Raw genomic sequence first — 57,671 nt, 5'->3', positions numbered from 1 at the left:
AAATCAAGGTTCGTTCCAGCAGCGATCGTTCCTAACTCCACGGTTTCGCCTGCTTGCAATCCATTACCCGGACCCTTTCCTTCCACATATCGATAGCCAGTATAGGTGGAACAAGCACTGGTCAAGCAAGTAATATCATCGAACAGCAATTGTTCCATTTCGGTTGTACCGGTGGTTGTTACGCCTAATGTGTTGCGAAACCCTGCACCTTCACTAATAAAGTGAACTTTGACATCGTGGTCGTAAACTAAGTCTAATTTGGTGGGGTCGAGTTGGTGGTTTTCAACAAATTCGGGGTCGAGTGCTTCGTACTCGGTCTGCACGAATTGTTGGAATCGACGGACATCAAATGCAGCAGCGGGGTTCGTTGCAGCCAGCGTTCCAGAAATTGCCAGGGCACCGGTTAAGAGAGCTTGAAAAAATTTGGTCGTCACGATTGTAAATTCCTTCTGTACTGATTCTTTCAGCTCAACCCATAAAGATGACAAAATTTAGGAATTTGTAGTTCGCTCGAATCACGGTTAAAGCTTTAAGAAATTAGTATTCTTTGATTTAACGCAGACTCGTTCAACTTACCCGTTTTTGAATCTTTTGCTTCTTGGGTCTGTGCTGAAAACTTTTGCTTGAGATAATCTCAATCTATTCTCCTGAATTAGAAACTGTCTTTCTTTTTGAATGTGATTTATTTTTTCTTTATCAAAAATGTTGTTGTTTAAAGTTTTTTAGAAAAAAAGTATTGCAAGCTATTTGTCTTTGCAAAAAAAATCGGTTATTACGTAAGGGATACTGTGAGTACGTCAGGGAAAACACGATCGTTTTTTTAGGAATACCTAAAAATTGAGTTTCTCTCTCGTGATTCATTCAATAATCGTTTCCGTCAAAAATCCTGAAAGCCTTTCTTGAATAGGCTTTTAAGATTAAACTTTATGGCTATTACTACATTAATCGATATAAGAGGGCTACCAAGATCGGATTATTTTTCCGGGATATATTGCCGCATTCTCTAAATTAATATGGATAAAAGTAGATTGTTAACTCATCTTTGTTTGCGCTAATGTATGTTTGAGATTGAAATTGTTTGTTTTTCTCGGAAAACCTAATTTAAGAGGATATTATGCTGCATTTCAGGAGGGGTCGAGTGTGGACATAGCTTGCTAGAAAGCCGACTCGATTGCCGAAGCGGAAATGAGCGGATTGAGACAATATATATAACTATCTTCAGTGAGGGTGCGGACCATCTAAGGGTCACCAGCATACTGCGCCCGTTGCCCTCCGAAGCCCACCTTCACGAGTATCCGCGCTTGCTATGGCGACCGCCATCTAGCCATATTTAAAATGGTTATCGCGGTATTCAGACTGATGAGGACATTTTTTAGCGCGATCGATTGGGAACGGGAACAAGATGTTTGCACTCACGCGCACGCGGCGCGCACTACCTACCCTTCATCGGTTGGATGCGGTTTCACGATTCGAGTATCGATGGAAGGCTTGAAACGCGGCAGTATCACCATCACCAAAAAAGTGGACGGATGGTATATGTCCGTTCTGGTGACGGTTCCCGATGAAGTGCCTCAACTCCCCTTAACCGATGTCAAAGGAGCTAAGGGTGTAGACCTGGGTATCAACAAACTCGCGTCATTGAGCGATGGCAGTTTTGCCGAGAACCCCCGGTTCGCAACCAATAAAGCAACCCGCAGGCGACAACGCATTCGTCAAAGACAAGTAAGCCGAAAGGTCAAAGGCTCTCGCAATCGTGTCAAGGCAATGGTGGAAGTCTCGAAGTTGCACCGCAAGGTCAGTCAAAAACGCGATGCCTACCTGTGGAAAGTTGCCAACCAAGCCCATCGGAAGGTTGATGCGGTCGTGGTGGAAGACTTGAACATCCGGGGGATGAAAGCCAAGTGCAAACCGAAAAAGTGCGAAGAGACGGGTCGCGTTTTGCCCAACGGTCAATCTGCCAAGCGTGGTTTAAACCGTGCGATCGCCGATGCTTCGTGGGGAGCGTTGGTCGAGAAAATCGAGTGGATTGGACTTAAAACCGGGCATCCGGTCATCAAAGTAGCTCCGCAATATAGCTCTCAGGAGTGCCGCCAGTGCGCTCGTGTGTCAAAGCTCAATCGAGGCGGTGAGAAGTTCGTATGTGAAGAGTGCGGCCACGTTGACCATGCCGATACGCAAGCGTCGAGAACGATTTTAGAACGTGCGGGTTTTGTCTTTGCGCGAAATAAATCAAAGACACTACCGGGGGACTCTCGGAAAGTTACGCCGGTCAGAAACGAACCCGCCCTTTATTATGGCAGACGGGTTCGGGGCAGGAACCTCGTTAACGAGGATATCCGGGCTTAAAGTCCGGAGAATCCCCGCCTATGCGCGAGCGGGGAGTGTCAAAGTAGAGTTAACCACTCCAACCCGGCGAGGTGAGAAAGGAAGTTTCGATCGCAGTTTTCTGGTTGAGTCGCTCCAGACTGTCAGGGTAAGCACGACTCGCAAAGGTAAAGGTATCGCAACCGCGCCGACTCAGCGCGCACGTCGCGAGGGTGAGCTGGTGTGACTGGAGGAGTTGGGGAGATCGTGTCGGTTCGGGCAATGGGTGGAAAACGATCGAACAACAGCGGGGAGAATTGACCCCGGTATGAGGTCGCAACTTGGAAACCCATTGCCCGCACTCGACACCCGGTCACCTCAAACTGGAGGAGAGATGCTCGGCTCGGATCTTAAACGCCAGATAAGGTCTCTAAGGTCACTTGATATCGGAGGCGATCGTTTTGTACGAGGAACAAGTCTGCCGCTTTTTCTAAATCTGCGATCGCTGCATCTCGCTCGCCCAGATGGCTGAAGGCTTGACCGCGTAACAAATAAGCCTCGGCTAGACTCGCATCGAGTTCGAGTGCTTTGTTGGCGTGGTATACGGCGTTGTGGTAATCGCCATCGTTCATCGCAGTGGTCGCGAGGGTGAGGAAATCTTCTGCGACGACGGAATCCGAAGTTTGGACGGGAGTGACTTGTTGCGCGAATGCCGGCAGAGGAGCGATCGCATTAAAGACTGCAACAAGTGCAAAAGCTCCTAACGTTTGATGTAATAATTTCATAAGCCTGACCTCAAATTCGATAAATTATTTCGACTCGGTCTACTTACTAGAATAAACAGAGCATTCCGCTTCTGCCCTCCCCCTGTGGGGGGATGTAACATTTTAGCGAATTTGATAGAATGATATGTTAGATACGTAATGGTTTTCGATTGTTAAGAATAATGTAAAAGTCTCACTTCATAAGACTTACCTCGGTTTAACGTCGTTATCGATTCCTAGGACGATTCATGAGGGGATAACTGAAAGATTCGCGTCAGATACAACATCATTCTTAATCTAAAAGTTGGGTGAGTGGCAATATTTTTTTATGTTTTTTTGATAAATATCAATATTTGTTAGGTTAAATTTTAGATCCGATCGCGCGTTCGATAAATACTGCTCGTTGGTTGATAGTACAAAGTACAGAGATTGTCGATCGATTCGGGAGAAGAAACAATCAAAGCGTTGAACTCGTCAACTGCGCTAACGGTGGATGGCAATGGATGGGGCAAGATTCGCGAGTCACTTCCGAGCACCGAATGCTGAAGTTGCTCGATGCTGACATTTAAGCCAAATGGCATTGTTTAGCAGCGAACCCAGGCAGTTGACGATTGTGGCGTTGGAAGACTCAGCAGCGATCGCCATTTATTCCGATGGGGTGGAGATGATGCTGAGTTCTCAACGGAGTTGGGTTCGCGAAATCGGTCGAACGATCGAGGCACGGCAAAAGGCGATCGAACAACGTCATTAAACCTCTAAATTCTCCAAAACTCCGCCGATAAAATAACAAAAAATTAATATTTTTGACTCAATTCTCTGTTATAAAGATGAGCTTTTTCAAGTTTAGTCAAAGTTTAAAGTTTTCCGGGAAATACCCTTGAAATTTAGAGGGCGTCTGCTTTTGGCTATAATTGAGTATAAAATCCGTCGTCAAATTAATTGAAATTAAACAAGTCAGGGGCATCGTAGCAGGTTTCAGGACTTAAAACAGACAACAGCCGCCAGCGATTTGAGATCGTTGCCGATTGGTGTGTCGATCGCTCGAATCTTTCAATTGGAGTATAAATTTTTATCCCATTATTATGATCGATCGAAATCTCTGTGCTAATACTTCCTCCAAACCTGACACTCGTTATCCAAAACATCTACGATCGCTCCCCCTGCGAACGGTTCTCATCGTTCCATTTATCATCCAAATTTTTGCCGCCGTCGGGTTAACTGGCTGGTTATCGGTGCGCAACAGCCAACGAGCGGTAAACGATGCCATCGACCAACTCGGCAGCAGTGTGACCGATCGCATTGACGGACACGTTGAAAATTACCTCAATACCCCCCATCTCTTCCATCAAATCAACAACACTTCCATTCGCAATGGCGGTTTGGATTTGAACGATTTCGAGGCGTTAAGGGAAAAATTTCGATCGCTCATCCAAATTGATGAAGCCGTCGATTACATCTACTTCGGCAACGAAGACGGAGACTTTCTCGGGGTGCAGGAACTCCCCGACGGCAACGTGGTGATGAAAGTGCGCGATGCCTTCACCGAACCCTATCGGGAGATCTACAACCTCGATGAATTTGGCAATCCCCTCGAACAAGTCAAATCCAAAAAATACGATCCGCGCGTTAGACCCTGGTACGAGGCGGCCAAAGAACGCGGTTCTCCCACCTGGAGTCCAATTTTCTCCTCCGCACATTTGGGGGTGTTGCAAATTACCCCCGTCATCCCCATCTACACCCCCGAAGGAGAGTTTCGCGGTGCCTTGGGAACCAACCTGATTTTGTCGCAAATCGGGCAGTTTTTGAACGAACTCGACATCGGCAAATCCGGCGTGGCGTTTATTATCGAACGGTCTGGGAACTTGGTTGCCAGTTCCACCAACGAGCAATATTTGGTTGGGGAAGAAGAACGGGTGGCGGCTGTTGATGCGAAGTCTCCCGTAGTTGCCGCCACCACAGCGCAATTATTCGATCGCATCTCCGATCTCAAGACTGTGCAAACCCCCCATCAGTTTGCCTACCGCCGGGATGGAGAGCGATATCTGGTGCAGGTGACTCCCTTTCAAGACGGACGGGGGTTGGATTGGCTGATTGCAGTGACGATTCCCGAGTCGGATTTCATGGCGCAAATTAATGCCAATACCCGGACGACGATTGCGCTGTGTGCGGCGGCGTTGGGGGTGGCGACGGGGGTGGGAATCCTCAGCGCGCGGTGGGTGACGCGACCGATTTTGCAGTTGAACGCGGCGGCAAAGGCGATTGCGCGGGGGGAATGGCAGACGGAAGTCAAAAGCGGTCGTACCCGCGAAGTGGGGGAGTTAGCCGAATCGTTCAACCAAATGGCGACTCAGTTGCAATCCTCCTTTGCCACCCTGGAAGAAAAAAACGCGCAGTTGCAACATCTCGACAAACTCAAAGACGAGTTCCTCGCCAACACCTCCCACGAACTGCGCACCCCCCTCAACGGTACCATCGGCATTGTCGAATCGATGCTCGACGGCGCGACGGGACCCCTCTCGGAGTTGCAATGCCAAAACTTGCAGATGGTGGCCCAAAGCGGTCGCCGCCTGGCGAATTTGGTCAACGATATTCTCGATTTCTCCAAACTCAAGCACAAGAATATCGAACTGCAACTCAAACCCATTTACCTGCGCGATATCATCCAAATCGTCCTCAATTTGAGTCAGTCCCTCATTGGTACCAAAGACCTGCAACTGGTGAATGCCATTTCCCCGGAACTGCCCCCCGTCAACGCCGATGAGAACCGCTTGCAGCAGATTTTATATAACTTGGTGGGGAATGGGATTAAATTTACCCAGAGCGGATTTGTGGGGGTATCGGCGGAACGCAAATCCATCGACGATCGCGACTTCTTGGCGATTACCATCTCCGATACCGGCATCGGTATTGCCGAAGACAAACTCGATCGAGTCTTTGCCTCCTTCGAACAGGCGGACGGTTCCACGGCGCGGGAATACGGGGGAACGGGGTTGGGATTGGCCGTCACCAAACAGTTGGTGGAATTGCACGGGGGAGAGATTTCCGTGCGATCGATTCTCGATGTCGGTTCGCAATTTACCTTTACCCTGCCGGTGGCGACTGGGGTGCGACGGGTGGTGCCGCAGGAACTGCCGGGGGTTTCCCGCATCGAGAGCAATTCGATCGATTCTCGGATCGTTCCGTTGCATCGTTCTTCGGTGTCTGCGGCAGTACTCCAAGAGGAAGAATCGCGCATCCCCAGCCAAAAGGGGAAATTGAATGGCAAACATCGGCCGCGATTCAAGATTCTGATCGTCGATGACGAACCGATTAACTTGCAAGTTCTGCGCAACTACCTATCCCCGGAAAATTACGACGTCACCCAAGCCTCAGACGGTCTAGAAGCCGTGACGTTGGTGAATGATGGGTATCGTCCCGATTTGGTGGTGCTAGATGTGATGATGCCCAAAATGACGGGGTACGAGGTCTGCGATCGCTTGCGCCAACGTTACTCCACCAACGAATTGCCGATTTTGATGCTGACGGCGAAAAATCAAGTCAACGACCTGGTGGAAGCCTTGAAAATGGGGGCCAACGATTATTTAACTAAACCCGTTAACAAACAAGAACTCCTCGCTCGCATTCAAACGCACATTAAACTGTATTCGATTTACACCGCCTACGACCGATTCGTCCCCCATCAGTTTCTCGAGATTCTCAAAAAAGAGAGCATTCTCGAAGTCAATTTAGGGGATGAAGTGCAAAAAACGATGTCGGTTTTATTTTCGGATATTCGCGACTTTACTCGCCTTTCCGAACAAATGACCCCGATCGAAAATTTTAGATTTATTAATTCGTATTTATCGCAAATGGAACCGGCGATTTCGGATAATAACGGTTTTATCGATAAATATATCGGCGATGCGATTATGGCGCTGTTTGGGGAAAGTGCCGACGATGCCGTGCGCGCGGGAATTGCCATGTTGCAAAAACTGGTCGTCTACAACCAACATCGCCGGAAATCCGGCTACGAACCGATTCGTATCGGCGTTGGCATCAATACCGGGGATTTGATGCTCGGCACGGTGGGGGGTCAGCGACGGATGGATGGGACGGTGATTAGCGATGCGGTGAATTTGGCGTCTCGTTTGGAGGGGTTAACGAAAAAATATGGGGTACCGATGTTGATTTCTCAACATACGTTTATCGATTTACAAGATGTTTCCGATTATCACATCCGATGGATCGATCGGGTCCATGTAAAAGGGAAATCGAAACGGGTGTCGGTGTTTGAAGTGTTCGATGCCGACCCCCCCGAACTTCGCCACGGCAAAGCGGCAACTAAAACCCGATTCGAGCAAGCCTTGGTGCTGCACCACATGCAAGCGTTTGAGGAAGCGGCGCGGCAATTGGAAGTTTGCGTGCAACAAGCACCGGAAGATACCGTTGCTAGAGCGTATTTAACCTTGTGTCGGGACGAGTTGGCATTGAGAGCGCGATCGGTTAGTTAGAGATGGGGAATGGGGAATGGGGAGTTGGGGAGGACGCGGTGACGCGGTGACACGGTGACGCGGTGATGAAGAGTGTGAATTTTGAATTTTTAGTGCGCGCATTTTCTCCCCCCTCTCCCTTGTCTCCTTGTCTCCCCCTCCACCCACACGTACAATTCAAATGCGTCACAGCTTAACTGCGATACACCTTCGCCGATGCTCTCATCCAAATAAACGCAGCGGTGAGGAAGGGGATAAAGAAAAACGCGCCCCCCGAGAGTAGCGGGTGTTCTCGAACGCCGGTTACCGTTGCCATGGCTGTAATCCCCAAGCCGCAGTAGATTAAGCCGGCGATCGGAATTCCCAGAGCGAGGAAGAAAAATTTGGTATCTGAGTTCATCACTTTATCCATGACCTTTGCCTCTTTTTGCGATACGGCGATCGGCACTTAGCGACGAGCAGTTGGCGCGAACTCTCAATGCGTGGGTTGGATGTGTGGCGATCGGTTTTAGCGTTTCGATTTCGATCGCTGTGCTGCAACTGCACTACCGCTATACCTTTAGCTTACTACACCGGCATCGAAACGTGAGTTTGAAGCTGCATTCTCGGTCTCGTAGAGGAGAAAGTCACCACTAAAATTACGAAGCGAGCACCTTGATGAAGGACAAAATTGGAGGCGATCGGTGGTCAAATTTGTGAAAACTCTTCAAAATATAGGGATAGTGGCTTTAAATTCGAATTTTTCTGAATTCTCGATCGTTTAGTATTGACGGCTATAACCGTTTCTCATGGGTTATCAACCCAGCACGAGCAAGATGCTCGCACTGTGAGAAATTGGGCATCGTTGAATTCAAATCGAGTTTTGTTGGCAAAGGATATCCGATATGAATCAAGAATTCTTCTCCCCCAATCTACAAGAGGCAGATGCTTTACTTTCTGACTTGTTTGAAGAAGTACAGAAGTGGGAAGGAACTTTAGCCGGTGGAACCAAGCTGGGAATTGGGGCAGAAGCAGTTGATAGTCTCTTTCAAACCAAAGTCAGTTTTGGCAATCCCACAAATCGATTGATTCGCCTCACTGAAGAGACCTTCAAAAATAGCGGTATCGAACTCGACAATACCTACAAGCAACAAATGCAAGAGCAGTTCGACTTCTATTCGATGACGCTGACAGTCGATTTACGCCCCAAACGAGCAGCTAAGTTTTGGCGATTGACCTGCGAACTCGACTTTAGCCCCAAAGGGAGCAACGAACCGATCGTCCAGAAGCTGTTTCCGAACCAACAATGGCGATCGGTGATGAGTTTTGGAGTGGGGATGGAAGTGGGGTTGAATGGCAACCTCGATTGGAACGTCGGCGTAGATAGCGCTCGAATTGCCGAACTCGTAGAATTGCTTCCGGGAGAACTCAAAGCAAATGTTGGCAACAAAGATGATTTTCAAGCACTTTTAGCTCTTCCCAAGTATCAATACGAACTGGGACATCTGGAAATTATTGCCAATGGAGAAGGGAGTTCGACCTGTTACTGGCTGATTCAGGATAAAGAGTTACAGAAAATTGGGACGGCCAAGTTTGCGATCGTCTTTAAAGTCCCAAAGGAAACTGATGAAATTAAACTCCGGGGAAAGGTCTGGGCGGAACCCGATATCAACTGGCTAACAGCCGACGTGCGGGATATTTTCGGCGAGCTATCCGATCGATTCAAGCAGCTCTTGCGGCAAAAGAATGAAGTGGCCAGCCGATTTGCGAGGGGTGATGCGGAGGAGTGGACGATCGCTCTACCCAAAATTATTCGATAAGCAAGTTTAGGCAAAATATAATTGATGGCTAAAACGTACTATACCTACCGCATTCGTGTTGCTAATCGAAATTGGGTTCAAGTTGAAAAGTGGGATAATAAACGTGAACATTTAGGACAACCCCACGGCGTTTTTCGCTACCAAGAGAAAATCGACGAAATTACTCCTTTGTTGGAAATTGCTCGTAAAAATAATCTGAATGATTCTAGTAAGGTACGCGCACTCGGAGAAGTCTTATTTGACATTCTTTTTGATGAGGGTCTGCGTTATGATTTCATTACCTTTTATGAGCGGGTTGTACAGGACAAAGAACAACTTCTGCGAGTGGAGCTAGATATCGACGAACGGAGAATGCCTGATGTTGCAGCTCTCCCCTGGGAATTCTTGTGTTTGCCAAAGCATGCAAACTTAGGAACTCTTTGGATTGGAACAGTACCCCATCTGGTTTTTTCTCGTTGGAGATCGCATCCAAGGAAACCAAAACCCATTAAGTTAGAACAAAATGAAAAGCTAAAAATTGCGTTGGTAGTCTCTACCCCAAAAGATTTGCCAACCGTTGCATACGAGCCCGTTATCGAATCCTTAAAAAAGTTAGTAGAAGATAGAAAAAATAGAATTGAGTTACTACCAATAGTAAACGCGGCAAATCCAGAAGAAATTGAAAAAACTTTATCAAATAAACCGCATATTTTACATTTTATTGGTCACGGGCGGTTGAGAAATAACGGAGATCGATATGTAGGAGAAATTGCCTTGGTCGATCCCGAGTTTGATGAAGCAATGTGGGTAGATGCTGATTATTTCAGCGAACCCTTTAATCAACATCGTCCGGGTGTAGTGATGTTGCAAGCTTGTGAAGGTGGAATGTTATCAGCCTCTCAAGCTTTTGTCGGGATTGCATCAAGTATTGTCGAGCAAAATATTCCTGTTGTCGTGGCAATGCAGTATGAAGTGACGAACAGCACTGCAAGCCGATTCTCTCGCCGTTTTTATCAACAATTAGCAGCCGATGCACCCGTAGATATTGCGACTCAGCATGGACGACGCAGTATCGCACTCGGTCCAACACAATATCGGAAGCGGGATTTTGCAACTCCGGTCATATTCATGCGCGTGACGGATGGGTATCTCTTCAAGCGTGAAGATGCATCGAGCTGCAAGAATAATCTGGAGCATGCAACCCAGTTAACATTTACTCACCAGAAACCCAAACTATCGATACCTTCGACTCCTGTATCAAAAAGAAAAGATTCCAGACAGCGACAAGAAGATCACCAGTTAATTATCCCTTCAATTTCTCAAACTCAAACCTTTGAGTTTACAACAGTGAAAATAAATTATGAGGGGAAGGAAATTAGTAGAGAGCGAAAGCAAGCTAGTTTTCTGATTGAGGATTTAGGCAATGATGTCATCTTAGAAATGGTTGTTATTCCGGGGGGAACCTTTTTGATGGGTTCTCCAGAATCAGAAGGTAAGCGATATTCTGAAGAGAGACCTCAACATTCGGTAACTATTCAACCATTCCTGATGAGCAAATACCCTATTACACAAGCACAATGGAGAGAAGTTTCTTGCTGGTCAGAAGTTCATAAAAACCTCAAACGTCGTCCATCACGAACTGGAGGAAAAAATTATCCTGTTACTCAAATTTCCTGGTACGATGCTGTGGAGTTTTGCGATCGTTTATCTCAAAAAATAGGTTATGAGTATCGCCTGCCGAGCGAAGCCGAATGGGAATATGCCTGTCGTGCTGGAACCAGTACTCCCTTTCATTTCGGTGATACCATTACAACAAATTTAGCTAACTATGATGGAAATTATTCTTATGCTTCTGAATCTCAAGGTATTTATATAAACAAAACGACTCCAGTAGGTGATTTCAAAGTTGCTAATAACTTTGGACTGTTTGATATGCATGGTAACGTATGGGAATGGTGTTTAGATCGCTGGTATAAAAGCTATAGTAGTACGCCTACCCATGAAGAAAAATGGTTAGAATCTCGTACCAATGAGAGTGTAACTCGTGTAATTCGTGGCGGATCGTGGCATAATGATCCTCAACTATGTCGCTCTGCTAGTCGCTTGTACAAAAATTCTGAAAAATCCTCTAACCACATAGGCTTTAGAGTTACTTGCTCTTTGCCGCTGATATAGAATAATATTTTTTATGTTGTTCCCGCTCCTATTCGACAGCTATCCCACATTTTCATTCATATGTACGTTACTTAAAGTTGTGTCACTTGACTTTTTTCGTTCTGCAGCTTGAGTTCTACGATATTCATAAGCTTGAGGAGTTTTTTCATCTTTTTCAATTCTTAAAGTACCAGTTTCTCTATCCAGCTTTTGTATAACTTGTTCAATTTCATTGAATGACACTTTAAAAAACTCTCTCCGTTCGTTGATTATATTGACTCTTTTATCATTAAATTGCTCATGTAAACACTGTATTGTGGCTGAAGCATCTTCTGAGCGAATCTTATAGTGAATATCAAAGGGAAACGGAACGTAAGGATTCATTGTTCTAATATATGCATCAGGTTCACCACTCTTTGTCATAAATATTCTATATATATCTCGTCCAAGAGAGCCAATATTTGAAATAATATAAATATATCCAGATTTTAGCTTTTTATAATCTAAATTAGCTTTTTCTTGAACTATTATTTCTCTGGAAATCTGTTCTTCTAAATCTTGAATTTGACGTTCATATTCTCGAATTTGCAAATCTGAAGCTTGTTGGGCTTCTAAACGAACTCTTTCAAGCTGTTCTTCATATTGCTTTTTCCTATTTTCAGCTTCTTCAGCTTTTTGTTGGGCTTTTTCAATGGCAATGCGCTCTTTTTTCTCTTGCTTCATCTGTTCTTGAATTGCTTTATCTCTTTCTTTTTCTTCCTGCTCTTTTTCCTTAAATTCATGTTTTAAGTATAATTCTCTAAATTTAAGATTTAAATAATCATTAGAAATTCTACAGCCTATTTGCTGTAACTTGTTTATTCGATGAAAACTTTTATCTATCTTTTTTCGTAAATTCTCAACATTATTATATTTAACTTCTTTGATTGCATACTTACACTGTTCTTCAAATGCAAATTCTATAAGTTTAAGTAATTGTTTTTTAGTATTATCTCCTTTATTTTTAGCTCCTTTACCTTCGCCGACAGTCCATTGAGAATCACAAATAAATGCTTGCTTTTTTTGCCGCATCCTTTGTTGCTTCAATTTAATATCTTCTAGTTTTTTCAGATAATCACCAGAACTCAAAAAATTATATTCGGGTTCATAGCTATCTATGGATATTAGATAATCTTTAGTCTCAAGTTCGCGTAGCTTAGACTGTAAATTAGTGATTTCAGTTTTCAGATTTTCTTTTACTAGATTTAAGTTTTGTATTTCACTTTCTTTGAGCTGAATATTTGAGTCTAATTGCTTTTCTGTTTCTTCTCTTGAGGATAAACTTTCATATCTTCTAAGATTTTGCCCCAGTAGCTCTCGCTCTTCTTGTGCTTCGATTAAGAGTTTTCCTAGATAGGCTACTAATATAGCTCCCAAGATAATTGCAATTAACATAAGAGGTGATGACGACATTTCACTTATTTCTTTTTCGTTCTATTGACAGGTGTATGTTCTTGAGTATCTATGACTAGATTAGAGCTTCTAAACGCTCTACAATCTGCTGTTATATTAAGTCCTCATAACCTATCAATTCCTGATGTTCTGCTTCGCTCAGTTTCCCCCATTCACACCGATCTCGTAATACATCTAAACGGACTCGATCGCTTTTTGGCGAATCTCAGTTGCCCGAGCCATTACCCGTACCTCCGTCACGATTCACTCATATTCTAAAGGAAGTCAGGCATCAAGCTCGATCGCACCCACTCCCACGCTAAAATAAGTAACTGTTCGACCCCCACCCGTAGCGAACCGTGAGCGAAGCCAACACCTATAGCGATACCGTCAATCTGCCCCAAACCACCTTCAGTATGCGGGCGAACTCCGTCAAGCGAGAACCGCAACTCCAGCAGTTCTGGGCGGACAATCAAGTTTACGAAACCCTCGCCCAAACCAACCCCGGCGAACCCTTCACCCTCCACGACGGTCCCCCCTACGCCAACGGCGACCTCCACGTCGGTCACGCCCTCAACAAGATTCTCAAAGATATCATCAATCGCTACAACATCCTTCAGGGACGCAAGGTTCGCTACGTTCCCGGTTGGGACTGCCACGGGTTGCCTATCGAACTCAAGGTATTGCAAAAACTCAAATCCAAGGAACGCAGAGAACTCACCCCCCTCGGACTGCGCCAAAAAGCCCGCGACTTCGCCCTCAAAACCGTAGACGCACAGCGGGAAAGCTTCAAGCGGTTTGGCGTGTGGGGAGATTGGGACGACCCCTACCTCACCCTCACTCCCGAGTACGAAGCAGCGCAGATTGCAGTGTTCGGTAAAATGGCCCTCAAAGGCTATATCTATCGCGGCCTCAAACCCGTTCACTGGAGTCCCAGTTCCCAAACAGCCTTAGCTGAAGCGGAGTTGGAATATCCCGAAGGTCACGTTTCCCCCAGTCTCTACGCCGCTTTCCAAGTCACAGAACTCGCCCAGAACCAGGAAGCTTTAGAAGAATACCTGCCGAATCTGTGGGTGGCCATCTGGACGACGACGCCCTGGACGCTGCCGGGGAATTTGGCAGTGAGCGTCAACCCCGATTTAACCTACGCGGTGGTGAAAGCGGGAGAAGATTGCGCCCCGGCAGCCGGGAAACTCCTGATTGTCGCCGCAGAAACGGTAGAACGACTAGCTAAAACTTGGGAAACGGAACTCGAAGTTCTCACCACAATTAAAGGGGAAGCTCTCGAACATTGTAAATACAAACATCCCCTGTTCGATCGCACCAGCGAAGTGGTCATCGGCGGCGATTACGTCACTACCGAATCCGGGACGGGACTGGTACACACCGCACCGGGACATGGTTTGGAAGACTACCAGGTGGGGATGCGCTACAACCTGCCGATGCTGTCTCCGGTGGATAAAAACGGCAACATGACCGAAGACGCCGGACCCTTTGCGGGGTTGAACGTCCTCAAAGATGCCAATGCCAAAATTATCGAAGCCCTCGAAGAAGTAGAGGCGTTCCTGAAGCGGGAACCCTACCAACACAAATATCCCTACGATTGGCGCACCAAAAAACCGACGATTTTCCGGGCGACGGAACAGTGGTTTGCCTCCGTGGATGGATTCCGGGAAGAAGCCCTCAACGCGATTTCCGAGGTGAAGTGGATTCCCGCCCAGGGAGAAAACCGGATCGTTTCCATGGTACAAGAGCGATCGGACTGGTGTATCTCCCGCCAGCGCAATTGGGGCGTACCGATTCCCGTTTTCTACGACGAGGAGACCGGAGAACCCCTCCTGAATGAAGAAACCATCGAATACGTCCGGGCGATCGTTGCCGAGAAAGGTTCCGATGCCTGGTGGGAAATGTCGGTGGAAGAACTGCTGCCGGAATCCTACCGCGACAACGGACGCACCTATACCAAGGGAACGGACACCATGGATGTGTGGTTCGATTCCGGTTCTTCCTGGGCCGCAGTGGCGCAACAGCGAGGCTTAGGCTATCCGGTGGATATCTACCTCGAAGGTTCCGACCAACATCGGGGTTGGTTCCAGTCGAGTTTGCTCACCAGCGTCGCCAATAACGGCACAGCCCCCTACAAACAGGTTCTCACCCACGGGTTCACCCTGGATGAAAAGGGATACAAACAATCGAAATCCCTGGGAAATACCGTCGATCCGAAAGTGGTGATTAACGGCGGCAACAACCAGAAGAAAGAACCCCCCTACGGTGCCGACGTGTTGCGGTTGTGGGTGTCTTCGGTGGACTACACCAACGATATGCCCCTAGGTCCCACCATTCTCAAGCAGATGGCGGATGTCTACCGCAAAATTCGCAATACGGCGCGGTTCCTGCTGGGAAATTTGCACGATTTCGACCCGGCGAAGGATGCAGTGGCATACGAAGAGTTGCCGGAGTTGGATCGGTATATGCTGCACCGGATGACGGAGGTGTTTGCCGAGGTGAAAGAGGCCTTCGACACCTACCAATTCTCCCGGTTCTTCCAAACGGTGCAGAATTTCTGCGTGGTGGATTTGTCCAACTTCTACCTGGATGTGGCGAAAGACCGCCTCTATATCAGTACTGCCGATGCCTCTCGCCGCCGCAGTTGCCAGACGGTACTGGCGATTGCGGTGGAAAATCTGGCCAAATCCATCGCCCCGGTTCTGTGCCACATGGCGGAGGATATCTGGCAAAATCTCCCCTACTCCACTCCCTACAAATCGGTATTTGAAGCGGGTTGGGTGCGCTTGGATGAAGGTTGGCAGCAGCCGGAATTGGGAGAATCTTGGCAGAAATTGCGCTTCTACCGTACGGAAGTGAATAAGGTGATGGAAAAAGCGCGAGCTGAAAAGGCGATCGGATCTTCCCTGGAGGCGAAGGTGTTGCTTTACGTTCCCGATGCGGCTGGGCGATCGCAACTTGCCCAAATGAATCCCGGCGTGGGAACGGCAGAACCGGCGATCGAAGCGAGCTTACCGCAAACCACTGAGGTGTCATCTTCTGGGAACGCCCAACTTTCTCAAGTCTCTTCTAGTTTCTCGTGGAATTGGCAAAGTCTCAAACCCGCCCTGATTAACCTCCTCACCATCTTCGTCCTATTTGTCATCGCCCATATCACCGTCGATGTCCTGGCTGCTATTCACCGCATCGCCGTCCTGCCGAAATTCTTCGAGTTGGTGGGAATCGGTTGGGGGATTTGGTTTGCCTATCGTCAGATGCTGTTTGCAAGCGATCGCCAAGCCTTCTGGGAAGGGGTGGAAGCATTCTTTGAAAATGCACCGTTCCAGACTTCGAGTGAAGTGGCGATCGCAACGCCTCCCACCTCCAAAGTTGTCGAACCCGTTGCAGAACCGGCACCGGAAACCGCACCACCCAACCCCGCCCAACTCCTCCCCGGCGGCAACAACGTCGACGAACTGCGCTACCTATTTATCTGCTCTCAGGTGGAACTGCTCGATTCTCCCGCATCTCTGACGCAACTAGAATACGCAGAACAGTCCGATGCGATCGGGGTGGGAGTTACCAAAGCCGATGGTCACAAGTGCGAGCGTTGCTGGAACTACTCCACCCACGTGGGGGATTTCCCCGATCGAGCCACGGTTTGCGAGCGTTGCAATGCTGCGTTAGATGGGGAGTTTTAAACTCTCCGTTCTGAATGCGGACAAACCCTGACTGCGCAGGTCACATAAAATATGGACTCTTTTTCAGTCTCATCGCCGTACTTCTGGCAACGGTTGCCGTAATACACCGGAGTTGGCTGTTCCTACTCCTGTGGCCTGCATTGAGCTTCGCAATCGTTGCCATGGGCTATTTCCACTTGGGTCCGCGTGTCTACGGGAAATCCGCTTGCGGTCTTCTCTCGCCAACAAATCAGCTTCTGCTGCTTCCGTATTTGCTGTGTTTGCGATCGCTCTGGCATATCATCCGTTTTGTCCGACGCGAACCCCCATTCAACCAACTCACCGATTGCATTTTCATTGGTCGCCGACTCTTGTCTCGGGAACTACCTGACGATATCGATCGCGTTATCGATCTCACCTGTGAATTCAACGAACCCAGAACATTGCGGTGGCGATCGTATCATTCTTTTCAAATACTCGATGGCTTTGCACCATCGCCGAAACAGCTACGGCAATGGGTCGAACGAGTTGCGGGTCTATCTGGCAATATTTACATTCACTGTGCGGAAGGTCGCGGGCGTACGGGTTTGTTCGCTGCTGCATTGCTGCTTCACATCGGTCATTCGCCAACAGCCAATGACGCACTACAATTCATCAAATCCAAACGTCCGCACGTTCGGCTTGGCAAACATCAGCTAGCGGTCTTGCACTCAACTCATAATGTCTCTTAAAGTTGGCGTCGGTTCCAAATTGGTGTCACGTCCCCCAAATCGAGGAAAAATTGCCGGATTTTCGGACGAGTTTACAAGGGTTTCAGGGCGTGGTAAAGTATGTTCGTGGGGCGGAGCTATGTCTAGTTTTAGTACACAAAACAAATAAACTTCAACTCACCTCCTCAGATTCTACCGTTCGATTTCGTCTAAAAATTTTAAGTGTTTAATTATTGAGCTGCATACCCCGTCAAAGGACAAACTTCAGGCGGTGTGAGGTTTTTACCCTTTTCTTCAGCCCCTGAATCCAAAATTCGGTTTTGAACTCCCGATCGACCCCAAAATCGAGGAAAAATTGCCAGATTTTCGAACGAGTTTACAAGGGGTTCAGGGGGTGATAAAGTACATTCGTGGGGCGAAGCTACATTTATTTATAGTACAAAAAACAAATAAACTTCAACTTACCTCCTCAGATTCTACTCGTTCGATGTCCTCTAAAGACAGTTGCAGTGCTTCTGCGATTTGGGGACTATTTAAGCCGAACTGCCGTAGTTTTGCGATCGTTTCTATCTCAGTTTCGGTGAGATTGTGTTGTCGATCGGTTTGAGGTTGGGGGCGATCGTTGCTTGGGTCGGAATTGTGTGAATCCGAACACACATTAATATACCCAACAACATTGCGATCGCCAAAGGAAATATTCAGATTATCCTGTCGCTCTAAAACCGATCTCAGATTCTTTTTATCCACAGGTTCTTCAAAGACATCTGACAAGAGTTTAAAAAATTCGTAACCCACATCTTTTGCATGACCCTGCGTGCAATTATAGCCTTCTGCAATTTCCGAATACTTTTTTTGCTTCAGCGTTCCCTCAATAATTCCACGTTGCAAGTCATTTAAATGTTTTCCTGTCTTTGCATATACAGCCTCATCGATAAGTTTCACGATTTCGTCAACCTGCATCATTTAAGGGGTAAGAGTAAAAGAGTTTAGCCAATATTATAGCCAACTTAATCCGTCCTTTTCCGCCTTGTTCCGTCTTGATGTATTTTTCAACAAAGTTCCGCCTTTTTCCGCTTGGCAGTTTTAAAAATCTTAGACTAGCCTTATATGTAAATCCGCATTCAAACCCTTTTAAAATTGTTTGAATCTAAAAAAATACGATTTGCAAATTTCATCTATGACTACTACCAATTATTTTAATAATAATAAAAATATTAGATTGAAGAAAAATACTGTTATTACAATTACAAAAAAAACACTTCGTTTTGCAAGAAATGTTTATCAAACTCAGAATATTACAGGCTTCGGAGAAGGACAAGTTGAGATAGGACAAATACCTTGGGGGATTATCATTACTATTTTTCTTATTGGACTCATTATCGTTACTTTTAGAAATGGGATTGGTCTGTTATTAATTTTAATTGCTATTGCTGGTGCTGTATGGAATTTTGCTAAACCCAAACATTATGGTTTACTTTTAACGCTTAATTCAGGAGATAAAGCTTTATTTGTGACAACGGACAAACAAAACTTAAAAATTGTGATTGACGAACTGTATGAAATGATGGAAGCAGGAGAAAGTAAAGCTTACCAAATCATAATCAAAGATAGTCAAGTTGAAGGCAATTTTGTTCAAGGATATGCTGGAGGAAATGTTTTATATCGGTAAAACTTAAGGTTATTAACTGGAGACAGAAATGGATAACAAATCAATTCAACTCAGTAATGGTAATTTCTTGGGTAATATCGTTCAAGGCGATGTCCAGGGAAATGTAGAAGCAAATATTGAATCGGGCGATCGGAGCGAATCAAAATCGGAGATATTCAATACAGATTTGAGAGGCGCGAATATAGGCAACTACGCCAACAAAGTTTCAGACAATGCTAGACAGCAAGCCCATCAATATAACTATTCTTCTCAAGATGAGAAAACCCTGGCTGAATCCGCAAAAACTATTCAGAAGCTGATTCAAAAATTTAGAGAGGATAAGCCTAATGCTACTTATGGTGAAACAGTAGCCTATGTTCATAATGAAACCACTCCGGGTTTCAAGGAGCGTGTAGTTGGAGCTTTGAAAGCCGCTGGAGAAACGGCTATTGAAGAGGTTTTGGATAATCCTTATGTGAATATTACCAAGGATTGTATTAAAGGTTGGATGAATCCAGGATAAGCTTTCTCCAGATAGAATCTAGTTGAGGTTGGTGGGTAGTTTGATGACTTGTGGGAAAGGAAAGTCTCCGCAAGCAAAACTGCCCACCCTACAAATTTATATGGCTATAACCACGATTGGGATTACACTTAAAATTTTTAATTTTGCGAAAAGTGAGCGGTATCGGTTTCCGTCCAGTTCAACTTTTCAAGACACATTTTTAATTATTTAACTGCATACCCAGTCAGAGGACGAACTTCAGGCGGCTTAAATCCCAAAACAATTCGCTCTTTCGGAATTCCCGCATTCTCCAAATCTAAAGCAATTCCCTCCTCCGTTCCATCTCGCTGAATCCAGATTTTATCGTCAATAATTTCGAGATGAATCGTACAGCCATGTTCGTAGCGACGTCCTTCCCAACCCAATACTAGAATCAGATAGCGATCTTGGTTACGATCGAAAACAGTCTCTTTCTTCACCTGACTGTAAGAATAGGGGATTGACGCATAATCTCGCAATACCTGCTCGATGATATCTCTCCACTGCTCTAAATAGACGGTATCCATCGATCGATTAACTCCTGCGTCGGTTCAAAAACAATCAAACGTAAACGCTTCTTTCTCAGCAATAACTGACCGAGAGGTTCTTCAAACAAGCTTTCATAAGCCCAGATAGGTAACGCCAGATAGAGTAACCGTTTCGGTTGCAACTCACTCAGAACGTCAAAGTAAAGAACGTACTGCCCTAGCGCTTTTTCTAAGTCATCCATCTCCGAACGACCACCAAACGTTTTGACCTCTACAGCTATTTTACGTGCTTCCTTTTGCGCTGCGAGTAACTGTGATGCCCCCAAATCGATATACATATCCTTGCGCCCCCACTTTAAATGCAATGGGTCGTCGGTAATCGTCCAGCCGTCCTTAATCAAGGCGTGTTTGACGGCATGGTGGTAAATGTCTCGTGCAGGCATGAATGGATTAAACAGCGGTAGAATTGGTCTTGAGATCGTAATCAGTATTATCCATTATGGCGATCGCACCCAAAGCTTGATACCGTCAGGGCGAACGCTTCTATAGCCCGTCGGTATAGCTGCGCTCAAACCCCGATCGAAGTGCGGTTTTTACCCTTTTCTTCAGCCCCTGAATCCAAAATTCGGTTTTGAACTCCCGATCGACTCCAAAATCGAGGAAAAATTGCCAGATTTTCGGACGAGTTTACAAGGGGTTCAGGGGGTGATAAAGTACCTTAGTGGGGCGCAGCTATGTCTAGTTTTAGTACACAAAACAAATAAACTTCAACCTGCCTCTTCAGATTCTACTCGTTCGTTTGCGGTAACCGCTTAACGTTATCCATTGACGGAATTGCCAAAATATAGCAGTTGGCACCCTTTACACATTTTCAGTCATGGGGAATGGGGAACGGGAAATGGGGAATAGGGAATAGAAAAAACGATTTCTTCAATCGTGTCAATCAACTAGCGAGAAACGCGATAAATCAAAAAGAAATGAACCCAAAAGTTTCTGTTTTTATTGCCACCAGTTTAGATGGATTTATTGCTCGCAAAAATGGCGAACTCGATTGGTTGAACGATGCTAACGCCACCGTTACCGAGGGTGAAGATTGTGGCTATCGTGTCTTCATGGATTCGATCGATACTTTGATTATGGGGCGCAAAACCTACGAACAAGTCCTATCTTTTGGCGAATGGCCTTACGGCGAGACTCCTGTTATTGTCATGAGTCGGAGTTCGATCGCATTTCCCGCCAACCTACCCAATACCGTCACCCATTCCTCAGAAACGCCGCGCGTATTGTCCGATCGACTCTCAGCCACCGGAGCAAAACACCTTTACGTTGACGGTGGCATGACGATTCAAAGTTTCCTCAGAGAGGGACTCATTGACGAACTCACCATTACAGTCATTCCGATTATCCTGGGAGATGGAATACCACTGTTTGCCTCGATCGGGAAAGATATCTTGCTGACTCATCTGAGTACGAAAGCGTACGATTTTGGATTTGTACAAACGAGGTATTCTGTCATCAAAGAGATTTGAAGATCTAGAATGAAATTATGAACGAGCATGAAAATATATACGTTGAGTTTCCCGCACGGGATATCAAAGCGACTAAAATATTCTTTACTGAAGTCTTTGGTTGGTCTTTTGTCGATTTTGGTTCGGACTACACTGCTTTTTCCGATGAAGGTATCGATGGTGGCTTTTTTAAGTCCGATCTAATAGCTTCTACCCAAAATGGTAGTGCTCTTATCGTTTTTTATAGTAAAGCATTAGAGCAAACCCGAGCGAAGATCGAACATGCGGGTGGTTCGATAATCAAACCGATATTCCCCTTTCCAGGAGGTCGTCGTTTCCACTTTAGCGACCCCAACGGGAACGAATACGCTGTTTGGTCAGATATATAGCAGTCGCGCCTTGCAATTAGGACACTCGTGAAGGTGGGCTTCGGGGGCTTCGGAAGCATCGGGGGCAGCGGTCGGACCCCGCGTCGGCGACAGACGCAAGGGAACGCCGACCGTTGGGGGGAAGACTTCCGGCAGATTACACAATTTACTGGAGTTTAGACAAAAGTGCGATCGGGCGAGTACTCGACTTGAAGGTCGAGCACTCGATGGGGGAAGCTCAGATTACTCACTAATCTCAGTCAACCCATGAAAAGTTTGACGGGTCGGATGTTTTTCGCAACCGAGCCTATAGCCTACTGGGTAACGGCAGAGACGGCTTATTTGACTTAATGGATGCGACCCTGACCACTCGAAGCGTACCGAGCTTTGCCGAACTGTCACTCTCTCGAGTATTTCGTCGTCAATGGTCGAGTCTCTACAAAGTACTCGGGCGAAGTCAGCTACCGGCTGAAGCATTGATGAAATTGTATGCACAGCACCTACCCCAACCCCCTCACAAGACTCAAATCGTGTTAGCTCGAGATCATACAGCATGGTCGAGGCTGTGGTCGCCAACCCTCAAGGAACGAACCTACGAACATCAACCCCAGAAGCATCCGGGAGCCAAACCGGTGACAGTCGGTCAAGGCTACAGTAGTGTGGTGTGTATACCCGAAGCCCAGGGAACATGGGCGCTACCATTACTCCACGAGCGCATCACCAGCTTTGAAACCCCCCTCGAAAAAGCCGCATCGCAGCTCAAACAAGTGTGTGAAGTCCTATCGGAGCGACCGATATCGTTGTGGGACTCAGAATACGGTTGTGCTCCCTTTATTCAAATGACCGCAGACATCCCTTGTGACAAGCTCATGCGCCTACGCTCGAATCGGGTACTCTACGGTCCACCCCCAAATTACTGCGGTCGCGGTCGCCCCCGCAAGCATGGCGAGCTAGTTAAGCGCACGATGAGAGCACCTGGTGGCTTCCGCACGAGAAAACGGATGTGGTTGATGAAAAACTCGGACATCTGAGAATCCGACGCTGGGGAGAGTTACACTTCTACAAGAGTGCAGACCATCCTATGGAACTGATACTCGTGGAACGACTTGACCAGATGGGTCAGCGTACCCATCGTCCTCTATGGCTCATTTGGACTGGACAGAAAATGCCAGCCCTCGACACCCTCTGGTCCCTTTACCTCAGACGGTTTTGTGTAGACCATTGGTATCGATTCATCAAACAGCGACTTCATTGGTGCTTACCCCATCTGGGCACCGCCGAACAAACCGCTGTGTGGAGTCACTTAATGCCCTTGATGACCTGGCAACTGTGGTTGGGGAGTCACCACGTCCGAGACAATCCCCTTCCGTGGCAAAAACCATTGACTCATCAAACCCCCGGACGGGTGGCTAACGCTTTCGCATCGATTTTAGTCAACATTGGCACACCAGCCATGTTGCCCAAACTCCGAGGAAAATCTACGGGGTGGCCCACCGGTCGAGTCCGAACTCCTCGTCCCCGATTTCCCACGGTGAAAAAGAGCTACTCGCGACCCCGGTCTAAGACACGAGTGAGCGGTTAATTCCAAATCTTCCCACCAAATGTCTATGCTCAACCCTACCCAAAGGATTGAGCTAGATTCGCAGTGCCTAACTCCGAAGTTTGTCTAAACTCCAGACAATTTACTGGTGTTGTCTTAATATCAAGTCGGAATGAATACCCACAATATAGAAAAGTGCGTGTCAGTGCATGTCAATGATATAAGTCTCTGCCATAGCCGCTTAATTGTGGGTGTTTAACCCGACTTGATATAACTCGAATAGCGACTGCTATAAATCCATAACTATCATCATTTGCAATATACAGAAAAACAGAGAAAACATGCAGATTCGAGAAGCATTAGATTCCGATTTAAACGATGTCTTATCCATCGAACGCGCGGCATTTGGTGAAGAAGATGAAGCCGAATTAGTACAGAACCTTTTGAACGATGCCAGCGCTAAACCCCTACTTTCCCTAGTCGCTTTTCAAGGCGATCGCCCAGTCGGACATATTCTCTTTAGCAAGGCACATTTAAGCAACAACCCAACGGTTTCGATCGCCATTTTAGCCCCCCTCGCCGTGATTCCCGAGGCTCAAAAACAAGGCATTGGGGGCAAACTTATCGAACGCGGGATGCAGCTTTTATCGCAATCCGGAGTTGATTTAGTCTTCCTCGCAGGGTATCCGTCATATTACACCCGTCACGGCTTCCAACCCGCGAGTCCTCTCGGATTGGAACCCACTTATCCTATGCCGGAAGAATACCCCGATGCCTGGATGGTTCGGGCGCTGCGTCCGGATATTTTGGGTTCGGTTTCGGGAAAGGTCATGTGTGCGGATGCGTTAAATAAACCCGAATATTGGCGAGAGTGAACGACCAGACGCTCATCGTCAAGTTCTCAACCCGATCGAAACATCGCCCCAATCAAACCGTCCCAAGCCCAATCCGGCAGCAACCAACGCAGAAAGATCGACGTTTGGGCATCCAGAGGCGTGGCGTATCGCCGTTCGGGATTGGGGCTATTGAGGGCTTCCGAAACCGTCTTTGCAACCACATCGGGACTCGCAGCATTTGGGTAAAGATCGAGGAATTTTGCCATCGATTCAACCAGTGAGCTGTATGCCGAGCCTTGAGAGGTTTCCCGTAACCTCCGAGCGGCAACACCAGACCATTCACTCTCAATTAAACCCGGTTGAACGACAACCACGCGAATGCCAAAGGGTTCGGTTTCCAGCCGCAGTGCATCGGAGAGGACTTCCACGGCGTGTTTTGTGGCGTGATACCAACCCCCAATGGGAGACCAAATTCGCCCCCCCATGGAGCTGATATTGACGATCGTGCCGGATTTTGCACTGCGCATGGTCGGTAGAACCAGTTGCGTTAACCGCATCAATCCAAATACGTTCACCTCAAACTGCCGCTTTGCCTCGGAAATGGGGACATCTTCGAGGGCTCCGTAAGATCCGTAGCCGGCATTATTCACCAGAGCATCAATCCGTCCTTCCGCAGCCAGTAGGGTTTCGATCGCCGCTGTCATACTGGTTTCTTCGGTGACATCGAGAGACAGAACTTTCGCCCCAGTAGCGGCGATATCCTCCATTTTCTCCACGCGCCGCGCCCCACCGTAAACGATCCAGTCATCTTTGAGGAGTTGGTAGACAATCGACTTCCCAATCCCAGATGAAGCCCCTGTTACCAAAGCCACTTTTTTGTTTGAATTACCAGAGTTCGAACCACCAGACATCAGAATTTTTTATTCTAGATTACCCACTTCAGCGTGAACTACCAGACGTTCATCGTCAAAGGTCGCGGCTACGCTACTCCCGACGATAGAACGCTCGCTTCCGGTTTCATCCGCCGTCGCCTTTTCACCTAAAGATGATTAGGTCTTATACAGCGTCCACTGGTTTTGCTCAGTTTCCTGACACTTACAGCTATAGAGCGCGAGGCTCTAACCCGGCAGCCGCCCTGGTTCCCAAGGCAGAAAATTATTTGTATGTGTGTATTTGTATGTGTGTGGGTTTTTACGATTTTACGTGAGGCTAAGTATGGCTTTGACTAAGCGCGACTCTGCCTATTCCCCGATCTCTGCCGAGTACATTTATACCGCTACGGTTGCCTCTTAGTCATTCGGGTGGGTCGAGCAAATAGCTCCAACCATTAATATTCTACGGCACAAAGTCTGGACATTCTGGAAACAAAAAAACGTGTTGGTTGAAAATTTTCGAGGCATCGTTCGCGTAGCGTCTGGGCAGGAGAAACCTCTCAATTTTCATCGGCGTTGTTGCACAATCGGCGACGCTCACTCTCCGCGACGGCGTGAGCGAAGCTCCCTTACTTCCGTCCCCCAGTAGAGCGCGGTGCAGCCCCTGCGGTCTTGGCGGTTTCCGTCTCGGAGCAACTGGCTCACCCGGAGGGGACTTGCTCTTCCCCTCAAACTCCCCATAGTTAAAACGTTCCTTCCCTGGAGACAATCGCAAAACATGCCAGATTGCCGATCGACCTTCAAACAACAACTAAGTAAATTCACTTATTAAATTGCGTGAAGATTTCATGAACGGTGCTTGTAAGCGTTGACTTCAAACCTCAAGTATCAGTATTATTACGCACAATCTATCGATTTTTAAGTGCGATTTTCGGTATGTTCGGGGTCTTCATGGTTCAACGCACTTTTTCAACCTTCAAGCAGCTCAGTATATTTACATATGTTTGGCATCTCAGAGTTCTTTTCTTCCACTCGATCGCAAATCCTCCAGCGCTTCCGGGCATCCGGATTCCCTAACCCATTCCGTCGCCACCACTTCAGCGCGATCGCCTTATCCGCACTACCGCTTTTTTGCCTAGCAGCCCCCGCCACAGCCATTCGCCTCAAACCCATCGGCACCTTTGAAACCGGTATCTTCGATGACAGCGCTGCAGAAATTGCCGCTTTTGACCCGCTCGGGCAAAATATATTCGTCACCAACAATGCCGCCAATCGGATCGATGTTCTGAGCGCCAGCGATCCAACCAACCCCACCCTGAATTTTTCCATCGATCTCAATCCTTTCGGGGCCGGTGTCAACAGCGTTGCTTTTCAGGATGGTCTCCTCGCGGTTGCCGTAGAAAATGCGATCGCCCAAGAACCCGGTCGCGTCGTCTTCTTCGACCCCTTGGGTGGCTTCCTCAACTCCGTCGTCGTCGGAGCGATACCGGATATGGTAACCTTCACCCCCGACGGCACGAAGATTTTAGTCGCCAACGAGGGGGAACCCAACGACGATTTCAGCGTCGACCCCGAAGGTTCGGTGAGCATTATCGATTTATCGAGTGGCGCGAATCCCACCGTCACCACCGCCGGATTGACTCAGTTTAATAACGCAGTTCTCGACGATAGCGTCCGTATCTTCGGACCGGGGGCAACAGTTGCCCAGGATTTGGAACCCGAGTTTATCGCTGTTTCCGAAGACTCTTCCACTGCCTGGGTAACCCTACAAGAGAACAACGCCTTCGGTATCCTGGATTTAACCACCGGTGAATTCATCGATATTGTCGGACTCGGCTTCAAAGACCACAGCTTGCCTGGAAATGGCTTAGATGCCAGCGACGAAGATGGGGGAATTAATATCGCCAATGTGCCGGTATTGGGGATGTTTCAACCGGATTCGATCGATACCTACAGCTTCGGCGGGGAAACCTTTATCGTTTCGGCGAACGAAGGGGATGCGCGCGATTTTGAAGAGGAACGGGTAGAAAACCTCACCCTCGATCCCACGGCGTTCCCCAATGCCGACGAACTGCAACAACCGGAGGTTTTAGGTCGCCTGGAAGTCACCAATACCTTAGGAGATACCGACGGGGATGGAGATTTCGACAGCCTGTTCGCTTTCGGCGCGCGGTCTTTCTCGATTTGGGATGCCGAAGGCAACCTCGTTTTCGATAGTGGTGACGATTTCGAGCAAATTACAGCCGATTTGTTTCCCGACTTCTTCAACTCCGATAACGACGAAAATACCTTCGATACCCGCAGCGATGCCAAAGGTCCCGAACCCGAAGCCATCACCATCGGTCAAATCGCCGATCGCACCTTTGCCTTTATCGGGTTAGAGCGCGTCGGCGGCATCATGACCTACGATATCACCGACCCCTTTGCTCCTTTCTTTGTCGATTACGTTAACAATCGCAACTTTTTCGGCGACCCGGAACTGGGGACGGCAGGAGACCTCGGTCCGGAAGGCTTGCTCTTTATCGGCGCAACGGACAGTCCGACCCAAGCACCGTTAATTATCGCCACCAACGAAGTGAGCGGCACGACGACACTGTTTGCGATTGAGGAAGAAAGCGTTCCCGAACCTTCGACTCTCTTGGGTTTATTGGGGTTTGGTGTATTGGGTGCGATCGCTCGCAAGGGTCGAAACACGATGAGTGCGTAACTAAACGCTTGCCATCGATCTCGTCGGTCCTTCCCCAATCTCGGTTTCATCGCCTTGAGGTTGGGGATTTTGCTGTGGTGTTCGTGTTTGGACATTGGTGAAAGGTTAGAATCACTGATGATTTGTCTTGCCCCAGATTTAGTGTCGTCAAGCGAGAAGTGTTGCCACAGCGAAAAGCGATCGCATCTTACCTATACGATCGCCCCTGTTGAGTGCGTTCTGGCACTCTTTTTTGGCTTGGGCTTTTTACGTATTTACCCTGAAACCAATATCCGAGTGATTTAGATTATATACGTGTTTTTACAGAGAATAGTCTTGCACTTTAGTTAATTTTACGTAGCTTAGGAAAAATACCGCCCACGATGAAGATATTGTATTTTCGATCGCATTTTGGGAACTTAAAATCGATCGAGGTCTCGCGTGCGTTCCTCTGGAACGGAAAAGACTCTAAAATCTTCGGTGAACATATTGGAACTGAGCACACCACGGGTGGTAATTATCCGAGGTCGTGAGGAGGGCATACATTCCCTATTCCCTATTCCCTATTCCCCATTCCCCACCTTCACCGGAAACTGTCCGATCCCGAACTGACGTTAAAATCTAAAATTGGTACTGTTGCGATGTCTGACTCCCTACCGCCTATTCGAGATCGCCAACTGCTCGAGCGAGCGCTAACTCATCGATCGTACGTTAACGAGCATCCCACCGAAACCAATAACGAACGGCTGGAGTTTCTCGGCGATGCGGTGTTGGGATTTTTGGTGGGGGAACTCCTCTACACTCGCTACCCCCAAATGAGCGAAGCACAACTGACGCGAATGCGATCGGCCCTAGTGGATGAAACCCAACTGGGTCAACTGGGTCGGGAGATGGGAATTGGGGCGATCGTTCGTTTGGGTCGGGGGGCCGATCTCGATGGCGGACGGGACAGTCCGTCGATTCTCAGCGATACCTTCGAAGCGCTGATTGCCGCCTATTTTTTAGAAGCGGGTATTGAGGCCGTACGCGATTACGTTCGCGAAGTCTTTACCGGTTTGGCCCAAAACCGGGTGCAAGAGGGAGCGCCTCTGCCGCCTCAAAGTTTCATTGATACCAAAAACCAGTTCCAGCAATGGGTACACGCCTACTTTAAAGAAAGCGAGAAGCCCAAACCGGAGTATGTTATTGTCAAACAAAGCGGTCCCGACCACGCGAAAGAGTTTGTTGCCGAAGTTCGGGTGAACGATCGCGTTTACGGACGAGGTCGAGGTCGCCGAAAGCAAGAAGCCGAAAAAAAAGCAGCCGAAGATGCCCTGAAACAACTAGGGTTACTTTAGGGTGGCTCCAACGAGTTTTCTTTCCACGCAAAATGGTAAGATACGAGGCACGATCGAGGGTGTTGTCGATCGCTTCGGACTCCAGGTGCAACATCGCGTGCAGAGATGACAATCCCAGCCTTATCGAATCTCTACCCAATCTCGAAAGAATAATGCTCGAAATTTTAGTCTGGAGTCTTTTTGTCGGTAGTCTGGGTATTGAGGGTGCGATCGCCGGAGGGTGGCTGTATTGGCAGCAAAAGGCGACAAAGCAGACCCATGAGGAGGAGGAAGAATTTTTGACCCACTACAATACAGAAAAAGAAATCTGGCAAGAGGATTTACCCCAGTCCAACATCCCCCAACCCAACATCTCCCCATCTAACATTTCCGAATCGAACGGCACCGCATCGAACGGCACCGAATCGAATGGTAATGTGCGATCGCAACCTCACCCGCAATCCGATCGTCTCGTCGATCCGCGCTTGGTGGGCTGGGAATACAAAATTGTCCGGGCCAGTCGGGATTTGTTTCGCGATGCGACAATTTTGCAAAAACTACGGGATGAAGAAGCAGAAGCCGGTTGGATCTTACTGGAAAAGTTAGACGATCGCCGGATTCGATTCAAGCGTCCGATCGCCATGGCGCAAATCCTCGAATCGGAGTATCTCAAAATCGATCCCTATCGTTCCCACTACGGTTCTCATGGGAATCCCCTGAGTTGGTTCGGGGCAATTGTCGCGATTGCGACCCTCGCACTCCCAGCCTATCTGGGTTATACCTTAGTTGCAACGACCCTCGATCGAGATCGACTCGAATCGGAACCAGCATTGCCATCTCCAAGTTCTTCCACACTTCCCACGTCGAGTCCTTAATTTGATAGCCGTTATCAGTTAGACCGAGTTCGGTTAAATACTGAGAACTGAGGTGAAAGCGAGCATCGGGGGCATCGGTAGCTCTCGGAGGTGCGGGGAGAGCATTGGAAATAGAGATTCAGTATTGGTGAAAGGGAAACAGCTCCGACTCCAGACGCGCGGGATTGAAGTCTGACGAAAATTTAGGGTTGTCGAGATCCGGATTTTCGTCGCCGCCGCGTCGGGTTACTGTCATCGCGATCGAGCATACAAATAAAAAGTCCCACCAGTTGGTAAGCGGTGGGAGCATGACTCGGTATTGGTTTCAGGGTGTATATGATTAATTTAACCCCGATCGACCCCAGACTGTCATCAGCCATTTGGCGGATATTTTGACATATCATATGAAAAACTATCTGTCATCCGCCATACAGCGTAAATTCGTACAGGCGATCGGGCAGTAATAGCAACGGACTGAAGATATGACCCGAAACCCGATAACGATCGCCAAATACGGGGTGTTTCTCGTTCTCATCTTGGGCGTTGTCACCCTCCCACCGTGGCAACCCGCACTATGGCAACGATTGCCCGATCGCGCTTTGGCATCAACCGAAACCGCGATGCCCGAGAAATTCGCCCAGACCCCCATGTCCTCACCGATTTCCTTTGAAACCCTCGATCGCGGTAACTATGCAGGCATTTCCCAACCCTTCGCGCGAACGATCGAAGATGGAGAAAGTTGGGAAGTGTTTTGGAACGAATTATACGGCAATCAAATCCCCATTCCACCGGTTCGAGAAATTGACTTCAGCCAAAAGGCGATCGTTGCGGTAGGTTTGGGAGAACGTAACAGTGGTGGATACGGCATCGAGATCGAATCCGTGGCGATTGAAGAGGGAACCCTGGCAATTCATTACCGAGAAACCACCAATACCTGCGGCGTGGTGACCATGGCGTTCACTCAACCCTATCATCTCGCGATCGTCGATCGAGTCGATCTCCCAGTGCGGTTTTTCCGCAATACGGAAGAAATTGGGTGCGATCGGTAAGATCGAGTTCGAATGGTGACTTGACAATTTAACACAAAAATGGTAAGGGTACATCGAGTACTCATAACCATCTCCATCGCAATTTTTAAACTCGCAATTAAAACAATGTTGGCTCCTTCAAAATCAAAATACATGGCCCGGTTGACCGTTGGGTCATCAGCGCACGAATAAACTCCAACTCGATCCTCTTTTGAAATCGCGCGCGTTTCATGTGGCGCAGCGAAACGATATTTATTCGTCAGCAGCAGCCGTCGGAAAGCGCAAATCATCATCCCGGACTTCCGAACTCTCCACCCACTGATTTTCGAGTGCAAAAGACTTCATCTGCGTTCCCCATCTCTCAAACTCTTGGGGAAAGGATGTCTGTGTCGCAAATCGAATTTTGACAATCTAATTTTTTACAAGCTGCCCCCGTCAGGGAATTCTACAACATCACTCAAAATGGGAGTTTAGATTTGGAGTTGAGACCAATTTAACGTCTCGAACAGTCAAACCCTTATCCTGAGACGATTTTAGCGTTTCCAACTCGAAGGTCCGATCGAAAAACCCAAACGCTTACCGCGTCGCCGGTTGTTGCCTTCTCGATCGAGATTTTATCTAAACTCCAGTCAATTCATCTGACCGGTATTTATTCATCGATGAAGTCATCTATATACACTGTCCGATCTGGCATTCCTGACGTTACCCAACAACCGAAAACTCGCGTTCGGCGATCAATTCTACCCTGTTTGGCATTGTTGCTACTCGTCGATTGGATTTTTCCCACCGGGAGTCACGGGCAAATTATTCCCGACGATACCCTACCGCAGAATTCGACTCTCGAGCGCAATGGGGACATCGATCGCATTCTCGGCGGCACTGAAGCAGGAGGAAACTTATTCCACAGCTTCCAAGAATTTAACGTCCGCACTGGAGAAACCGCCTATTTCGACAATGCCCTCACCATCGACAATATTATTACTCGCGTCACGGGGGGACAAACGTCTCAAATCGATGGATTCTTGCAAGCCAACGGAACGGCAAACCTCTTTCTCGTCAATCCCAACGGCATTATTTTCGGGACGAACGCTCAGTTGAATTTGGGGGGTTCGTTTTTTGCCAGTACAGCCGATGGCGTTTTGTTTGAGGACGGCAGTTTGTTTCATGCCACCGAAGCCAACGCGACGCCCCTACTCACCGTTAGCGTTCCCGTCGGTTTGCAATACGGTAGCAATCCAGGGGCGATCGTCAATCGCTCTCGTGCCGATAGCATTTTACCCTTACCCAATCCCGAGCGAGTGGGTTTAGAAGTTGTTCCCGGTCAGACCTTGGCATTGGTGGGGGGAGATTTGAGCATTGAAGGTGGCGGTTTGAGGGCGGTGAGTGGAACCATCGAGTTGGGAAGCGTTGCCGATTCTGGCTCGATCTCGATCGCCCCGGCAACCCCTGTTCGGGGGCAAACTCTAGACTACGATGGCGTTACCAATTTTAGCGATATTCAAATTTCAGCAGCGTCGGTAGATGTCAGTGGTTTGGGAGGTGGGGCGATTCGCGTGCGGGGCGATCGGGTTTTGGTAACTGAAGGGTCGAGTTTGCGGGCCGATACCTTCGGTGAATTTGCGGGACGGGGTATCGAGATTCAAGCGGGAGATTTTCAGCTTCGCGATCGCGCTTTTGTCTCCTCATCCACCTTTGGGACGGGGGATGCCGGGGCGTTACAGGTTCGGGCCGATCGCATCGAACTGGCGGGAACCGTCCCCCTAGGCGTATCCTTCCAACTCGTCGCCGGTACCTTCGACCCCCTCAACCTCAGCGATGGTTTGTACGGTATCAGTGCCGGGAGTGGCGCAGCAGGGGATATTACCCTAGAAGCCGATCGCATTTTGGTACGGGATGGGGCAACGGTGATGACGACGACGATTTTTGATGGGGTGGGAGGAGATATCCTCTTAAATGCGACCGAATCTGCCAACCTGATAAACGGATCGCTATTCGTTGCCGGTACAACGGGATCGGGAGATAGCGGGCAGATTACGGCGATCGCCCCTCAACTGCAAGTGGTCGACGGAACCTCCCTGAGTACGACCCCGAGTTTTCTGAGTACCGGTCGTGGAGGGGATTTAACGGCGATCGCTCAGTCGATCGAATTACGAGGAACACCCGCAGGCGCACCGGTTCCTGCCGGTTTGTTTACCACCACCCTCGGGGCGGGCGATGCGGGAAACTTGGAAGTTCGGACCGATCGATTAATCGTGGCGGACGGTGCTCAAATTTCGGCAGCGGCTGCTGGAAGCGGACGCGGGGGCAATCTCACAATCGTTGCCACCGAATCTGTAGACCTGAGTGGTATTGCCGCAGACGGTCGGTTTTTGGGGGGATTCTTCACCTCTTCCTCCCTCCTTACCCTTGCCGGACAGCGAGGGACTTCTGGGGCAGGGGATTTAACCATTACGACCGATCGTCTCAGGGTTCGCGATGGGGCGCAGATTTCCGTAGCGACGGGGGGTGATGGGGCGGCTGGCAGTTTGCGAATTGATGCCGAATCCGTGGAAGTCAGTGGTTTTGCCACCGGTGTCGATCCCTTAGTGGAGTCGGTATCCTTCGGCATCATTGGCGATGGCATCGTTCCCAGCGCGATCGAATCCAATACCAGCGGGGCGGGGAATGCCGGGAATGTGGAGATTCGGACCGATCGCCTGAGAGTGGGTAACGGCGCGGAAATTGGCGTGCGCGGGACGGGTTCGGGGGTAGCGGGTAACCTGGATATCGCGGCCGATCGCATTATCGTTGACGGAGGCAGCGCCCTCACGGCAGCCACGGTTTCTGGGGGCGGCGGAAACATCCAACTGCGCGGATCGGATGTGCGTTTGCTGGGCAACAGCCGCATTGCCACCGATGCGGGGAATGTGGATGGCGGCAATATTACCATCGAGACGGAAACCCTGGTGGGGTTGGGCAATAGCGATATTACTGCCAACGCCCAACAAGGTCGCGGGGGTCGAGTGGAAGTCTCTGCCGACGGGATTTTCGGCATCCAATTTCGCCCCATTCGGACTCCCGAAAGCGATATTACGGCAACCTCCGAACTGGGCGCGGAATTTAGCGGTGTCGTGACGGTGCAAACTCCCGATGTCGATCCCGGTGCGGCTTTAGTCCCGTTACCGACCAATCCGATCGATCGAGCAAATCGCGTGCAAGCCGGGTGTGCGGCTTATGCGGGCAGTCAGTTTACGCTCGTCGGCAGGGGTGGATTGACCCAAGACCCCACGATCGCGATTCCAGCCCAAACCCTGTGGCGGGACTGGCGAGAGTATTCGGAAGTTTCTCAGACGGGAGTGGCAATTCCGGTGGCTGCGGCATTACTGGAGTCGGGCGATCGACTTGTGGAAGCGACGGGTTGGATTGTCAATCAAGAGGGTCGGGTGGAGTTGGTGGCGCAATTACCAGCGTCTGGAATGCTGTCGGAGTTGAGAGAATGTGGGGTAGGTGATAAGTAATAACGCCATGTGCAACTTAATTATCCAAAACCCGATCGCACGGGGTAAAAGGGGAAGGGGGAAGGGGAAAGGGGGATATGGTTGGCTAGCTCACCATATGGCGAGCGCTTAAAGTTGCACACCGCGTTAATAAGTAATAAGTAACACGTAATAAGCAATAAGTAATTGAAATATTGAAAAATATATAGCGCTTCTCAAATCAGTGAGGGCTGATTTAAAATCTCAACTCCCCCTTCATAAGGGGGATTTAGGGGGATCTTCCGTACTTCATATATTTGAGAAACGCTATATAAATATGTTATAAAATCTAAAAAATATATGTTTTTTGAATCATCATAAGTAGGTAGCCATAAATAAACGTTGCTAAAAAGGGTGGGAGAATCAAGCGATGGGTATTGAAGTTAAATCAATTGACACGATATCCAACTGACTCCCTATAACTGTGATTACTTTTGACTACCTACTTAATATTTTATTAAACGGGCGTTCGATAAAATTATCTTGAGATGGAAAAGCGATATAATAGTTTATCTCTAGCCGTTGCTAATCGAGACTTACGGGCACTCAAAAAACTCATTCGAGAGGGTATTCAGTTTCAGCAGTTAGCCTGGGAGGAAATTGATGAAGATGCAGGAGAAATTTATACACCTCTAGTCAAAGCGATCGAACTCAATGAGATCGAAATCATTAAAGTATTAATTGAAGCGGGAAAACTGTTTCCAGATTGGATGGCATGGCAAATCCCCGATGCCATTCATGTTGCCTCTTATTATGGAAACTTAGAGGTGGTCAAAATTTTACTCTCTCTCGAGATTAAAGGGTGGAGTCAGGAAGGTTTAGCAACCAGTGCGTTAAATGGTGCCATTACAGGCGAAAACATGAATGCCATCGAATTCGCACTCCAATCTGGTGCAGATGTGAATGCTTTGACCAACTGGGGTACTCCATTAATTCATGCGATCGTACACGCGAACGATGTAAATATTATCAAGTTTCTGATTCGATCGGGTGCAGAGATTAATGTCGTGGATGAAGAGAGAGTGAATACTCCTTTATCTGCTGCAATTTCGAGAGGTGATTTCAATCTAGTCAAATTTTTAGTTGAGGCAGGTGCGGACGTAAACTCGTATACTTGGAGTCGTAAATGTTTTTCTTTAAATAGACCTGAAAACGAAAAAATATTTCAATATCTATTGACACAAGATTCTAATGTAAACGAACGAGAGTGGCACGATCGCTATTTATCTTTAAAACAAACGAAAGAACGGTATGCGATCGAATCCGACGATTTTGACGATATTCCGTTTTAAGATTGAGATTTTGGAGGGAAATATCCAATCTCGATCGAAACAATCGAAACATTTCACACACTTGAGTTTGAGTGAAAACCTAAATTCTGCCGATTGCAACAAAAAATTGGGTATTCCCTTATTTCTGGGCTAGAGTCGATCGAGATTGAGGCGGAGATGCCAACTGGGCTTCGCAAAATTCGTTACCAAAACTGAAACCCACCCAGAAGAACGAGCGTCATCGATTACCGTGAAACTATCAATCGCTTTCGTCCGTTCTGTGAGGAGGACAACTCGATGCGCAAAACGATATTAACCCCGATCTCCCTGGCATTTCTCTTTGGAGGGGCAGCCGTGACGCCCATGTTTGCCGAAGAACCGAATTCCCCCCTTGAAAACACCATCGAAAATACCATCGAAACCGCTGCCAATCCCAGCCTTCTAGCAGGATACTACGCCTTTCAAGATTATCGATCGGTGGTGGAAAAAACCGCATCGATGGTATTCGATCGCCAAGCCCAAGAACTCGCTTCCCGATTCGGTTTGAATATCCTCAACGTCACTTGGGAGGATACCGGACGCTACTACAACTCTGCGGTGGGTCCGAATATCAGTGACATGACGATTCAGGTGCAGCAGCATAACCCGATCGCCGACGACTATACCCTCAGCTTGATGCCGGCGATCCGCCATCCCAATTTTACCGACGAATCGGCCGATATTCCCCTCGATCGCTTCTTCTTACGGGTGGGTAACGAGAAAGACGAAGCCCTCAAACGGGTTTCCCTGCGCGAGTTCCTCGGCAACCTGCGACAATACCTGCATCGATCGCAATCCTGGGCAGGTGAAGAAACCTCGTTACTGGCCGATCGCGATACCCACGTTCTCGTCAGCGCCCAAGCCGCCTTTCTACCCATCCCCCAAGGGGGAAGCGCCGAGTTTAACCCCGTCCTGTTCAACTACCAATCTTACCCCGGCGATCCGGCCGTCCTAACAATTTTAGCCACCCGCGAGGGAACCAGCGTCACCGTCATCGACAACCAACGGGATGCCTTCGATGCCGGGGGAACCTGGGGACAACGCCTCTTTTTTAATAAAAATGGGGAACGGGCGAGTTTCACGGGGCAGCGGTTGAGCGATTTTCAACGTTCCGGTGGGGATTCGAGTGCGTCGAATGCCGAACCCGTCGAAGCTGCCGGGGAAGAGGGACTGAATATGGTGATGCTGATTCAAGTTCCCCTGAAGCAGAAAGAACCCTTTGAACCCTATTCGCTAGGGGGTGCAGATGTAATGCTGCTCGAATCCGCCCCAGCCCCAGCCGCCGGACAAGCCCGCAGCAACGTCGAAGCCGCCGTTATCGGCCATGGAGAAGTAGAAGGCCCATTTACGGAAATTGACGATTTGGCGATCGAACGCGACCCCCAGTTCCCGATTCGGGTAACGGTACAGTTCTACAAAGCCACCAGCAACGGGGTGGTATCCGAGAAGGATATGGAACAAATCCACCAGCAAATCGCCCGCGTTTACGAAGATGCGGACTACGTCGGCAGTTTGGTCGTCGACGGCCCCAGCGATCGCCCGACGGAACACGACGGCCCCAAAGAAGAACCCCCTGGATGGTGGGATGCCTTCTGGAAGCGACACGAAGCCAATACCGGACAGACGAGGGAAGAGGCGATCGAAATGTTGCGCCGCCTACTGGGGGAAGATTGGATGCCCGCCTCGGAACAGGAGTTGCAACAAGAACTCGATCGGTTGGGGGAGTGAATTCGGAATAGGGAAATGCGGAGGCAGGGTTAACAGTACATAGTGGGAGCATCTTGCTCCCATTTCTTCCATTACCCCCTCTCCGCGTCACCGCGTCCCCGCGTCACCGCGTCCTCTTCCCCTCTCCCATCCCCGCGTCCCCGCGTCTTTCCCCTTCCCCTACTCCTCTCCTTCCTCCATTTCCTCTTCTCCCGAGGGCGGCACTAAAGCCACGGCGGCGATCGCATCGTCTTTATCCAATCGCTGCACCCGCACCCCCGTCGCACTCCGAGATTGGGGAGAAATGGCATTCACCGCTTGACGGATAATAATCCCCCGACTGGTGACGATCATCAGTTCGTCTTCTTCGTTCACCACCCGCAAGGCCGTCAGTCGGTCTTGCTTGCTGTGAGCTTTGAATTTAGTGGCGATCGTCCCTTTCCCGGCCCGTCGTTGCAATCGGAACTGGTTGACGGGAACCCGCTTGCCGTAGCCTCCGGTGGTAATCGTCAACACCCAGGGCCCCACCCCTTCATTGGAGGCATCCGTTTCCTCATCCCCATCTTCCGTGGCAACGGTCAACTCTTCTTCTTCAATCTCGTTCTCGTCATCCTCCGTCAAACTGGCAATTACCGCACTCGACAAAATATCCATGCCGATAGGTTCGTCCCCTTTGCGCAAATTCATCGACTTCACCCCCCGCGTGGCCCGACCGAGGGGACGCAGTTGTTCGTGGCTGGCTTTGAAATGAATGGCCATGCCGTAACTCGACCCGATGATAATGCTATCCTCGGCTTTGGCCCGACGCACCCACCGCAGTTGGTCGCCGTCGTTGAGGGAAATGGCAATCAAGCCATTGGCGCGAATGTTGGCAAAAGCGGAGAGGGCAGTTTTTTTGATGTATCCCCCCCGAGTGAGCATGATTAAGTATTCATCATCGGTAAACTCGCTCACCGAGACCATCGACGTAATTTTTTCCTCTCGGGGAATCGGCAGCATCTGGACGATGGGAACCCCCCGCGCCGTCCGCGAACCCGTAGGAATTTGGTAAGCTTTCAGGCAGTACACCACTCCCCGTTCGCTGAAAAAGAGGACGCTGTCGTGGTCGCAACAGGTCAAAAAATGCTCGATACCGTCGTCTTCTTTCATCTTGGTACCGGCTTTACCCCGCGTCGCCCGGTTTTGTGCCTCGAAGGTATTCACGGGCATCCGCTTGATATATCCCTGTTCCGTGAGCAAAATCAGGGCTTTTTCGTTGGCGATTAAATCGGTTTCGTCGATTTCCCCTTCGTCCCGCAGAATCTCCGTCCGGCGTTCGGTACCGAATTTAGCTTTGAGTTCCTGGGCTTCGGTTTCGATAATTTCGAGAATCCGTTCCCGACGGGCCAAAATATCGTTGAGGTCGGCAATTTTGGCTTGTAAGTCTTCGTGTTCTTTCTGGATTTTCTCTGCTTCCAAGGCCGTCAGTCGCCGCAGTTGCATTTGCAAGATGGCATCGGCTTGCTGTTCGGAGAGAGAATAGGTCTCGATTAACTCGGCTTTGGCCGTGGCGGTATCGGCGGAGTTGCGAATTAGGGCGATAATCGGATCGAGGTTCGCCAATGCAATCAGCAACCCTTGCAGGAGATGGTCCCGTTCTTCGGCCTTGCGGAGTTCGTAGAGGGTGCGCCGGGTGATGGTTTCGACGCGGAACTCCAGGAAGACTTCTAAGAAACGCTTCAGGGGCAGGAGTTGGGGTTCCCCGTTCACCAGGGCGAGCATATTCGCCCCGAAGTTGGTTTGGATGGGGGTTTGCTTGTAAAGGTTGTTGAGGACGACGCGGGGATAGGCATCGCGCTTGAGTTCGATGACGATGCGCATCCCGTCGCGATCGCTTTCATCTCGGATATCGGAAATCCCTTCCAGGCGTTTCTCGTTCACCATGTCGGCGATTTTTTCGATCAGCCCGGCTTTATTCACCTGATAGGGCAGTTGGGTGACGATAATTGCCTCGCGATCGGGTGCGCCGCGCCTTTCGATGGTTTCGATTTCGGCGACCCCGCGCATGGTAATCGAACCCCGACCGGAGGTATAGGCATCGCGAATCCCACTTTTACCGAGGATTTGCCCCCCGGTGGGAAAGTCGGGGCCGGGAATGTGCCGTCTCAGTTCCGTCGCATCGATGTCGGGGTTGTGAATTAAAGCCGTCAACCCATCGACGAGTTCCCCTAAATTGTGGGGGGGAATGTTGGTGGCCATCCCCACGGCAATCCCGGAAGACCCATTGAGGAGAAGTTGGGGCAACCGCGCCGGTAACACCGTGGGTTCTTGTTGCGATCCGTCGAAGTTATCGGCGAAATCGACGGTTTCCGAGTCGATATCTTCGAGCAGAGAATCGCAACTGAGGGCTTGCAGGCGGCATTCGGTGTAACGCATTGCCGCCGGGGGATCGTTGTCCACGGAACCGAAGTTACCGTGGCCGTTGATGAGGGGCGATCGCATCGAAAAGTCCTGGGCCATGCGCACCAGGGCATCGTAGACCGCCGTATCCCCGTGGGGGTGGTATTTCCCTAACACTTCCCCGACGACGCGGGCGCACTTCCGAAACGGGCGTTCGGGCATCAGTCCCAATTCGTGCATGGCGTAGAGAATGCGTCGGTGAACGGGCTTGAGTCCGTCCCGCGCATCGGGCAGCGCCCGACCTACAATCACGCTCATGGCGTACTCTAGGTAAGACCGGGACATCTCATTGCGCAGATCTGTCGGGACGATCCGCTCTTGGGAAGTGGTCATAGGGTCAAAAACTCCATTAAAAACGCAATTTCGGTAGCGATCGACCGAAACACTTATCGAATGCAGTTTAGCTTTATAATTTTAGCTAAATGCCTTAAATTATCTTTAATATTTTAACAGGTTTTGACCCCAATCGACCTGGATACAATATCGAACGAAAAAAGAGGGACAATACAATTTAAAAAATTAAAATAAAGCATTGTTTTTTGTTAATCAAAAAATTAAAATAAAGCTAAAAAAATCAATAAAATATTATTGTAAAATAATCAATTTAGTTCCTTGCAAAACATTTTTTTGCAAAAAAATATATTTTTTGTAAGTTTGGTTATATCGGCATTCAATCCGATCGCAAAAACTCTACTGTGTCAGATATTGTTTGTTTTACATATTTATTAAAAGCTTTTTTGTCGTTTTGCATTTATATTGACGAAAATTAAAATAATTAAAAGCGATAAAATTCAATTATATTTTTTGAATTTATAACCCAAAAGCGATCGCAATCATTTAAGATTGTCGTTTTTGTTTTTATTCCATAAAATAAGGACGATCGCGGTTTGAATTACCATTTTGTAATTTTACCCCAAAACAAGATGTTACCGATTATTTACTCTGAGGAATTTCTCGAACACAAAACTGGAGCATTTCATCCCGAGTGTCCGGAACGATTGAGCGCCATTGTTTGGGCCCTGAAAAATGCCCCCTGGGGCGATCGCCTCGAGTGGATTTTGCCCACCCCCGTCGCCAGCCGTCCCCTCCTCGACACCATCCATCAAATTCACCCCCCCAACTACGTCAGTACCATCCAAACGATCGCCAAGCGAGGGGGGGGACGACTCGATGCCGATACCCCCGTCTCCACCCGCAGTTACGATGTCGCCCTACTGGCGGTGAGTGCTTGGCTCGATGGGGTCGATCGCATCCTCGAAACCGGAAAACCCGCCTTTGTCCTCGCCCGACCCCCCGGACACCACGCGACAAGCGATTGCGGCATGGGATTTTGCCTGCTATCGAATGCAGCGATTGCCGCCCACTATGCCCTCGAAAAACCCGGAATCGATCGAGTCGCCATTCTCGATTGGGACGTGCATCACGGCAACGGCACCCAAGCCATCGTCGAAACGAACCCCCAGATTGTCTACTGTTCCCTCCACGAATCCCCCAACTATCCCGGCACTGGGGATGCCAGCGAACGCGGAAATTTCGAGAACGTGCTAAATTTACCCATGAGTGGCGGCAGTACGATTGCCCAGTACCGACCCAAATTCGAGACAGAAGTGGTGCCCTTTTTGCAAAACTTCAAACCGGATTTACTCATCGTCAGTGCCGGATACGATGCCAACCGTGCCGATCCCCTATCGGGTATCGCCCTAGAACCGAAAGATTTTGGGTATTTTACGGACTGCTGCTTGGGCATCAGTGGGAAAATTTTATTCGGTCTCGAAGGGGGCTACGACCTCGAAGCTTTGGCTCAGTCTGTGGTCTGTACCATCGAACGGTGTTTGGAAATTTGACTCGACCCGAGTCGATCTGAAGTGGGTTGAGTCGCACCTCTTATTTTTGCCGCGCTGCACTAGATCTGGCGCAACCCCTGCGCTTTGCTTCCCCCACAGTGTATTGAGACGATCGCGCGCCAGCAGGTCTTCCCCATTCCCCATTCCCCATTCCCCATTCCCATAAATCACCTGCCATTCCTATGAGGTCAATCTCATGAAACAACTGCCCAAAACTCAACTCGAAGCCGAACGGATGCTAGAGGTGCAGCTACGGTTAACGCAGTTATTCCGTAAAGAGGAGGTAGCCGTCAAAGCCATCCTCAACTGCCTTTACGATGTGGGTTCGGCGAATTTAATCGAAAAAAAGGTAAACCCCAAAGCCTTAAAAGGAGTTCTCAAATCCATTGCCAGTTTCTCCAAACCCCTGTTTCGATTTGTGGCTTTTCGCTGGTTTGTGGCGAACTGTCCCGAACTGCTTGTCGACTGGTTGTACGGGAAAGTCTCCTTCGAACCGGTCGCTGAAGAAACCGAAGCGGTCTTAGAAACGCCATTAGAACTCTCCTCAGAATTACCCTCCCCGCCGCAAGAAATCGAAGCGAGTCTCGAACCGCCCAATGCCCTCACCCAAAGTGCCCTGGCGAAACTGGAAGTTCAAGATCTCGAAATCCAAAAGCTCTACGGGCGAGTGCGGTGGCTGACGGGGTTTTCCGTTGGCGCGATCGCGATGACTGCGGGGTTAACCTTTTTGGTATTCGGTTCGAACATCTTGCCCGACAGGTTGTTGTCTCTACCCTCGACAGAACGATCGCTGGTGGAATCCCCATCACCCCAGGATTAGGCCCGATTGAATTCGATCGCCCTTGCAGTTCGCGGTAGGATGGGAAACCAAACCCGATCGCCATTCCCGTCTCGATGCCATGTCTCGATCGAAAGCCCTGCAATACTATATCTTTGCCCGAGTGATGCTCGCGCCCCTGATGCTGTGGACGATTACCACCGCCGTTTTTTTGCTGTTGCGGGCAACTCCCGGCGATCCCGTCGATGCCATCCTCGGCCCGCGCGCCCCGGAAGCATTTAAAGAAGAATTGCGACAACAGTTGGGGCTGGCTGGTTCTCTGTGGGAACAGTATTTGAATTACATGAAGCAACTGTTGAGCTTCGACCTGGGGGAATCGGCTACCAGTCGGGGACAGGGGGTCTGGGAGATTATTCAGAACTTCTTCCCAGCGACCGCAGAACTGGCCGTCTGTAGTATGCTCGTGGCGATCGTTGTCGGGATTGCCGTCGGTTCGGCCGCCGCCTCTCGTCCCAATACGGCGATCGATGTTGGCGGTCGGCTGTTCGGCATCATTACCTATTCCGTGCCCATGTTTTGGATGGGGATGGTGTTGCAACTCATTTTTTCGGTGAAGTTGGGTTGGTTTCCCCTGGGGACTCGCTACCCCCTCACTCTCCCACCCCCCACGGGACTGACAGGGTTATACACCATCGATAGTTTGCTTGCCGGAAATCTAAACCAGTTTTTTGCCGCCCTCCACCATCTGGCTTTACCCAGCCTCACGTTAGGAATTTTGCTCAGTGGCATTTTCGAGCGCATCGTGCGAGTGAACCTCAAACAAACCTTGCAAAGCGATTACGTGGAAGCTGCCAGAGCTAGAGGGATTTCCGAAGGGCGCATTTTAGTCGCCCATGCCCTGAAAAATGCCATGATTCCGGTGATTACCGTGTTGGGACTCACCTTTGCTTCACTATTGGGAGGTGCGATTTTAACGGAGGTGACCTTTTCCTGGCCGGGTTTAGCCAGTCGCCTGTACGAAGCCATTTCCTCTCGGGACTATCCGACGGTACAGGGGGTGACGATCTTTTTTGCGGCGATCGTGGTGGTGGTGAGTATTGCGATCGATATTTTGAATGCCTATATCGACCCGCGCATTCGGTACTAGACATCTGGAGGAAAAGGGTTAAAGGAGAATCTTGAAGAAATTTATGACTTCGGCATAGATATCGATCGGATTTTTGATACCGAATTCATGGGTTTTTTATCCCTTCCCCTTTCCCCCTTCCCCCTTTCCCTCCAGATGGCTATTCAGTGCAACAGGCGCGAATCTCTTCTCCGATTCTCTCCCGATGCCCCCAATGCTCGCCTTAACCGGAATTACCCCACCAAATTCAAATCTAAGATGGCATCGGAAATATCCAATGTCAAAAAGCGATCGATGGCAATATATCCCCAACACACCGACGACATCGGATCGCAGACGGTTTTTTGAAATCCCAAAACCGCTGTTAATTGTTCGTAGAACGGATGCAATAACAGCACGTACAAATCGCAGAGGTTGGGAAAATCTCGTCGCAATTGTGGGAGAACGATTTGCGCGTCTTCAAGCAACTGAATAATTTGCGGGTGTTGCAAATAAGGTCTATCGATGGCCCAACTGCGAACGAACACCGACAGACAACTCTCATCCCCCGGTTGCGCCATTTCTAAGGGATCGATTTCCTGAGTCGAACTCAGGTGCATGCTCTTTTTCGGAGGTAAGAAGAAATTTTCCTCCGATCGCGCTGCCGTGGGGTACAGGAGGTAAAATCCGATGGGATTGAGGTTGTCCTTGCGCCGCAGCACCCGCATCCCCGTTGAGTATTCTTTCGCCCACTGACGCAGCAACCGGGCGATACGATAGGGAATATAGGCGTTATTGTTATTGCTCATCCAGTTGTAGTTGCGCGCTAGGAACGTGGCAACGGGAATGGCATCGGTGCGCCCATTGAAGTCATCGAGGACAAATTCAACGGTTTCGCGATCGCCCGATCGCGCTTCGGGGTGGAAAGCCGATCGAATTCGCAAGCAAATGGTATTGCCATCGAACTGTTTTTCCAGGTATCCTAGGTCAGCTAGCTTATCGATCGTCATCCCCGCAGCTCGAGGACTTCCCCGATCTTGGTGGGCGTAAAACAGTTCTGCAGCTTCTCGATGGGTGCAAGAAATAAAACCGTCCGGCAGACTGAGTCGATCGATGGGGCAATTGGGGTTTTCACCCAGTGAAAATTGTTGTTTGAGAAACAAGTACGCCCACAACCGCACGAAACACTCGGCACGACGACGAGTGAAGCCCACTTTGGTTTTCAGTTGGGTCACGTACTTGTCCTGGCGATCGAGGGGAAACCAAAGATCGAGACAGTCGGGTGCAAATTGGGATCGATCTGCCAACATATGGGACGAGCGACTCACAATAGATCGACTCAAAAACAGAAAACAAGGGATCGGACAACAAAGGATGCGATCGAATAGAATCGAGCTGGGATCGCTCTTATCGATCCTCTTATTTCTAGACTCGAGAACAACTCTATCCGCATCGAGCGCCATCATTCTATCACGAAAACTTCACCCCACTTCACAAGGGCTTCTACTCGCTTCAATACCGAGCATCTGCTTGAGGGAATCTGCGTCGAACGATCGATGGCTCATTGCAACTTCAGGACTGACTCCCGGAAAATAACTGCATAACTTGAGTGGGGTGAGTCCTACATATATATAGTTGCAATTGAGACTTGCAAAGACCGAAAGAGCGAACGCTAACATGACGTTTGACGGAGTAACTGCCAAGGACGAAGGATTCTCTGTTCGTACCATCGGCAAACCTGGATATCATCTCACTTTCAAGTTCAGGCTGTCATCTCTACTCGCGAAATTCAATCATTCAGACAGGAGACTACTTATGTCGAGTTCTGCACCTTCTACGATCGATCGCCCCGTTTCCGAATCTACCAGTCGTCCCCAACCCAAACGTCACTCGTCTCGCTCGAAAACTCTCTTCTCTTCACCCTTCTTCAACGCCGTCATCGATGGCATCTCCGACGGAATTTTGATTTTGAGCGATCGCGGCGAGGAACTCTATACGAACAGCCAAGCTCGTACGCTGTGCGCCCAACTCTCCCCCGCTCGCTTATCCCCCGCCGGCATCCCAGAAGCCGTGTGGCGTTTATGCGAAGCTCTTATTGAAAGTCGCGAGCTATTTCCCCAAAGACAGTGGGCGATCGAAGATGAAATTCCTCTGAACTCTTCAACCCAGCTTCGACTGAGGGTGCGCTGGTTCCAGCTTGCGGATGTCGAACCGCCCTATCTACTCGTCACCCTCGAAAACTGCTCCGAAGGCATTCAAACTCGTGCCCTCCTCGATGCCAATAAATACGGCTTCACCGAACGAGAAGCTGAAGTATGGGCTTTGCGCTCTTGTGGTTGCGCCTACAAAGACATCGCCGAGCGACTCTACATTACCGAAAATACTGTCAAAAAACATATGAAAAATATTAACGCCAAGCGCAAAGCCGTTCTTTGGGCGCAAGAAGACTGAAGAAGCAATGACTCAACCGCAGATGGGAAGAAGAAGCACGATCGTTTCCATCTAGCTGGAGTTTCAACCCAAATTGATGACTGAGGGTTCGATCCAAACGATCGAACCCTCTTTGCGTATTAGTATGTTGCTCGTGGAACTTTCGTGGAAGACTTTCACCCAAGGAGAATGCGTGCTGAAAATCAATGGGTTACACTCTACGAGCGTTCCATCACAAAAATTCCAATATAATGCTCGATGACAATGCTCGATTTTGTCGTTCGTTTGACAAGAGGTTCGAAAGCATTGGAATATAGAATCTAGTGCCGCTACGGGTCATTAAAAATTCGTCTTGAAAAGTTGAACGGGACTCAAACCGACACCGCTCGCGGTTTCGCAAAATCAAAAATGCTTACCGTACATCGCTTTCACCACTTGAAAGCTGGTCAGTTATTTCCGCCGCGCGGCACTAGTCAATTTCAAAAAATGATGAGTGAATTGGCTCCATCCCTATCGGTTAGACATCTAATCATCAGTATTGAAAGATAAGTTGAAACTCGTAGCGTAAACTTATAGCCTAAACTTATCTGACGATGGTAAATATCCAGTTTGGTTAAGAAAATCCAGATTCGATCAATTTAGAAAGTGTTAACCGATTTTAGGCAATATTTCAAAGTAGATCCCTGACAACTGAATCTTAAATATCACTTCAGATCGAACCCCGAGAAAAAAACTGTAGAAAACGAAAGAGGAGATCTATTTTGTTCCTTGGATATTTCGCTACGATAATTGCGTTTGCGGCAGAAGGAGCTGAGTCTCAGCTCACTCGAGTGGAAACTTTAGAGCTAACATTTGTGGTGGCTTTAGTATTTAGTGCTATCCATATTTGGTCGGATAAACTTTACGGTTTCCTGTATAAATCCGAAAGAGTCGCTGTATCTTTTGGCGGTGGAATGGCTGTAACATATGTGTTTATCCACCTAATGCCGGAACTAGATAAAGGAACTAGGTTACTTGGTATTGGCGTACACTTTATTACTCTATTTGGCTTTCTACTATTCTATGGCATACAGCACTATTGTTGGAAAGTTCGTTCTAAAGAACGCAAAAAAAAGCCATTAACATTTTACCTGAAGCTGGGATTCTCTTGTCTTTATAACGGATTATTAATCTATGCGATCCCAGAACTATTTGATAAGAGTCCCCTTTTTCTCATCCTTTATATTTTGGCGATGAGCATTCATTTAATTTCATCCGATCGGTCTCTAAGTGAAGACTATCACCATGAGTTCCAATCTTGGGGACGCTATGTATTAGTTGCATCTATTGTTGCTGGTTTGACAATCGATATCTTTACCGAACCGGCAAATGAATTAGTTTCGGATGTCCTCACCGCTATTTTAGCGGGTTCTCTGATGTTTAACATCTTTAAAGACGAACTACCGAATCCGGAAAATTCCAGCTTTCGTTGGTTTTGTGGTGGGGTCGGACTTTACCTTATCCTGTTAGTCGGAGCTTCGGGATTAGTTTCTGGATAAGCGATCGCATTCTTGACTTGCCGATTGAGATTTTGAGGTCGGTTGTGGCTGGAAAGTTGAAGCGTTATCTGCGATCGAACATCAACTGAAGCGAGCACGATCGAGATATTTGAGCGGGTATAGCTTTTTTTTGACTTGACAGATACAAGCGTATCTAAATGGCACCATAGCGGTTCTCAAATCAGCCCTCACTGATTTTAAATCTCAAGTCCCCCTTATGAAGGGGAGGCAGCGTCGCCAGAGGGGTTTCCCCAAGTAGAACGACTGCCGTGGATGCGCGGGGGATCGTCCCTACCTCATCCATTCGAGAAACGCTATATTCCCGCAAAATGAGAAATCAATGTATCGATGGGTCTGTACCGTGATGGGTCAGACCCATTTTTTTGCGCTAAACTAAGTGAAATTTCACCATCAGCGGATCGATTCGGCTTCTATTGGCAATCGATCGAGCTTTCCCTTGGATTAATTTTCATGAGAACTTTTGTCGCAATCAATTCGAATATCAGTTTCCAACCGGCAACTCTCCCCCCCAAACCCCACCGCATATTTCGGCGCGATCGTTCCTATTTAAAGATGTAGCTCTACTGCGAGATCGCATCCTTTGAACGATAAAGCCATCGACAGCTTTGCAGTACTCGCACTTCGCGATCGAAAATACCACCACGCTGTCTGTTATTGGGCTTCATTTTCTGACTTGTATTGTGAGTCGTCTTTTGACTTGTTTTTTACTTGGGGGAACGCACTATGCAAGACGCACGCACTGCGGCTATTCTGAAACTCGCTCAGATTATCAATCCTCAAATTCAGCCGCAACGAGAATTTCATATCAACCTCGAACAATTACGCCAACTACCAAACGGCACCCTCGGACGAGAAGTTGCCTATTTTTTGGACGAACATGGTTTCGAGCCGCTCAACTCCGGAGACTGGATTCAGCGAACCCACGATGTTTGGCACGTTCTCACGAACTTATCTCCCCGCGAAGATGACGAACTAACCCTGCAAGCCTTTACCCGCGCTCAAGTGTTTCGTCCTTCTTCGGCAATTCTAGTCTTGCTCGGACTGCTGGCGCGAAAATGCTCGCCGAAAAATATCATTACCGCTCTCAAGCGGGGGAAACGCGCCCAAAATTCGATCGATTGGGATATCGAGTCGGACTGGGCCACCCCCCTGAGTGAAGTTCGCGAAAAATTGGGGATTATCCCGTTTTAATAAGGGTGTGGGGTGTAGGGTGTGGGGTGTTGGGAATGGGGAACGGTTAATTGAATAATTCTCCTCTCCCCCCTCTCCCTTGTCTTCCCCCTCTCCCCCTGCTCCCGAAGCCCCCGAAGCTTCCCAAAACGATATCCTAACCGAGAAGGTCTTGCATTCGGCGAGTGTTACATTGGGCGCGATCGAAATTCGGATCGCACTTGAGGGCTTGCTCGAAGGCATTGAGGGCATCGTCGTACTGCTCCAAACTCGCTAGGGCAATACCTAGGTTGTTCCAGGCTGCCGCACTGAGACTCGATGCCAGGTCTTCATTACTCGGGGATGGTTTGGAGGGTGATTGCAGTTGAGGGGATTCGATCGCCTTTTGGATGTGAGGTTCCCTTGATGGCAGGGGATTCGCGGTTCGAGAAGAATATCGAGTGGGGCGATCGCTTCTGAGGTACAGCGAAGGCGTGCGATAGAGGTTGCGTCGAGCTGTACTCTGCGCGCGCAAACGCGGGAGCTGACGCACTTTTCGAGTTTCAACATAAGCCTGAGTTGAATTCATCAAAAATACCTAGTCTTTTGATGGTTGCCTACGTATATCTACGTTCGATCGAGAAGATTTTATGCAACATCCCCCACACCCTGTTCTGAATTCGGAATTCGGAATTCCCCGTTCCCCACACCCCATTCACAAACTTCACAAACGTCAGTTTTGCTACCGCGACCTCGCCGGGATGCCGACGATCGGTGACATTCGGGCAGTCGGCAAGCCTCTTGACGAGCGAAGCGACAACACTGGCTAAATCTCCTTGCTGAGGAGGAAAGTACTCCATCCCCATTCCCGATTCCCGATTCCCCATTCCCCGCCCTCACCTGACACAGTCTTACCCAAAACTGACGTTTCACAAACAAAGAAAAACCCCCAGTCTACGATGAAACTAGGGGTTCGCTAGGGATGTGACATAGTGTGTTTGCAGTGTTACTCTTACGTATATCTCGGACCGTTGAACTTATGCAGTTTCGATCCGAGTGGAAGAAGCCTAGTCCAAACTGGGCGGGTCCCGTCCGCCCGATGGAACAATTAACTTACACATAGTTAAAGTAAGAAGCGTTTAGGTCGAGAGATGCAACATCTTGAGCGACGGCAACCAATTCATCACCGGCATTGTGGACGCCATCACCGTTGGAGTCGATGTAGATAGCCGTGCCGCTGACTCCATTGATGGGAGATGCACCCGTGACGTACTCGGTTCCGGCATTGAGCTGGATGGTATCCTCCGCAACATTGAAGTTTTCGAGCACCGCGTAGTCGTTGAGTCCGGCCGTCGCGTCGTCGCCGTCGTTGTAGTAGGTCATGTTTTCGTTGGCGAGGATGTAACTGTCGCTGCCGCCCTGCCCATCGAGAGTATTGATAACGCCAATAGCCGGGTCGCCAAAACTATCTCCAATTAGAACGTCATCTCCATCGCCACCGATCAAAGCATCGTCACCGGCACCTCCAATTAAAGTATCGTTTCCACTACCTCCAATTAGAGTGTCGTCTCCGTTACCACCTTCAGCGAGAACCGGTGTATTGGTATTGGCGGCATCGAAGAAATCGTCCCCGTCACCACCGTCGAAGGCGACAATTTCCACATCCGTACCGTCGAGATTGTCAACGGTGAGAGTGTCGTTCCCGCCGCTGCCATTAATATCGAAGACTTCTACGTTGTTTACATCCAAAGCAAACAAGCCGAGATTATTGCGTTGGAAGTTGACTTTATTGCCATTGGCTTCTAGGCTGAAATTATCGCCACTGTCGATCGATCCATTGACTTGAACGGTGTCGATTCCTTCGGCTCCATTCATAATATCGCTGCCGTCACCGTTATTCCAGATCAGGAGATCGTCACCCAGACCGCCAAAGACTTCGTCATCTCCTTTATCGCCAACCAAGGTGTCGTTGCCCATATTACCCAAGAGGCGATCGACTTCGTTGCCACCGCGGAGTAAGTCTTCATCTTGACCGCCCCAAAGCGTGTCGCGAGTTTCACCACCGAGGAGAGTATCGTTGCCTTTATTGCCATAACCGTGGATAGAGGCTTTGGCGTTGCTGGCATCAAGCAAGTCGTCCCCATTACCACCGGCAAAGGTAACCAGTTCGATGTCTGTTTCTGTCAAATCTTGAACGGTGAGCGTATCGTTGCCACCACCACCATTGACACGAAAATCTTCAACATCATCGATATCGAGGTTGAAGGGTCCCAGGTTAAGGCGATCGAACCGAACTCGCTGACCGTTGGCTTCGATGTTGAAGTTGTCGCCATCGGTGACAGAACCGTTGACCTGAACGGTATCGACACCGTTGCCGCCTTCCATCACGTCGCTACCATCGCCGTTATTCCAGACCATGGTATCGTCACCTTCACCACCAAATACTTGGTCGTTCCCCGTATCGCCAACGAGCAGATCGTTTCCGTTTCCACCAATCAGAGCGTCAGTCTGAGCGCCACCGCGAATCGTATCATCTCCATCTAATCCAATTAAGAGATCGAAATTGTTCTCACCGACGAGAAGATCGTTTCCGTTTCCACCAATTTGGACGCCCATTATACGTTGCTCCTTTTGCGAATTGTTCGGTTGCGTGTTGTGTTTGTGTTGTTTGGTGTTTGCTCACCTTCATTTACTACAGTACGGGGGTATCTCGTATCTGTCGTTACAGGAAATCTCTGGAGTCGATCGCACCTGAGTTTCAGGTTCTCTCTGGTGAAAACTCGGATTTCAGACAGGCAGAGGATTTCGGCGATCGATTTTTGGAGCTGAGAACTCCCTGAGAAGCCGCTGAAATCTCGCCCAAGCGATCGAATCTCTGGAAATGTCAGTTCTGGTGTTTCTAGTAGTCCACCACACTGATTGTGAGGGCGCCCTCTGCGAATCTTGGGCTAGACAACTGACTCGCAGACTTGCTCATTGTCAATTGTCAATTGTCAATTGTCCATTAGAGTTGTCCATCGCCAACTGTCCGTTCCCCGATAACCGTTCCCAAAACGGCTGAGTTTTGGCTTTGCGAGTAGTATTGGTGGCGCAGTGAGTATTGCCGCGCATTTCGTGATACGGCTTATCGTTGAGAAAATAGACTTGCAACCCGGAAGCCGCAATCAGTTCGCGAAACCGGGTCTGGGAGTAATCCTTATCATCCACGATCGCCCCTCGGGGGTCTGAAACCAATAATTTACCGTTCACCATCACCGAATTCACCGTACTCGGCGACCATGCGGCCCCAAAGGTGGTGTACATCTCCGGCAGTTGAACGATTTGGTCGTCGTTGAGTTGAAATTCTCTCTTGAGTTTTTCGATCGTCGGATCGATGTAGTCGCTCTGTATTTTGAGGTTGTGTTCGATGAGGGCGGTATTGGCTAAAGCGGCATCGACGGTGGTTTGAGTACTCAGACCGCGATTGATGGTGCGATCGCCGTATCCTTTTTCTGAGAGTTCTCGCAACAGGTTCACCCCCGCTTTCGGAGATGCGATCGCCATTAAGTATCCCCCATCGGGGGTGGGAATAAAACTGAGAATCTCATCCACGTGGCGAATCAACAGCCAAGAGGTATCCACTGCCACGGGAGGGCCTTGGATTTCTTGGGCTTTGACAAACTCGAGCACGTCCGGATGCAATGCCACATCCCCAGATTGCCCGTAATAAATCCGGCCCATGGGATAGTTCGGCAGTGGCGGCGTCACCTCCAGATTGCCGTACCAATCGGGCAAACCATTACCAGGGGGAACCGGACGCGGCTGTCCGATCTTAAACCAGCCAAAATCTTTTTCCAGCAACGACTTGGGATAGCGATCCAAACCGAGGCTGCGATTTCCTTGCAACACGCTGGGAAGGGTTTGGAGGGCGTTGGCGGTGGGAAACTGAACGTAGCCGATTTCCATGGTGTCTTGCATCCAGGTCGGCCCTTGGGGAACCACTTTGAGTTTCGCCCCGGTTTGAGGGACGATCGCTTTAATTTGTTCGACAAATTCGCCGTTAATCCCCAAATCGCTAACGAAAAATTCCTCTGTGGGGGCGGTGTTGGGGGAAAGAAGCCAGGGGGAGACGCGAATTTGCACCCGGTCTGCGGCGATTTTCGTGCCGTTTTTATTGGCGGTGGCTTCTAGCCGTAGGATGCCGTTCCAGTTGCGGTAGGCAAATTGTTTGGCTTCCACGCCTAATATAATTTCGCGATCTTCGACAATGGGTTCGTTTCCCGTTAAGTCGATGGGTTGCCATTCTCCTTCAACTTCTTGGAAGACGTTAACGTACTCGCGAGAATTGATATCCGTGGTGAGGAAAATCTGCGAACCCTTAAATCCGGCAACGGTTTGCAAGCGGACGATCGCCAAATCCCCCGCATCCTCCGATCCGTTGACTCGATTATCTTCCCAGTCGGGAACGCCATCGCCATCGTCGTCATCGTTATTAAATAGCATCAGCGCCCCGGATTCGAGCGACCAGAGTTGGCGGCCGGGATAATCGCGATCGTCGGCAACTCCATCCCGATTGGTATCGCCGTAGAAGACGAACCCCACCGCCAGTTGGGCGATTTCGAGTTTGTTGGTCACCACCGCCAGATACTCTCGATATTCCGCCGTCTTTGCCGTTTTGTAGGAGGCGAGAACCGACTCGTCGGGAATGCGATCGAGACTGTCGAGGGTTTGCTGCCATAGGGATTGAGTCTGCCGCCAAATTTCGATCGCATCTTCGGGACTTCGTGCGCGATCGAGTTTGGCTTCTCCCCCGACGGCGATCGCGTTTTGGGCGATAACCATCGTTTCATCCCAGATTTGTCGCGCTTGCGCCTCCATTTCCAGGCGATCTTCGACGGCTTGTCGGTGGCGCAAAAACGATTCCTGCTGCACTTCTAGGGTGAGGACTTCCAAAGCTTGGGGGGCAATTTCGGCTAACTTGAGATTTCCCGCACAGCGATCGATTTCCAAGTCCAAGCGTTCGCGAATTCGGTATAAGGCATCGATGGAATTTGCCGACCCTAAATCCGGCAGGGGAGGTTCTAGGGCTGCCAACCAACCGCAAGGAGCCGGAGGAGACAGGGCCGCACCGGGATGAACCCCTTCTCCGAGCAGGAGTATCCCCACCATCCCGGCAATGGCTTTTGCCCCTCGTCGCTGCCACTGCTGGTAAGGATTCGATCGCACGATCGCCCCAGCAGGAATGGGATCGGGCGCCATGTGTCGCACCATGTATCGTACGATGTATCGATCGGCCCACTGCCTCAGTACTTGCCACAGTCTTGCGTTTCGATCGCCGCTCACTCGGTTTTCTCACTCCTCGCATATCAACCCTAGTTTTACCAGGTTTAGGCTCGAAACGGGCGATCGATATTCTTTTTTCCGGTTGTGACAACCGCAAGCGAGTCAGAGATAGGGAGGAACGGATCGGGAGAAATCATCGACAGGACATATTGGGTCTGCTCGTTATCTGCATCCGATTGAAGTTCTCCGGTTCTCGATGTTTCTAAACTTCCCCATTTTCTCTGGTTCCTCAACCCGACCGCACACCTCTTGACTGCCCGTGCTAAACTTACTCATTTATAAGGGAATAGAAAGAGCTCGATTGTATCTTAATGCATCTCCAATCTTATCGATCGCTCCCGACACCCGAGCGACATCGAACCACTTTCTTCGGAGTATCCCATGGAATGGATTCTGACTCAACTGAGACTGCTTTTCGCGGCAGTTGTCAACATTATTAATACGCGCCTGTTTTTTTTGGGGTCGACGGCGATCTCTTTGAATATTCTCAGTAAAGTTATTTTCTTTACCTTCGTTATCTTTCTCATTTCTCGGGCTTTCGGGAAGTGGATTGGAGAAACGATTCTCAAACGGATGGGTCTGCCGAGAGGTTCGCGAGATTCGGCCTCAACCGTCATTTGCTATTTACTGACGACACTGGGTTTTTTAATCGTTCTCCAAACCTTAGACATCGACGTTCGTTCCCTTGCCGTCATTGCCGGGGTGGTCGGACTTGGTGTTGGTATCGGTTTGCAAAACATCTCGAGTAACTTTATTAGTGGTTTAACCTTACTATTCGAGCGACCCATTCAAGCGGGAGACTACGTTCAAATTGACGATTTGTTAGGAACGGTGGAAAAAGTGTCGATTCGATCGACGATTATTCGCACCTTAGACGGCGTATTTGTCATCGTTCCCAACAGCCAATTTGTCGAACGGCAAGTGGTGAACTGGAGTTATCGCGATCCCAAATGTCGCTTGCACATTCCCGTCGGTGTTGCCTACGGAACCGATCCGGTCTTAGTCACAGAAGCTCTGCTCGATGTTGCTCGTCATAATAACGATGTTTTAAACTATCCTTCTCCCAAAGTTTGGTTTGTTGGATTTGGCGATAGTGCGCTCAACTTTGAGCTGTTGGTTTGGATCGATAATCCACCGGATAAAGAAATCATTCAAAGCGGTTTGAACTTTCTCATCGAATACGAACTTCGAATGCGAAAAATTTCAATTCCCTTTCCCCAGCGAGATGTCTGGGTTCACCACACCCATGAATCTCCTACCCCCAATGCTGAAGCGAGCAATCTCGATATATTTTCCAAACCGGAAGAATCTCAGCCGTCTAACGGTCATTCTCCAAGCCCCAATTTAACCTCTGAAACCTCCTCAAAACCAGTTAAATCTGTCAATAACTATGCCTTACGAGAACTGTTGCGGCGAATTTCGTATTTTGAAGAATGCACCGATTTAGAATTGCGCAAACTCATCGAATATGGATACCGACAAGTTTTTTCCTCGGGACAAGTAGTCTGTCAGGAAAACGATCCGGGGGACTCGTTTTATATTATCCTCACCGGTGCGGTGGAAGTTTTTTCCCAAAAAGTCGGGCAATATATCGCCACCTTGCACCAAGGGGAGTTTTTTGGAGAAATGTCGTTGCTGATGGGAATGCCGCGTACGGCAACGGTTCGCACGAGTGAAGATTCGATTTTGTTTGTGGTAGAACATCACGATCTTCAAAAACTCCTCTCGGAACAGCCGAGTCTAGCGGATCAGATCGCTCAGAAACTGACCGAACGTCAAGAGAGTTTACGAGCGTTAGGCATTCTCGCAAATACCGATGGGGACGAAACCCCGTTCTTCTGGATTCGCAATCGCATTAAAACGTTGTTTGAAATTTAAAGGGCGATCGAGAACGATCGATTTTTCAATCGATTCCTGAAATAATTGTTTGAGTTTCGCATTTTTCCGGATGTCATCTCATCTTTTTTATGGTAATCGTGCAATGCGATCGCGATTTAGTGAAACTTCACAGAAAGGTGAATGTTTTTTTGAATTCAAGATAGATAAATTGAAAACATATGCTATAATTTATCCAATCGATACAAATTCATTTCTTTTCAATTTTTATTTCTAAAGTTCAAAAAATATCCCGATGCCGAACTTAAAACGAGGTATGGGTAGATAGAGAGCGAAAAAAATCATCTACCCATCATTTTTTTCTCGAGATCGAAAGACTGAGGCAGCTCTTAGTCTTTTGATATTTCGTCGCGATCGATTGAGATTGCTGCACCTCAATTACCGTCGCTTATTTTGGAAAAATTTAAAATTATATCCATCAGTATCTACTAATTATTGAGTCGATCGCTCAATTGCGAAAGACTTACTTGAAAACAAACTTTATTCAGGAGTTTAAGTTTTGAAGTGAGTTGGATATTCTCGCGCATCGAAGACTCAAAATAAACATCGAACGGTTGCATTTATTCGGCTGCAAACGGTTATTTTATTGCCTGTAAAATGACAGAATCATTTTGCTGTCGATATCACTTCACTATCATCTAAAGAGTACCGGAGTTCGATTATGTTATCCCTTGAAACCAACGAAATTCAACCCACCTTACTCACACCGGAAGCCGATCGCTTTACGGCCACTTCCGGTAACGATCTGATTCTCGGACTGGGCGATAAAGATACTGTTGTGGGATCGGGTGGAGATGACAGTTTATATGGCAATCAAGGAGAAGATGAGCTTTATGGCAATGCAGGACAAGATTTAATAGCCGGTGGCAAAGAGAACGATTGGCTGTTTGGCGGCAAAGATGAAGACCTTCTTTTTGGCAATTTAGGAGACGATCGCATCTTCGGAAATATCGGCGAAGATACGGTATATGCAGGACGGGATAACGATACCGTCTGGGGTGGAAAAGATAACGATCTGGTCTTTGGCGAACTCGGTGACGACGTTCTTTATGGAGACCTTGGGGACGATACCCTCGACGGCGGTTCCGGTGCCGACAGTCTCTGGGGAGGGGAAGGAAGCGACTCCTTCGTTCTCGACCCCAGTCATGGCAGCGCTACCATCGAAGATGCTCGGGTGGTCGGAGACTTTACTGATGTTCAAGACTCCTTGCTATTGCGCGGTGGCTTGGGCTTTGAGGATTTAGATATTTTCCAAGGTACGGGAGATTTTACTGGAGATGCCATCGTCCGGGAAACCGATAGCGCTCGCATTTTAGCCATTCTCAAAAATATCGATTTCAATGCGATCGATGCCAGTGATTTTGCGATCGAGGATACTAGCGGCGGAACGGATACTGGCAGTGGCACTGATACCGGCAGTGGCACCGATACTGGCAGCGGCACCGATACTGGCGGCGGCGCCGATACTGGCAGTGGCACCGATACTGGCAGTGGCACCGGCAGCGGCACTGATACTGGTAGCGGAACCGATACTGGCGGCGGCACTGATACGGGAACGGACACCGGCAGCGGCACCGATACGGGAAGCGGCACTGATACGGGAACGGACACCGGCAGCGGCACCGATACGGGAAGCGGCACTGATACGGGAACGGAC

45 protein-coding genes (1 of these 45 running past the window's edge) are annotated in these 57,671 nt (G+C 48.9%); 30 read left to right on the top strand and 15 right to left on the bottom strand.

Annotation, left to right across the window (positions count from 1 at the left end):
* A protein-coding gene (locus AC2215_RS12815) for a DUF4114 domain-containing protein (protein WP_486810396.1) crosses the window boundary here: on the bottom strand, positions 1-434 show its 5' portion. 310 nt of this gene lie to the left of the window's left edge; only the first 434 of its 744 coding nucleotides appear in the window; the start codon lies at positions 432-434; its stop codon lies off the left edge, out of view.
* Positions 435-1,359: 925 nt separating this feature from the next.
* Here AC2215_RS12815 and AC2215_RS12810 point away from each other — a divergent pair.
* A complete protein-coding gene (locus tag AC2215_RS12810; protein WP_486810395.1) occupies positions 1,360-2,346 on the top strand; it encodes an RNA-guided endonuclease InsQ/TnpB family protein in 987 nt (328 codons plus the stop codon).
* Positions 2,347-2,395: 49 nt separating this feature from the next.
* On the opposite strand, the gene AC2215_RS12805 is transcribed toward AC2215_RS12810, so the two are convergent.
* Positions 2,396-2,587 carry a hypothetical protein gene (locus AC2215_RS12805; protein WP_486810394.1) on the bottom strand — a complete coding sequence of 64 codons (192 nt, stop codon included), beginning with the start codon at positions 2,585-2,587 and terminating at the stop codon, positions 2,396-2,398.
* 127 nt (positions 2,588-2,714) lie between these two features.
* Positions 2,715-3,089 (bottom strand): tetratricopeptide repeat protein, encoded by a 375-nt coding sequence (locus tag AC2215_RS12800; RefSeq protein ID WP_486810393.1) that lies wholly within the window; start codon positions 3,087-3,089, stop codon positions 2,715-2,717.
* A gap of 553 nt (positions 3,090-3,642) precedes the next feature.
* Here AC2215_RS12800 and AC2215_RS12795 point away from each other — a divergent pair.
* Together AC2215_RS12795 and AC2215_RS12790 are read left to right on the top strand one after the other, a co-directional pair.
* Positions 3,643-3,819: a hypothetical protein gene (locus tag AC2215_RS12795; RefSeq protein WP_486810392.1), complete on the top strand. Its 177-nt coding sequence runs from the start codon at positions 3,643-3,645 to the stop codon at positions 3,817-3,819.
* Between the two features lie 331 nt (positions 3,820-4,150).
* Complete coding sequence (locus AC2215_RS12790; RefSeq protein WP_486810391.1) at positions 4,151-7,558, top strand: response regulator; 3,408 nt, start codon at positions 4,151-4,153, stop codon at positions 7,556-7,558.
* Positions 7,559-7,730: 172 nt separating this feature from the next.
* Here AC2215_RS12790 and AC2215_RS12785 read toward each other — a convergent pair whose 3' ends face one another.
* Positions 7,731-7,937: a hypothetical protein gene (locus AC2215_RS12785; RefSeq protein ID WP_486810390.1), complete on the bottom strand. Its 207-nt coding sequence runs from the start codon at positions 7,935-7,937 to the stop codon at positions 7,731-7,733.
* A 17-nt stretch (positions 7,938-7,954) separates the two neighbouring features.
* Between AC2215_RS12785 and AC2215_RS12780 the strand changes: the two genes are divergently transcribed.
* From AC2215_RS12780 to AC2215_RS12770, 3 genes are all read left to right on the top strand, one after another.
* Positions 7,955-8,173, top strand: coding sequence for a hypothetical protein (locus AC2215_RS12780; protein WP_486810389.1), 219 nt, complete (start codon positions 7,955-7,957; stop codon positions 8,171-8,173).
* Between the two features lie 248 nt (positions 8,174-8,421).
* A complete protein-coding gene (locus tag AC2215_RS12775; protein WP_486810388.1) occupies positions 8,422-9,336 on the top strand; it encodes a hypothetical protein in 915 nt (304 codons plus the stop codon).
* A gap of 24 nt (positions 9,337-9,360) precedes the next feature.
* Positions 9,361-11,490 (top strand): SUMF1/EgtB/PvdO family nonheme iron enzyme, encoded by a 2,130-nt coding sequence (locus AC2215_RS12770; RefSeq protein ID WP_486810387.1) that lies wholly within the window; start codon positions 9,361-9,363, stop codon positions 11,488-11,490.
* Between the two features lie 39 nt (positions 11,491-11,529).
* Here the strand turns inward: AC2215_RS12770 and AC2215_RS12765 are convergent, their stop codons facing one another.
* Positions 11,530-12,903 carry an SNIPE associated domain-containing protein gene (locus AC2215_RS12765; protein WP_486810386.1) on the bottom strand — a complete coding sequence of 458 codons (1,374 nt, stop codon included), beginning with the start codon at positions 12,901-12,903 and terminating at the stop codon, positions 11,530-11,532.
* A 356-nt stretch (positions 12,904-13,259) separates the two neighbouring features.
* Between AC2215_RS12765 and ileS the strand changes: the two genes are divergently transcribed.
* Entirely contained in the window at positions 13,260-16,586 is a 3,327-nt protein-coding gene (gene ileS / locus AC2215_RS12760; RefSeq protein ID WP_486810385.1) for an isoleucine--tRNA ligase, read from the top strand.
* Positions 16,587-16,726: 140 nt separating this feature from the next.
* On the top strand, positions 16,727-17,296 hold the full coding sequence (locus tag AC2215_RS12755) for a dual specificity protein phosphatase family protein (RefSeq protein WP_486810384.1): 570 nt from the start codon (positions 16,727-16,729) through the stop codon (positions 17,294-17,296).
* 435 nt (positions 17,297-17,731) lie between these two features.
* Here AC2215_RS12755 and AC2215_RS12750 read toward each other — a convergent pair whose 3' ends face one another.
* Positions 17,732-18,235: a helix-turn-helix domain-containing protein gene (locus AC2215_RS12750; RefSeq protein ID WP_486810423.1), complete on the bottom strand. Its 504-nt coding sequence runs from the start codon at positions 18,233-18,235 to the stop codon at positions 17,732-17,734.
* 217 nt (positions 18,236-18,452) lie between these two features.
* Between AC2215_RS12750 and AC2215_RS12745 the strand changes: the two genes are divergently transcribed.
* Positions 18,453-18,944, top strand: coding sequence for a DUF6232 family protein (locus AC2215_RS12745; protein WP_486810383.1), 492 nt, complete (start codon positions 18,453-18,455; stop codon positions 18,942-18,944).
* Positions 18,945-18,972: 28 nt separating this feature from the next.
* Entirely contained in the window at positions 18,973-19,446 is a 474-nt protein-coding gene (locus tag AC2215_RS12740; protein WP_486810382.1) for a hypothetical protein, read from the top strand.
* Between the two features lie 203 nt (positions 19,447-19,649).
* Here the strand turns inward: AC2215_RS12740 and AC2215_RS12735 are convergent, their stop codons facing one another.
* The gene (locus AC2215_RS12735; protein ID WP_486810381.1) at positions 19,650-19,991 is read right to left on the bottom strand and encodes an element excision factor XisI family protein; all 342 of its coding nucleotides are present in this window, start codon (positions 19,989-19,991) and stop codon (positions 19,650-19,652) included.
* Positions 19,973-20,395, bottom strand: a complete 423-nt coding sequence (locus tag AC2215_RS12730; protein ID WP_486810380.1) for a XisH family protein — start codon at positions 20,393-20,395, stop codon at positions 19,973-19,975. Before AC2215_RS12730 ends, AC2215_RS12735 begins: the two co-directional genes overlap by 19 nt.
* Before the next feature lie 534 nt (positions 20,396-20,929).
* Between AC2215_RS12730 and AC2215_RS12725 the strand changes: the two genes are divergently transcribed.
* From AC2215_RS12725 to AC2215_RS12705, 5 genes are all read left to right on the top strand, one after another.
* Positions 20,930-21,481: a dihydrofolate reductase family protein gene (locus tag AC2215_RS12725; RefSeq protein ID WP_486810379.1), complete on the top strand. Its 552-nt coding sequence runs from the start codon at positions 20,930-20,932 to the stop codon at positions 21,479-21,481.
* Positions 21,482-21,498: 17 nt separating this feature from the next.
* Entirely contained in the window at positions 21,499-21,849 is a 351-nt protein-coding gene (locus AC2215_RS12720) for a VOC family protein (protein ID WP_486810378.1), read from the top strand.
* A gap of 296 nt (positions 21,850-22,145) precedes the next feature.
* Complete coding sequence (locus tag AC2215_RS12715) at positions 22,146-22,859, top strand: transposase (RefSeq protein ID WP_486810422.1); 714 nt, start codon at positions 22,146-22,148, stop codon at positions 22,857-22,859.
* Entirely contained in the window at positions 22,832-23,410 is a 579-nt protein-coding gene (locus AC2215_RS12710; protein WP_486810377.1) for a hypothetical protein, read from the top strand. The genes AC2215_RS12715 and AC2215_RS12710 overlap by 28 nt, the downstream gene beginning before the upstream one ends.
* Before the next feature lie 299 nt (positions 23,411-23,709).
* Positions 23,710-24,243: a GNAT family N-acetyltransferase gene (locus AC2215_RS12705; RefSeq protein ID WP_486810376.1), complete on the top strand. Its 534-nt coding sequence runs from the start codon at positions 23,710-23,712 to the stop codon at positions 24,241-24,243.
* Between the two features lie 26 nt (positions 24,244-24,269).
* Here the strand turns inward: AC2215_RS12705 and AC2215_RS12700 are convergent, their stop codons facing one another.
* Entirely contained in the window at positions 24,270-25,076 is an 807-nt protein-coding gene (locus AC2215_RS12700) for an oxidoreductase (protein WP_486810375.1), read from the bottom strand.
* Between the two features lie 1,000 nt (positions 25,077-26,076).
* On the opposite strand from AC2215_RS12700, the gene AC2215_RS12695 reads away from it, so the two are divergent.
* The 7 genes from AC2215_RS12695 to AC2215_RS12665 all read left to right on the top strand — a co-directional run bounded on the left by AC2215_RS12695 (position 26,077) and on the right by AC2215_RS12665 (position 37,513).
* Entirely contained in the window at positions 26,077-27,783 is a 1,707-nt protein-coding gene (locus AC2215_RS12695; protein WP_486810374.1) for a choice-of-anchor I family protein, read from the top strand.
* Between the two features lie 620 nt (positions 27,784-28,403).
* A complete protein-coding gene (gene rnc, locus AC2215_RS12690) occupies positions 28,404-29,099 on the top strand; it encodes a ribonuclease III (RefSeq protein WP_486810373.1) in 696 nt (231 codons plus the stop codon).
* Between the two features lie 152 nt (positions 29,100-29,251).
* On the top strand, positions 29,252-29,953 hold the full coding sequence (locus AC2215_RS12685) for a hypothetical protein (RefSeq protein ID WP_486810372.1): 702 nt from the start codon (positions 29,252-29,254) through the stop codon (positions 29,951-29,953).
* 461 nt (positions 29,954-30,414) lie between these two features.
* Complete coding sequence (locus AC2215_RS12680; RefSeq protein WP_486810371.1) at positions 30,415-30,981, top strand: protease complex subunit PrcB family protein; 567 nt, start codon at positions 30,415-30,417, stop codon at positions 30,979-30,981.
* Between the two features lie 638 nt (positions 30,982-31,619).
* Complete coding sequence (locus tag AC2215_RS12675) at positions 31,620-34,457, top strand: two-partner secretion domain-containing protein (RefSeq protein ID WP_486810370.1); 2,838 nt, start codon at positions 31,620-31,622, stop codon at positions 34,455-34,457.
* 506 nt (positions 34,458-34,963) lie between these two features.
* Entirely contained in the window at positions 34,964-35,767 is an 804-nt protein-coding gene (locus AC2215_RS12670; RefSeq protein WP_486810369.1) for an ankyrin repeat domain-containing protein, read from the top strand.
* A 276-nt stretch (positions 35,768-36,043) separates the two neighbouring features.
* On the top strand, positions 36,044-37,513 hold the full coding sequence (locus AC2215_RS12665; protein ID WP_486810368.1) for a hypothetical protein: 1,470 nt from the start codon (positions 36,044-36,046) through the stop codon (positions 37,511-37,513).
* Between the two features lie 159 nt (positions 37,514-37,672).
* Here AC2215_RS12665 and gyrA read toward each other — a convergent pair whose 3' ends face one another.
* A complete protein-coding gene (gene gyrA, locus AC2215_RS12660; protein WP_486810367.1) occupies positions 37,673-40,264 on the bottom strand; it encodes a DNA topoisomerase (ATP-hydrolyzing) subunit A in 2,592 nt (863 codons plus the stop codon).
* A 590-nt stretch (positions 40,265-40,854) separates the two neighbouring features.
* On the opposite strand from gyrA, the gene AC2215_RS12655 reads away from it, so the two are divergent.
* The 3 genes from AC2215_RS12655 (at position 40,855) to AC2215_RS12645 (ending at position 43,700) form a co-directional block, all read left to right on the top strand.
* Positions 40,855-41,775, top strand: a complete 921-nt coding sequence (locus tag AC2215_RS12655; protein ID WP_486810366.1) for a histone deacetylase family protein — start codon at positions 40,855-40,857, stop codon at positions 41,773-41,775.
* 196 nt (positions 41,776-41,971) lie between these two features.
* The gene (locus tag AC2215_RS12650) at positions 41,972-42,595 is read left to right on the top strand and encodes a hypothetical protein (RefSeq protein ID WP_486810365.1); all 624 of its coding nucleotides are present in this window, start codon (positions 41,972-41,974) and stop codon (positions 42,593-42,595) included.
* A gap of 79 nt (positions 42,596-42,674) precedes the next feature.
* Positions 42,675-43,700: an ABC transporter permease gene (locus AC2215_RS12645; protein ID WP_486810421.1), complete on the top strand. Its 1,026-nt coding sequence runs from the start codon at positions 42,675-42,677 to the stop codon at positions 43,698-43,700.
* Between the two features lie 212 nt (positions 43,701-43,912).
* Here the strand turns inward: AC2215_RS12645 and AC2215_RS12640 are convergent, their stop codons facing one another.
* Positions 43,913-44,968 carry a hypothetical protein gene (locus AC2215_RS12640; RefSeq protein ID WP_486810364.1) on the bottom strand — a complete coding sequence of 352 codons (1,056 nt, stop codon included), beginning with the start codon at positions 44,966-44,968 and terminating at the stop codon, positions 43,913-43,915.
* Between the two features lie 505 nt (positions 44,969-45,473).
* Here AC2215_RS12640 and AC2215_RS12635 point away from each other — a divergent pair.
* From AC2215_RS12635 to AC2215_RS12625, 3 genes are all read left to right on the top strand, one after another.
* Entirely contained in the window at positions 45,474-46,109 is a 636-nt protein-coding gene (locus AC2215_RS12635; protein ID WP_486810363.1) for a helix-turn-helix transcriptional regulator, read from the top strand.
* Positions 46,110-46,849: 740 nt separating this feature from the next.
* Complete coding sequence (locus AC2215_RS12630) at positions 46,850-47,626, top strand: hypothetical protein (protein ID WP_486810362.1); 777 nt, start codon at positions 46,850-46,852, stop codon at positions 47,624-47,626.
* 744 nt (positions 47,627-48,370) lie between these two features.
* Positions 48,371-48,838 (top strand): Coq4 family protein, encoded by a 468-nt coding sequence (locus AC2215_RS12625; protein WP_486810361.1) that lies wholly within the window; start codon positions 48,371-48,373, stop codon positions 48,836-48,838.
* 136 nt (positions 48,839-48,974) lie between these two features.
* On the opposite strand, the gene AC2215_RS12620 is transcribed toward AC2215_RS12625, so the two are convergent.
* The 4 genes from AC2215_RS12620 to AC2215_RS12605 all read right to left on the bottom strand — a co-directional run bounded on the left by AC2215_RS12620 (position 48,975) and on the right by AC2215_RS12605 (position 54,118).
* On the bottom strand, positions 48,975-49,385 hold the full coding sequence (locus AC2215_RS12620; protein WP_486810360.1) for a tetratricopeptide repeat protein: 411 nt from the start codon (positions 49,383-49,385) through the stop codon (positions 48,975-48,977).
* Positions 49,386-49,413: 28 nt separating this feature from the next.
* Positions 49,414-49,656, bottom strand: coding sequence for a hypothetical protein (locus AC2215_RS12615; protein WP_486810359.1), 243 nt, complete (start codon positions 49,654-49,656; stop codon positions 49,414-49,416).
* Positions 49,657-49,909: 253 nt separating this feature from the next.
* Entirely contained in the window at positions 49,910-51,412 is a 1,503-nt protein-coding gene (locus tag AC2215_RS12610) for a calcium-binding protein (protein WP_486810358.1), read from the bottom strand.
* Between the two features lie 363 nt (positions 51,413-51,775).
* A complete protein-coding gene (locus AC2215_RS12605; RefSeq protein ID WP_486810357.1) occupies positions 51,776-54,118 on the bottom strand; it encodes a protein-arginine deiminase family protein in 2,343 nt (780 codons plus the stop codon).
* Between the two features lie 381 nt (positions 54,119-54,499).
* Between AC2215_RS12605 and AC2215_RS12600 the strand changes: the two genes are divergently transcribed.
* Positions 54,500-55,996 carry a mechanosensitive ion channel domain-containing protein gene (locus tag AC2215_RS12600; RefSeq protein WP_486810356.1) on the top strand — a complete coding sequence of 499 codons (1,497 nt, stop codon included), beginning with the start codon at positions 54,500-54,502 and terminating at the stop codon, positions 55,994-55,996.
* A gap of 679 nt (positions 55,997-56,675) precedes the next feature.
* Positions 56,676-57,671: calcium-binding protein (locus AC2215_RS12595; RefSeq protein WP_486810355.1), on the top strand; the 996-nt coding region annotated here is incomplete at its 3' end.

The organism is Zarconia sp. (assembly GCF_057467645.1).
The sequence above is the reverse complement of the archived record's forward strand: the minus strand, read 5'-3'. Positions and strand labels throughout refer to the sequence as shown.

What these genes read in the sequence shown, in the direction of transcription:
- AC2215_RS12810 (WP_486810395.1), top strand. Translation starts at nt 1,360, where the DNA reads ATGAGGACATTTTTTAGCGCGATCGATTGGGAACGGGAACAAGATGTT.
- AC2215_RS12800 (WP_486810393.1), bottom strand. Translation starts at nt 3,089, where the DNA reads ATGAAATTATTACATCAAACGTTAGGAGCTTTTGCACTTGTTGCAGTC.
- AC2215_RS12795 (WP_486810392.1), top strand. Translation starts at nt 3,643, where the DNA reads ATGGCATTGTTTAGCAGCGAACCCAGGCAGTTGACGATTGTGGCGTTG.
- AC2215_RS12790 (WP_486810391.1), top strand. Translation starts at nt 4,151, where the DNA reads ATGATCGATCGAAATCTCTGTGCTAATACTTCCTCCAAACCTGACACT.
- AC2215_RS12785 (WP_486810390.1), bottom strand. Translation starts at nt 7,937, where the DNA reads ATGAACTCAGATACCAAATTTTTCTTCCTCGCTCTGGGAATTCCGATC.
- AC2215_RS12775 (WP_486810388.1), top strand. Translation starts at nt 8,422, where the DNA reads ATGAATCAAGAATTCTTCTCCCCCAATCTACAAGAGGCAGATGCTTTA.
- AC2215_RS12770 (WP_486810387.1), top strand. Translation starts at nt 9,361, where the DNA reads ATGGCTAAAACGTACTATACCTACCGCATTCGTGTTGCTAATCGAAAT.
- AC2215_RS12765 (WP_486810386.1), bottom strand. Translation starts at nt 12,903, where the DNA reads ATGTTAATTGCAATTATCTTGGGAGCTATATTAGTAGCCTATCTAGGA.
- AC2215_RS12750 (WP_486810423.1), bottom strand. Translation starts at nt 18,235, where the DNA reads ATGCAGGTTGACGAAATCGTGAAACTTATCGATGAGGCTGTATATGCA.
- AC2215_RS12745 (WP_486810383.1), top strand. Translation starts at nt 18,453, where the DNA reads ATGACTACTACCAATTATTTTAATAATAATAAAAATATTAGATTGAAG.
- AC2215_RS12740 (WP_486810382.1), top strand. Translation starts at nt 18,973, where the DNA reads ATGGATAACAAATCAATTCAACTCAGTAATGGTAATTTCTTGGGTAAT.
- AC2215_RS12735 (WP_486810381.1), bottom strand. Translation starts at nt 19,991, where the DNA reads ATGGATACCGTCTATTTAGAGCAGTGGAGAGATATCATCGAGCAGGTA.
- AC2215_RS12730 (WP_486810380.1), bottom strand. Translation starts at nt 20,395, where the DNA reads ATGCCTGCACGAGACATTTACCACCATGCCGTCAAACACGCCTTGATT.
- AC2215_RS12725 (WP_486810379.1), top strand. Translation starts at nt 20,930, where the DNA reads ATGAACCCAAAAGTTTCTGTTTTTATTGCCACCAGTTTAGATGGATTT.
- AC2215_RS12720 (WP_486810378.1), top strand. Translation starts at nt 21,499, where the DNA reads ATGAACGAGCATGAAAATATATACGTTGAGTTTCCCGCACGGGATATC.
- AC2215_RS12705 (WP_486810376.1), top strand. Translation starts at nt 23,710, where the DNA reads ATGCAGATTCGAGAAGCATTAGATTCCGATTTAAACGATGTCTTATCC.
- AC2215_RS12695 (WP_486810374.1), top strand. Translation starts at nt 26,077, where the DNA reads ATGTTTGGCATCTCAGAGTTCTTTTCTTCCACTCGATCGCAAATCCTC.
- rnc (WP_486810373.1), top strand. Translation starts at nt 28,404, where the DNA reads ATGTCTGACTCCCTACCGCCTATTCGAGATCGCCAACTGCTCGAGCGA.
- AC2215_RS12685 (WP_486810372.1), top strand. Translation starts at nt 29,252, where the DNA reads ATGCTCGAAATTTTAGTCTGGAGTCTTTTTGTCGGTAGTCTGGGTATT.
- AC2215_RS12680 (WP_486810371.1), top strand. Translation starts at nt 30,415, where the DNA reads ATGACCCGAAACCCGATAACGATCGCCAAATACGGGGTGTTTCTCGTT.
- AC2215_RS12675 (WP_486810370.1), top strand. Translation starts at nt 31,620, where the DNA reads ATGAAGTCATCTATATACACTGTCCGATCTGGCATTCCTGACGTTACC.
- AC2215_RS12670 (WP_486810369.1), top strand. Translation starts at nt 34,964, where the DNA reads ATGGAAAAGCGATATAATAGTTTATCTCTAGCCGTTGCTAATCGAGAC.
- AC2215_RS12665 (WP_486810368.1), top strand. Translation starts at nt 36,044, where the DNA reads ATGCGCAAAACGATATTAACCCCGATCTCCCTGGCATTTCTCTTTGGA.
- gyrA (WP_486810367.1), bottom strand. Translation starts at nt 40,264, where the DNA reads ATGACCACTTCCCAAGAGCGGATCGTCCCGACAGATCTGCGCAATGAG.
- AC2215_RS12655 (WP_486810366.1), top strand. Translation starts at nt 40,855, where the DNA reads ATGTTACCGATTATTTACTCTGAGGAATTTCTCGAACACAAAACTGGA.
- AC2215_RS12650 (WP_486810365.1), top strand. Translation starts at nt 41,972, where the DNA reads ATGAAACAACTGCCCAAAACTCAACTCGAAGCCGAACGGATGCTAGAG.
- AC2215_RS12645 (WP_486810421.1), top strand. Translation starts at nt 42,675, where the DNA reads ATGTCTCGATCGAAAGCCCTGCAATACTATATCTTTGCCCGAGTGATG.
- AC2215_RS12640 (WP_486810364.1), bottom strand. Translation starts at nt 44,968, where the DNA reads ATGTTGGCAGATCGATCCCAATTTGCACCCGACTGTCTCGATCTTTGG.
- AC2215_RS12635 (WP_486810363.1), top strand. Translation starts at nt 45,474, where the DNA reads ATGTCGAGTTCTGCACCTTCTACGATCGATCGCCCCGTTTCCGAATCT.
- AC2215_RS12625 (WP_486810361.1), top strand. Translation starts at nt 48,371, where the DNA reads ATGCAAGACGCACGCACTGCGGCTATTCTGAAACTCGCTCAGATTATC.
- AC2215_RS12620 (WP_486810360.1), bottom strand. Translation starts at nt 49,385, where the DNA reads ATGAATTCAACTCAGGCTTATGTTGAAACTCGAAAAGTGCGTCAGCTC.
- AC2215_RS12615 (WP_486810359.1), bottom strand. Translation starts at nt 49,656, where the DNA reads ATGGAGTACTTTCCTCCTCAGCAAGGAGATTTAGCCAGTGTTGTCGCT.
- AC2215_RS12610 (WP_486810358.1), bottom strand. Translation starts at nt 51,412, where the DNA reads ATGGGCGTCCAAATTGGTGGAAACGGAAACGATCTTCTCGTCGGTGAG.
- AC2215_RS12600 (WP_486810356.1), top strand. Translation starts at nt 54,500, where the DNA reads ATGGAATGGATTCTGACTCAACTGAGACTGCTTTTCGCGGCAGTTGTC.